At 40.0% G+C, this 57,671-nt stretch carries 47 protein-coding genes and 2 tRNA genes (1 of these 49 running past the window's edge); 24 read left to right on the forward strand and 25 right to left on the reverse strand.

Features of this window, described 5'->3' with window-relative positions; genetic code table 11:
* The first annotated feature begins 100 nt into the window (after positions 1-100).
* From M2R48_RS19425 to hisIE, 7 genes are all read left to right on the forward strand, one after another.
* A complete protein-coding gene (locus M2R48_RS19425; RefSeq protein WP_262087186.1) occupies positions 101-808 on the forward strand; it encodes an FFLEELY motif protein in 708 nt (235 codons plus the stop codon).
* A 152-nt stretch (positions 809-960) separates the two neighbouring features.
* The gene (ubiE, locus tag M2R48_RS19430; protein ID WP_262087187.1) at positions 961-1,905 is read left to right on the forward strand and encodes a bifunctional demethylmenaquinone methyltransferase/2-methoxy-6-polyprenyl-1,4-benzoquinol methylase UbiE; all 945 of its coding nucleotides are present in this window, start codon (positions 961-963) and stop codon (positions 1,903-1,905) included.
* 32 nt (positions 1,906-1,937) lie between these two features.
* A complete protein-coding gene (locus M2R48_RS19435; RefSeq protein WP_262087189.1) occupies positions 1,938-2,609 on the forward strand; it encodes an SCP2 domain-containing protein in 672 nt (223 codons plus the stop codon).
* 3 nt (positions 2,610-2,612) lie between these two features.
* Entirely contained in the window at positions 2,613-4,232 is a 1,620-nt protein-coding gene (locus tag M2R48_RS19440; RefSeq protein ID WP_105713844.1) for an ABC1 kinase family protein, read from the forward strand.
* Positions 4,233-4,362: 130 nt separating this feature from the next.
* Positions 4,363-5,445, forward strand: a complete 1,083-nt coding sequence (locus M2R48_RS19445) for a patatin-like phospholipase family protein (protein WP_262087190.1) — start codon at positions 4,363-4,365, stop codon at positions 5,443-5,445.
* Between the two features lie 579 nt (positions 5,446-6,024).
* A complete protein-coding gene (locus M2R48_RS19450; protein ID WP_262087191.1) occupies positions 6,025-7,314 on the forward strand; it encodes an FAD-dependent oxidoreductase in 1,290 nt (429 codons plus the stop codon).
* Positions 7,315-7,480: 166 nt separating this feature from the next.
* Positions 7,481-8,266, forward strand: a complete 786-nt coding sequence (gene hisIE / locus M2R48_RS19455; protein ID WP_004816700.1) for a bifunctional phosphoribosyl-AMP cyclohydrolase/phosphoribosyl-ATP diphosphatase HisIE — start codon at positions 7,481-7,483, stop codon at positions 8,264-8,266.
* A gap of 59 nt (positions 8,267-8,325) precedes the next feature.
* On the opposite strand, the gene M2R48_RS19460 is transcribed toward hisIE, so the two are convergent.
* A complete protein-coding gene (locus M2R48_RS19460) occupies positions 8,326-10,323 on the reverse strand; it encodes a PhoX family protein (RefSeq protein WP_262087192.1) in 1,998 nt (665 codons plus the stop codon).
* Positions 10,324-10,584: 261 nt separating this feature from the next.
* On the opposite strand from M2R48_RS19460, the gene M2R48_RS19465 reads away from it, so the two are divergent.
* The 9 genes from M2R48_RS19465 (at position 10,585) to M2R48_RS19505 (ending at position 21,544) form a co-directional block, all read left to right on the forward strand.
* Positions 10,585-12,078 (forward strand): UvrD-helicase domain-containing protein, encoded by a 1,494-nt coding sequence (locus M2R48_RS19465; protein ID WP_004725463.1) that lies wholly within the window; start codon positions 10,585-10,587, stop codon positions 12,076-12,078.
* A 93-nt stretch (positions 12,079-12,171) separates the two neighbouring features.
* Positions 12,172-13,545, forward strand: coding sequence for an ATP-binding protein (locus tag M2R48_RS19470; RefSeq protein ID WP_262087193.1), 1,374 nt, complete (start codon positions 12,172-12,174; stop codon positions 13,543-13,545).
* A gap of 450 nt (positions 13,546-13,995) precedes the next feature.
* Entirely contained in the window at positions 13,996-16,833 is a 2,838-nt protein-coding gene (locus tag M2R48_RS19475) for a monovalent cation/H+ antiporter subunit A (protein ID WP_004816694.1), read from the forward strand.
* A 3-nt stretch (positions 16,834-16,836) separates the two neighbouring features.
* Positions 16,837-17,202, forward strand: coding sequence for a Na+/H+ antiporter subunit C (locus tag M2R48_RS19480; RefSeq protein WP_004725457.1), 366 nt, complete (start codon positions 16,837-16,839; stop codon positions 17,200-17,202).
* Complete coding sequence (locus tag M2R48_RS19485) at positions 17,202-19,004, forward strand: monovalent cation/H+ antiporter subunit D (protein ID WP_262087194.1); 1,803 nt, start codon at positions 17,202-17,204, stop codon at positions 19,002-19,004. Before M2R48_RS19480 ends, M2R48_RS19485 begins: the two co-directional genes overlap by 1 nt.
* Positions 19,005-19,526, forward strand: coding sequence for a Na+/H+ antiporter subunit E (locus M2R48_RS19490; protein ID WP_004816689.1), 522 nt, complete (start codon positions 19,005-19,007; stop codon positions 19,524-19,526).
* On the forward strand, positions 19,523-19,798 hold the full coding sequence (locus tag M2R48_RS19495) for a monovalent cation/H+ antiporter subunit F (protein WP_004816687.1): 276 nt from the start codon (positions 19,523-19,525) through the stop codon (positions 19,796-19,798). Before M2R48_RS19490 ends, M2R48_RS19495 begins: the two co-directional genes overlap by 4 nt.
* Positions 19,799-19,821: 23 nt before the next feature.
* Complete coding sequence (locus M2R48_RS19500) at positions 19,822-20,202, forward strand: Na+/H+ antiporter subunit G (protein ID WP_034615073.1); 381 nt, start codon at positions 19,822-19,824, stop codon at positions 20,200-20,202.
* Positions 20,203-20,917: 715 nt separating this feature from the next.
* Complete coding sequence (locus tag M2R48_RS19505; protein ID WP_262087197.1) at positions 20,918-21,544, forward strand: riboflavin synthase subunit alpha; 627 nt, start codon at positions 20,918-20,920, stop codon at positions 21,542-21,544.
* 44 nt (positions 21,545-21,588) lie between these two features.
* Here M2R48_RS19505 and M2R48_RS19510 read toward each other — a convergent pair whose 3' ends face one another.
* Entirely contained in the window at positions 21,589-22,479 is an 891-nt protein-coding gene (locus M2R48_RS19510; RefSeq protein ID WP_004725446.1) for a metal-dependent hydrolase, read from the reverse strand.
* 571 nt (positions 22,480-23,050) lie between these two features.
* Entirely contained in the window at positions 23,051-23,404 is a 354-nt protein-coding gene (locus M2R48_RS19515) for a winged helix-turn-helix transcriptional regulator (RefSeq protein WP_056517466.1), read from the reverse strand.
* Between the two features lie 91 nt (positions 23,405-23,495).
* On the opposite strand from M2R48_RS19515, the gene M2R48_RS19520 reads away from it, so the two are divergent.
* Positions 23,496-24,044, forward strand: coding sequence for an NAD(P)H-dependent oxidoreductase (locus tag M2R48_RS19520; protein ID WP_262087199.1), 549 nt, complete (start codon positions 23,496-23,498; stop codon positions 24,042-24,044).
* A 73-nt stretch (positions 24,045-24,117) separates the two neighbouring features.
* Here the strand turns inward: M2R48_RS19520 and M2R48_RS19525 are convergent, their stop codons facing one another.
* From M2R48_RS19525 to M2R48_RS19570, 10 genes are all read right to left on the reverse strand, one after another.
* Positions 24,118-25,539 (reverse strand): FAD-dependent oxidoreductase, encoded by a 1,422-nt coding sequence (locus tag M2R48_RS19525; protein ID WP_262087201.1) that lies wholly within the window; start codon positions 25,537-25,539, stop codon positions 24,118-24,120.
* A gap of 90 nt (positions 25,540-25,629) precedes the next feature.
* Positions 25,630-30,105 carry a glutamate synthase large subunit gene (gene gltB / locus M2R48_RS19530; protein ID WP_171527286.1) on the reverse strand — a complete coding sequence of 1,492 codons (4,476 nt, stop codon included), beginning with the start codon at positions 30,103-30,105 and terminating at the stop codon, positions 25,630-25,632.
* A gap of 425 nt (positions 30,106-30,530) precedes the next feature.
* Entirely contained in the window at positions 30,531-31,394 is an 864-nt protein-coding gene (locus tag M2R48_RS19535; protein ID WP_262087203.1) for a hypothetical protein, read from the reverse strand.
* A 16-nt stretch (positions 31,395-31,410) separates the two neighbouring features.
* On the reverse strand, positions 31,411-32,490 hold the full coding sequence (gene aroB, locus M2R48_RS19540) for a 3-dehydroquinate synthase (protein ID WP_262087204.1): 1,080 nt from the start codon (positions 32,488-32,490) through the stop codon (positions 31,411-31,413).
* Between the two features lie 36 nt (positions 32,491-32,526).
* Positions 32,527-33,069, reverse strand: a complete 543-nt coding sequence (gene aroK, locus M2R48_RS19545; protein WP_004725433.1) for a shikimate kinase AroK — start codon at positions 33,067-33,069, stop codon at positions 32,527-32,529.
* Positions 33,070-33,105: 36 nt separating this feature from the next.
* On the reverse strand, positions 33,106-35,283 hold the full coding sequence (pilQ, locus tag M2R48_RS19550; RefSeq protein WP_262087209.1) for a type IV pilus secretin PilQ family protein: 2,178 nt from the start codon (positions 35,281-35,283) through the stop codon (positions 33,106-33,108).
* A gap of 20 nt (positions 35,284-35,303) precedes the next feature.
* Positions 35,304-35,834, reverse strand: coding sequence for a pilus assembly protein PilP (locus M2R48_RS19555; RefSeq protein WP_262087210.1), 531 nt, complete (start codon positions 35,832-35,834; stop codon positions 35,304-35,306).
* Positions 35,831-36,577: a type 4a pilus biogenesis protein PilO gene (locus M2R48_RS19560; protein WP_151801310.1), complete on the reverse strand. Its 747-nt coding sequence runs from the start codon at positions 36,575-36,577 to the stop codon at positions 35,831-35,833. The genes M2R48_RS19555 and M2R48_RS19560 overlap by 4 nt, the downstream gene beginning before the upstream one ends.
* Positions 36,574-37,215 (reverse strand): PilN domain-containing protein, encoded by a 642-nt coding sequence (locus M2R48_RS19565; protein ID WP_262087211.1) that lies wholly within the window; start codon positions 37,213-37,215, stop codon positions 36,574-36,576. Before M2R48_RS19565 ends, M2R48_RS19560 begins: the two co-directional genes overlap by 4 nt.
* Entirely contained in the window at positions 37,215-38,273 is a 1,059-nt protein-coding gene (locus M2R48_RS19570) for a pilus assembly protein PilM (protein WP_262087212.1), read from the reverse strand. The genes M2R48_RS19565 and M2R48_RS19570 overlap by 1 nt, the downstream gene beginning before the upstream one ends.
* 163 nt (positions 38,274-38,436) lie before the next feature.
* Between M2R48_RS19570 and ponA the strand changes: the two genes are divergently transcribed.
* Positions 38,437-40,977, forward strand: coding sequence for a penicillin-binding protein PBP1a (gene ponA, locus M2R48_RS19575; protein WP_004816659.1), 2,541 nt, complete (start codon positions 38,437-38,439; stop codon positions 40,975-40,977).
* Positions 40,978-41,037: 60 nt separating this feature from the next.
* Here the strand turns inward: ponA and M2R48_RS19580 are convergent, their stop codons facing one another.
* From M2R48_RS19580 to M2R48_RS19625, 10 genes are all read right to left on the reverse strand, one after another.
* A complete protein-coding gene (locus M2R48_RS19580; protein ID WP_262087214.1) occupies positions 41,038-41,841 on the reverse strand; it encodes a putative RNA methyltransferase in 804 nt (267 codons plus the stop codon).
* Between the two features lie 72 nt (positions 41,842-41,913).
* A complete protein-coding gene (gene mraY / locus M2R48_RS19585; RefSeq protein WP_004725416.1) occupies positions 41,914-43,032 on the reverse strand; it encodes a phospho-N-acetylmuramoyl-pentapeptide-transferase in 1,119 nt (372 codons plus the stop codon).
* Positions 43,032-44,441, reverse strand: a complete 1,410-nt coding sequence (murF, locus tag M2R48_RS19590) for a UDP-N-acetylmuramoyl-tripeptide--D-alanyl-D-alanine ligase (RefSeq protein ID WP_262087215.1) — start codon at positions 44,439-44,441, stop codon at positions 43,032-43,034. The genes mraY and murF overlap by 1 nt, the downstream gene beginning before the upstream one ends.
* Positions 44,442-44,450: 9 nt before the next feature.
* Positions 44,451-45,947, reverse strand: coding sequence for a UDP-N-acetylmuramoyl-L-alanyl-D-glutamate--2,6-diaminopimelate ligase (locus M2R48_RS19595; RefSeq protein ID WP_262087546.1), 1,497 nt, complete (start codon positions 45,945-45,947; stop codon positions 44,451-44,453).
* 7 nt (positions 45,948-45,954) lie between these two features.
* On the reverse strand, positions 45,955-47,790 hold the full coding sequence (gene ftsI, locus M2R48_RS19600; RefSeq protein WP_004816649.1) for a penicillin-binding protein PBP3: 1,836 nt from the start codon (positions 47,788-47,790) through the stop codon (positions 45,955-45,957).
* Between the two features lie 9 nt (positions 47,791-47,799).
* A complete protein-coding gene (ftsL, locus tag M2R48_RS19605; RefSeq protein WP_004725407.1) occupies positions 47,800-48,132 on the reverse strand; it encodes a cell division protein FtsL in 333 nt (110 codons plus the stop codon).
* Positions 48,129-49,055: a 16S rRNA (cytosine(1402)-N(4))-methyltransferase RsmH gene (gene rsmH / locus M2R48_RS19610; RefSeq protein ID WP_262087216.1), complete on the reverse strand. Its 927-nt coding sequence runs from the start codon at positions 49,053-49,055 to the stop codon at positions 48,129-48,131. Before rsmH ends, ftsL begins: the two co-directional genes overlap by 4 nt.
* A 173-nt stretch (positions 49,056-49,228) precedes the next feature.
* On the reverse strand, positions 49,229-49,663 hold the full coding sequence (locus tag M2R48_RS19615; RefSeq protein WP_262087217.1) for a GNAT family N-acetyltransferase: 435 nt from the start codon (positions 49,661-49,663) through the stop codon (positions 49,229-49,231).
* 426 nt (positions 49,664-50,089) lie between these two features.
* Positions 50,090-51,106, reverse strand: coding sequence for a sulfate ABC transporter substrate-binding protein (locus tag M2R48_RS19620; RefSeq protein ID WP_004816643.1), 1,017 nt, complete (start codon positions 51,104-51,106; stop codon positions 50,090-50,092).
* Positions 51,107-51,351: 245 nt separating this feature from the next.
* Positions 51,352-52,344: a sulfate ABC transporter substrate-binding protein gene (locus M2R48_RS19625; protein ID WP_004725400.1), complete on the reverse strand. Its 993-nt coding sequence runs from the start codon at positions 52,342-52,344 to the stop codon at positions 51,352-51,354.
* A 363-nt stretch (positions 52,345-52,707) separates the two neighbouring features.
* Between M2R48_RS19625 and M2R48_RS19630 the strand changes: the two genes are divergently transcribed.
* The 5 genes from M2R48_RS19630 (at position 52,708) to M2R48_RS19650 (ending at position 55,396) form a co-directional block, all read left to right on the forward strand.
* Positions 52,708-53,019, forward strand: a complete 312-nt coding sequence (locus M2R48_RS19630) for a hypothetical protein (RefSeq protein WP_004725398.1) — start codon at positions 52,708-52,710, stop codon at positions 53,017-53,019.
* Positions 53,020-53,157: 138 nt separating this feature from the next.
* Positions 53,158-54,666 carry a glutamate--tRNA ligase gene (gene gltX / locus M2R48_RS19635; protein ID WP_262087219.1) on the forward strand — a complete coding sequence of 503 codons (1,509 nt, stop codon included), beginning with the start codon at positions 53,158-53,160 and terminating at the stop codon, positions 54,664-54,666.
* A 58-nt stretch (positions 54,667-54,724) separates the two neighbouring features.
* A tRNA-Ala gene (locus tag M2R48_RS19640) sits at positions 54,725-54,800 on the forward strand.
* Between the two features lie 26 nt (positions 54,801-54,826).
* Positions 54,827-54,902 (forward strand) — tRNA-Glu (locus M2R48_RS19645).
* A gap of 152 nt (positions 54,903-55,054) precedes the next feature.
* Positions 55,055-55,396 carry a hypothetical protein gene (locus M2R48_RS19650; RefSeq protein ID WP_004725393.1) on the forward strand — a complete coding sequence of 114 codons (342 nt, stop codon included), beginning with the start codon at positions 55,055-55,057 and terminating at the stop codon, positions 55,394-55,396.
* Between the two features lie 40 nt (positions 55,397-55,436).
* Here the strand turns inward: M2R48_RS19650 and M2R48_RS19655 are convergent, their stop codons facing one another.
* A complete protein-coding gene (locus M2R48_RS19655; protein ID WP_224964378.1) occupies positions 55,437-56,405 on the reverse strand; it encodes a cation diffusion facilitator family transporter in 969 nt (322 codons plus the stop codon).
* A gap of 152 nt (positions 56,406-56,557) precedes the next feature.
* Here M2R48_RS19655 and M2R48_RS19660 point away from each other — a divergent pair, with 152 nt between their 5' ends.
* Complete coding sequence (locus tag M2R48_RS19660) at positions 56,558-57,358, forward strand: DUF4198 domain-containing protein (RefSeq protein ID WP_262087221.1); 801 nt, start codon at positions 56,558-56,560, stop codon at positions 57,356-57,358.
* A 72-nt stretch (positions 57,359-57,430) separates the two neighbouring features.
* Here the strand turns inward: M2R48_RS19660 and M2R48_RS19665 are convergent, their stop codons facing one another.
* Positions 57,431-57,671 carry the final stretch of an efflux RND transporter permease subunit gene (locus M2R48_RS19665; protein ID WP_262087222.1) on the reverse strand. Its footprint extends 2,951 nt past the window's final position, so the window shows 241 of its 3,192 coding nt (coding positions 2,952-3,192); the start codon falls outside the window, past its right edge — the gene reads right to left on this strand; it ends in the stop codon at positions 57,431-57,433.

The following is a 57,671-nucleotide window of genomic DNA, read 5'->3' on the forward strand; positions in this document are numbered from 1 at the left end:
AATCCACTGACCATATTTCTCTATTGTTTTTTAACTTTTGTCATAGTGATACGTGGCAACTGCCTTTATGCTGTTGCTAAACGAAATCTAGAGTTTTTATATGTCAAAACTTGCTGCACTTGATCAGCTTTTAGAACAATATCAACAATTGAGTTATCACACTGACCCAATTCTAGAAAAACGCCTGCATGAAGCGCAGGACTGGTTAAAAATGCGTATTGAAAAGACTCATCATGCGCTGTTTAATCAAAAAGAAAATCAATTGATGGCAAAATATTTTATCAACCGCTTATATGGTGGGCCTGAATTTGATGATTTGGCAATACAGATTGAACGCTTACTAAAATATGCACATAAAGCAGAAAAAATTCTCCCTGAAAATGCCATTAAGACTGGTTTAAAATCCGTTGGTTTGGCGGTACTTGCCATGCAACTTGATGAGCAGGTCGCGGCACAATTACTTAAGGATTACCCTGTTGACCAAGTGATTGATGATGAAATGATGCGACTGACCTTGCTGAAACTAGATCAAGCAGAAGCCCGTCAACAACAGCTGGGTTTATTGGATGATTTGGGTGGTGCACTAGACAAATACATGCGTTCATTCATTATGCATACTGCATTTAAAATGTGTAAAGGCACTGCAATAAAATATAAATTTGAATTGATGTATGACTTTATTGGCGAAGGTTTTATTGCGATGAAACCGATGAAATCCGCAGCTGATTTTATCCATGCATTTACCCTAAAAGAACGTGATATTGTCGAAAAAGTGCATGCTGGAGATCTCAATCCATTTCAGGATTAATTTAATTTCTGGCTGTATCAAACCGATCTCTAAGATCGGTTTTTGTATATTATTCATAACAATTTCATGATGAGGACTGCAAAATTATGCAGAATCTGTCATTATGCAGAGCAATATAAAATTTCCCATTTTTGTGTTCAGGAGTGACTCAAATGTCGAATGAAAACCAAAAGCCTACAGCCCCAGCTGAAATGGTAACGAATACAGACAAAGTGAGTCCATTTCTAACAGAACCATTACCGCAAGGTACTCCACAAGGTCAACAACAGTCCTTGCAGCAACAACTGGTAGATACGCCAGTTTCTGGGACTGTGCCAAAATACAACCTTCCACGTGGTGCTAATACAGGTAATGTTGGCGCAACTACGCATTTCGGCTACAAAACTGTTAATAGTGAAGAAAAAGCGCAAAAAGTCGCTGAAGTCTTCCATTCTGTAGCAAGCAAATACGACATTATGAATGATTTAATGTCATTTGGTATTCATCGCCTCTGGAAACGTTTTGCGATCAATATGTCAGGTGTCCGTCGTGGTCAGCACGTGCTTGATATTGCAGGCGGTACAGGTGACTTAGCCAAAGTTTTCAGCCGTGAAGTTGGTCCAACAGGTCATGTGGTTTTATCCGATATTAACGAGTCCATGTTGAATGTTGGTCGTGATCGTTTGATTGATGCTGGCTGTACCAATGTTGATTTTGTATTGGCCAATGCTGAAACCTTAGAGCCATTTGCAGACAATAGTTTTGACTTGCTCACCATCAGCTTCGGTCTACGTAATGTGACTGATAAAGATGCTGCACTCCAAGCAATGTATCGTGTATTAAAGCCAGGTGGTCGTTTACTGATACTTGAGTTCTCAAAACCAGTATTTGAACCATTTTCAAAGCTATATGATTTCTATTCATTCACCGCTTTACCATTTATGGGTAAAGTTGTTGCCAATGATGCGGAAAGTTATAAGTATTTGGCTGAATCTATCCGTATGCATCCAGACCAACGCACCTTAAAAGGTATGATGGAAAATGCTGGTTTCCAAAACTGTGATTACCACAATTTAACCGGTGGTATTGTGGCGGTACACCGTGGCTTTAAACTGTAATTTCCCCAAGATATAACAAGCAAGGTTGAATTATGTGGTCAATTCTGGCACTCGGTGCAGTTGAACGATTAATCAATCAGTTTATTAATTTGGATGCAATTACCCGCATCCAATTTAATCAGTTACAAGGCAAACTGTTACGTGTCGTGATGGATACGCCTCAGCTTTCTGTCGATGTTTACTTTGATCAAAATAAAATCCGTCTTGAACCGACTGTGACTGGTAAAAGCGAAACACCTTCAATTTTTGAACAACGCCCTTTTGACAAAAATGTTGCGATTGCAGAAGCCACAGCAACATTACATGTAAAGAATGTTGTTGAATTGGCTAAATTATTTGTTGCGGATGATATTGGCAATATTCCTCTACAAGGTGATTATCACCTGTTACAGGATATTCAAAATATTGTCCAACAGCTTGAGCCTGATTTGGCAGCACAGCTTAGCCCGTGGATTGGTCCTGCACTCGCGCATGAAATTGGCAAAATACAACTGGCGCCAAAGCATCTCAAACGCTCACTGCAAAGTCATTTATTTTTTGTAGAAGACTTTTTAAAAGAAGATACGGGTGTATTGGCTCCACGTTGGCAAATGGATGATCTGCAACAAGATACCCGTCAACTGAACCAAAATATTGACCGACTTGAAGCAAAAATTCAGCAACTTCAATCTCACTTTACTCAAAATCAAGATCAGGTAATTTAATATATGATTCCGCATATTGCCCGTTTATTCGAACTTTGGCGCATCGCCGCGCACTATAGACTCGACACACTGGTCCCTGCGGAAGAATTACCTGAAAAAGCTCGGCATGCTTTAGCTTTAATTCGCTTACACCCTGCGGCATGGTCTAGTAAAGAACGTAAAAATCCGCTCAAGCTTAAAGAAGCATTAGAAGAAATGGGGCCTTTAGCAATTAAGTTGGGGCAATTACTTTCTACGCGTCGTGATTTAATTCCACCTGAAATTTTACAACAATTGGTTTTATTACAAGATCGGGTTAAACCCTTCGAGGTCAATATTGCAAAAGCGCGTATTGAGCAATCACTGAAAGCCAATATTTCTACAATTTTTGCCCGTTTTGATGAGCAACCTTTGGCTGCTGCATCTATTGCACAAGTCCATACTGCTGCGCTCCATGATGGTCGTGAAGTGGTGGTGAAAGTCACTCGTCCAGATATTCGCAGTCAGATTCTACAGGATTTTGAAATTCTGCAATGGCTTGGAGCAAGCTTAGAAAAACGGCTTGAAGCAGCTCGTGCAGTGCATTTGTCTGAAATCATCCAGAACTACCGTCAAGTGATTTTAAATGAGCTGGATCTTACGTTAGAAGCAGACAATACCCGTCGTATGCGTCATTACTTCACGGGTTCAAGCATGATGTATGTGCCTGAAGTCTACATGGACAGCAAGGATGTTATGGTTGCTGAGCGGATCACAGGCGTTCCCATTTCAGATATTGAAACCTTTGAAAAGCTTGGGATGGATCGTAAAGATCTTGCTGAAAAGGGTTTAACGATTTTCTTTACACAAGTATTTCGTGACAATTTCTTCCATGCCGATATGCATCCCGGCAACGTGTTTGTTGAAACCTTGAATCCAAGCCACCCTCGTTATATTGCCCTTGACTGTGCAATTATGGGTGAGCTATCTAAACAAGATCAAATGACCGTTGCACGTATGTTGCTTGCGGTCATGAACAGCGATTTCTTACAACTGATTCAAATTGTGCATCAGGCGGGCTGGATTCCACCGGGTACCGATCAAGATGCGCTATCCCGTGAAATGCGTCGCACTGTTGGACCAATGGTGTCCAAACCGATGCATGAATTGGACTTTGCGGGTATCTTGATTCAAGTCATGGACATTGCGCGTCGCTTCCATTTAGAAATTCCACCACAATTGATGTTATTACTCAAAACACTGGTACATGTGGAAGGTTTAGGTACCGATTTATATCCTGAACTCGACATTTGGAAGCTGGCAAAACCGATTCTCACCGAATGGGTAAAAGCACAAATGAATCCTCAGAAGAACTTAAAAGAGTTAGGACAGAAAATTCCTGACTTACTTTTAGGTGCACAGGATTTCCCAACCTTGATGGTTGACAGCTTAAATGGTTTAAAAAATCAATCTGCATGGCATGCCAAACAACTGCATGAGTTGCAAATGATGCGTTTAGAGGTGGAACAGCAACAAAAACGTAGCTGGATTTTCGGTAGCATCATGGCGATTTTGCTCTCTATTGCAATCATTGCACCGTGGTATATTTCAATTGTTTTGATTGTCTTGACCACTGTTTTAGCAGTTTGGCGGATTGCCAAATAACGCGATTCAGCCTATTCAATGAATAGGCTTTTTTGGCTATGACTGCTAAGTCACCGAGTGACAGCTCTCGCCATTGTTCAATCTATCACGCACTCTAAAATAAAAAATATTCGTTTGAGTGAGTGAAATCATGACCCAAATTCTACAAAAACGCCCTGCAGCAATCACCTTACGTGCAGGCTCACTCGCCAAACAACACATACAACAAGAAGGCTTATCTGCACATCAAGTCGATATGATTCCTGGCGCAGCTGGCGGCCCCAAAGGCATTGGTTTAATGGGATTGGATCAGGCGATTTTCGGTGATTTTCTACAACGTGCCAAACAACGACGTTTTTTAATTGGTTCATCCGTCGGTGCATGGCGCTTTGCTGGAATTTTAGCGCAAGGTGAACTACTTGGTCCTGAGCGTTTGGCGGAGTTATATATCAACTTGCCCTTTCATAAAAAGATGACCATTGCAGAGATTGAGAAAATATCTCGCGAGATGCTGTACAGCATTTTAGACCAACACAGCCAAAAATTGGTCGAACATCCCGAATATCACCTTACGATTATCGCAGCCAAAGCAGAACATTTATTTCAAAGTGATCAAAAGCTTGCACTGTATAGTTCCTTACTCGGTATTATCGGCAGTAATGCAATTTCAAGAAATCACCTGAATAAATTTATGCAACGGGTCATTTGTCAACCTGCTCAGTTCCCACAATTTAAAATTCAGGATGATGCTTTTAAAACCCATTATTTAAATTTTAATCAACACAATGTTGCGGATTGGCTGATGGCCTCAGGTTCGATTCCCGCAGTTACACCTGCGGTAAAAAATATTGCCGATGCGCCACAAGGCGCGTATCGAGATGGTGGTTTGATCGACTATCACATCGATTTGCCTTTTGAAAGTAAAGGGATTGTTTTATATCCACATTTTGCCGACAGTATCATCCCAGGCTGGTTTGACAAAATGTTTAAATCTCGCACAGCAAAACCTGCAAACCAAGCACGGACTTTACTGATCTCGCCTTCTCAAGACTATTTAAAATCTTTGCCTTTAGGACGTTTACCGGATCGTAAAGATTTTGTGATGAAAGGTCTGGATGATCAAAAGCGAAAACAATTATGGAAGCAGTCTGTAGCAGAAAGTCAGCGACTAGGTGATGAATTTTTAGAAATAGTGGAGAAACAAAATTTTGCTGAAGTGATGCTAGATTTATAATTATTACCCCCATTGATCACCTCATCCAGCGGTGAATAAATTTGATTTTCAACAGCTTAAATACATCACAACAGTATTCTCAATGACTTGAGATATCAGCCTGATACATGAGCCATGTCAGTCATGGCTCAAGCTTTAAATCATTTATTTTGCACTGAATTTAATCCGTATCTGGTCTCGCCTATAGGCGTTGATTTTTGGCTAAGATCCATTAGGGTCTGTTGACATTTCATAAATGGTTTGCGTTGTAGGTTAAAATTGAGCATGAGACGTATACGTCGTAAAGCAGGAAACGAAGAGAATAGCGGGACTATTTCCGAGTTTCATAACGTACTGAGATAATTTTAGCCACAACCCTTCGGGACTAGCGTGTTTTTTGCCACTACGTCGTTACGAACTACTTATTTAGAATGACTAAATTTCGTATTTCGCGCCTAGTATTGCCTAAAAAACACACGTCGTCGCAAACGTAGACGAATTGTCAACAGACCCTAGTAAAAAAGAGCTTGATTCAAATTACTGCTTGTTAATTCCCTGCTTTTTGTTAAATTTAAATCATTCAAAGCACTTACTCTAATAATGAATCAAACTAAAACGCCAAAATTTGCCATCGTCGGTGCAGGAACAGCAGGGCTTGCTGCAGCAATTTTACTCGCACAACAAAATATACAAGTTACTATTTTTGAGAAAGTATCTGAGCTTGAACCTGTCGGTGCAGGCTTATTGCTTCAACCGTCTGGACTTGCAGTTTTTGAGCACTTAGGTGTGCTTGATGATGCGGTTAAACTCGGTGCAATGGTCACAGGCTTAGAGGGACAACTCGCCAATGGCTTTAAACTGGTAGATAGTCATTATGCCCAAGCCCATCCCGATTTTTATGGTTTAGGCATTCATAGAGCAAGCTTATGTCATGTTTTGCAAAATAAATGCCATGAATTTCCTGAACTGATCACTTGGCACATGAATGCCGATATTGAAAAACTCAAAGAATCAGCAGATGAAATCCGAGTTTTAGGTCAGGTCAATGGTGAGTCTTTTGATGAAGTCTTTGATAGTGTTATTGTTTCCAATGGTGCGCGAAGCCAGTTAAGACCAATCGAATGGGTTAAAATCGATCAAGCCTACCCTTGGGGCGCGAAATGGACCATTGTGCCTGAATGTTTGCAACTTGATACTCAAATTTTGCACCAATTTTATGATCGCTCCAAGATCATGATGGGAATCTTACCTACAGGCGCAATTCCCTCTCAGCCCAAGCAACGACTTTCCAGTATCTTCTGGAGTCTTCCAACCGATCAGCTTGGAAATTTTTTACCTCATCAACAAGCCCGTGCTGAGTGGTTAAATGCGCTATCCAAACGCTGGAAGCCCGCAGCAGAATGGTTAGAACAAGTAATCGCCAATCCTGAAGAAAAGCAACAATGGCTTTCTGCCCATTATCGTGATGTAGTGCTGTCTAAATTTGGTCAAGGTCGCATCGGTATCATTGGAGACGCTGCACATGCAATGAGCCCACAGCTTGGACAAGGTGCAAATATGGCGCTTTTAGATGCATGGGCTTTGGGACAAGCAGTCCAAGTTGCCCGAAACAATCAAACGATCGATTATGCAAAGCTATGGCAGTGCTATCACCAACATCGCAAAAGCTCATCTGCATTCTATCAATTTTTAAGCCGCTTACTGACGCCCCTATACCAATCTGATCTTTGGTGGGCAGGCGGTTTACGAGATCTAAGCTTCTCATGGATGTACCGTATCCCTTATTTTCGTAAAGAAATGGCAATCACAGTGTCGGGATTAAAATCGGGTATATTTACCCAAATGAAGTATGAGGATATTGCTCGATCATCCTTGGCAAGGGAAAAATGATGTGCACTCAAGTTGCTAATTCTGTAATTTAAAAGTGTGAACAAGCGTTTTAATCTCGACTCAATCCATAATCAATATTTTCCTAAAATGCTGGAAATAACGTACACTATACAACCGCTACCATGTCAACGTAGCGCTCTTTCTTTTTATAACTTGGTGAAATCCTATGAACAATCTGCAATGGCTCGATGAAGTAAAATTTAACGAACAAGGACTTATTCCTGCTATTGCACAGCATCATCAAACTGGACGTATTTTGATGGTGGCATGGATGAACCGTGAAGCATTACAACTGACTGCTGAAAAAATGCAGGGTGTTTATTTTTCTCGTTCACGAAATAAATTATGGTTTAAAGGCGAAGAGTCTGGCCATTTTCAAACCGTTTACGAAATCCGTTTAGACTGTGATGCAGATGTTATCGTCTTACAAATTGAACAGCATGGCGGAATCGCCTGCCATACAGGTCGAGAGTCTTGCTTCTATCGCAAGCTCACAGCAACGGGTTGGGAAATTGTCGATGCACAATTAAAAGATCCAAATGCAATATACGGTGAAAAACCTTCATCGAATCCACATACTATTGCCATGAATAGCTCTAATGCGCAGGCTGAACAAGTCGAAGTCTTGGGTTATTTAGGCAAAATGATGGCTGAACGGAAAGCAGCTGATCCAGATTCCTCTTATGTGGCAAAGCTTTACCATAAAGGTTTAAATAAAATCTTAGAGAAAATTGGTGAAGAAAGTATTGAAACCATCATTGCTGCAAAAGATTTTAAATCTGAAGCGTGTGAAGATCATAAAAATGATCTGATTTATGAAGTTGCAGATCTATGGTTCCATACCATTGTGATGCTTGGTTATTTTGAGTTGGATGTGCAATTGGTACTCAACGAACTTGCACGTCGTCAAGGGCTTTCTGGCCTAGTTGAAAAAGCCAATCGAGATCATTAATTTGGGATTTATAAAAAAGGCAGCGAAATTTCGCTGCCTTTTTTTATTCAAAATTGAAATTAAGAAGATTTTTTCTCAACCGAAGGTGCAATTGGGTCTGCTGTTAAATAGCCCACTGCAGCTGCAAAACGATCTTTATAATTTGCGCGAATCAAAGGATCCAAAGTTGCTTGAACCTTACTATGTAAAGAACCCCAATCCCCAGCATGCTGGAAGTTACTCATAATATAAGTCCAACCATTGATTGAATCGACTGCATGTAAACCTGTAGATTCAGCACCTGCTGGGCAAGAAAGAATACGATCTAATTTCTTGGTGTCTACGTTATACGCCCATAAGTAGTTATTCACATGGTTACCGCTATCTTCACCAATGAATAAGGTACGGAATGTTTCAGAGAACTTTAAGTTATCTGCACTTGCAATCGTGTTTGGATCAGAAGTGTTACCAATACCTAGTGGATCAGCAGCCGCATCAATATCCTTACCGATTAACAGCATATGCGATTGATAAGGCACCCACTCACTGACGATTGGACTACCTGATTTATCACTCTTAGAACCTGCTAGATCATGTGCAACAATTCCACCTGCTGAAATTTTCTTAGCGAATGACACGTTATGCGTATCGACCCAAGCCGCATTGCCTTTGATCATTGAATCTTGAATATTGGCTAAAGCAGAATAAGCAACTTTGTCTTTGGCATTGACTGTTGTGCCTTCCATTTTTGTAAATGCCATACTACCGCCCATCAAAGCAGCGTAACGATGGGTTTCTAAGAATGCTGCTGCTTTTTCCATTCCAGGTTTAACTTTCACCCAAATGGTTTTCTTTTGCAGAATAATTTTAGTATAGCTTACATCTTGTGGATCTTTGTCCAAGCTTTCCATGATTTGACTTGGTTGAATATTTTGAACATTCACCAAATCTTCAATTTCTTGGCTAGTTGCATGACCCAGCTTAATCCATTGAATTTGTGCCGTTGAGGTTTCATTTAACTCATTCAAATACTTCGCCACATACAATGTTCCCGCAGATAAGTCTTTTTCTTTATCTGCAACAAACATAAACAAGCCACCATTGGTATAGTCATCACCCATTAACGCAGTACGATTATCTGGCATAACTTGGATTAGTTCATGTGAGATACGACCTAAACAATAATGTTTTTTTGCAGTACCTGTACCATCTTTGTTCACTGTAATTTCAGGCAAATGTCCATAGTTATACGGTTTTGCAGAGGTTTCATCACCATAGACGTTTTTACTATAGGCTTTCATTGTTGCCATATCAGTGCCTAAGCCCTGACCAAATGCATCTGGCTCGTATTCTTCACTTGAAAGGTGTGTTCCCCAAGGTGATAAACTCGCACCACACGTAATCCATAAACCATGTGCTTTAGACATATCGACATTATGATATTTAACTAAAGTTAAATGACCTGTTTTTGGGTCTTGATCCAGTGAAATTACCCCAATTGGTGATGGCAATTTACCATACATATCATTGCCAGCTAAATCACGAGTGGTATATTCAAATTGCACCACCGCAAATACTGGGTTGCCTTTTACACCATCAACCTTGGCATCTTTCACTGTCAATAATGAAGTACCATCTGGGCAGTCTGAAAAGAATTGACGTTCTTTGCCTGCCACAGATTTATCGATAATTGGTTGGTTTTTAATATCATAATAACCACCAGCCAAGATCTTTCCACCTTTTCCATCATTGACCATATCGCCTGTTTGGAAGAAGGTTTTATAGGCAAGTTTGTAATCAGTCTTGCTATTGTCATCCCAAGTTACAGCTAAACCAGAAGCAACTGTTGTTGTTGCCATTGCTGCTGCATTTGCCAATGTTGGTGCATCCATTGGTGTAAATGTTGCAGATTTTAATTTAGCTGGATTGATCGGTGGTTTAACTGCAGTATTTTTATCATCATCGTTACAACCTGCTAGTGTGGCTGAAGTTGCCATTGCCCCAAGTGGAAGAAATGGAATGCTGGCTAACCAAGTAAGCACTTCACGGCGTGTATGTCGGCTGGCTGAATTTGTCATAACTTTATCCGAATATGTTTTAGAATTTTCCCGTGCTCAGTTTAGAAAGCAGTTATGACAATCTAGTTTCACTTTTAAGTCATTTTAAAGACAAAAGCCCCAATACCTCATATTATGATAAAAATGATCAGGATACGCTCCGCAGATTCTTAGCACAGTCGTTTAAATAACATCTTGTTAGATTTCACCCTAGTGCTGAGCAATTTTTGCTATACTCTGTCCCATATTGAATTTTCAAGCTAATAAGATTTTATAAATACTGTGCCTTATTCTTTTACACCCACATCTGAGCAAAGCTTTGCAATCGCAGAAGCGAAAAAAGGACAATCATTTAAAGTGATTGCCTATGCTGGCACAGGTAAAACCACGACTTTGCAGTTAATCAGTGATGCGATGACGGAGCGCCGTGGGATGTATTTGGCCTTTAATAAGGCAATTGCCACAGAAGCACAGAATAAATTTCATCAAAATGTAGATTGCCGCACCTTCCACTCTTTGGCGTTTCGTAGTGTGTCGCGTGGAGTCACCGATAAATTACGCCTGCCGCGTTTAAGTCCCAGTTTTATTGCCAAAGAATATCGTCTCGAACCCATCACGCTTAGACGTTTAATGGGCGGGCGTTATGAAAAATATGTGCTAATGCCCAGCCGTTTGGCGAGTTTAGTAGCCAATGCTGTAAGCTATTTCTGCTCGACCAGCTCACAATACCCAGCACCACGTCATATCCAAGCTCCAAGTTGGCTGCATGCAGATGATATCGAGTCTTTACAAAAACACCTTTACCCTGCTGTAGAAAGACGTTGGTTAGAGTCGATTGATACCAATCATCAAGCTGGTATAGGTCATGATATTTATTTAAAACTCTGGGCATTATCAGATCCATTTATTCCAGCAGATTATGTACTCTTTGATGAAGCACAAGATGCTGATCCATTAATGCTTGGTATTTTATTGCGTCAGCGTAATACCCAAGTGATTTATGTCGGTGATGCCCATCAACAAATTTACGCATGGCGTGGTGCGGTCAATGCCATGCAACAAATGCCACTCCCTGAATCTCGTTTAACCACTTCATTCCGTTTTGGCGATGCGATTGCAGATGTGGCCAATCATTTGCTCGGTGCATTGGATGAAACTGTGCCTTTATTGGGCAATCCTGAAATGAAATCGAGTGTGGTCAATAAACCACATACTAAAATGCGTGATGCGATTTTATGTCGCACCAATGCACGTGCAATGGAATTGCTTCTTTCTGGCCTCGTGCAAGGCGATAAAGTTGGACTACAAGCCGATCATGCAAAACTCAACCGTTTTGTTGATGCGGCAAGTTTGCTTAAACAAGGTAAACGTGTTGTTGATGTGCCTGAACTGGCTTGGTTTAACTCTTGGCATGATGTACATGAATACTGTGAAACCAATGACGGTAGTGATATCAAACCCTTAGTCAAATTGGTTGACGATCACGGTACGGAACCACTCAAAAAAGCACTTGCTAAAATAACCCCAATAGAGCAAGCTGATTATGTGATTTCAACTGCACATAAAGCCAAAGGGCTAGAATGGAATCGTGTACATATCGAAGATGATTACCAATTTAAAATAAACGGTTTAGAACATAAAATCAGCGATGAAGAATTAAGACTGTTATATGTTGCCTGTACACGGGCAAAGGTCAGCTTAAATATTCATCACATCTATGATCTCGTGCAACAATTGAAAGTAAAAGCGCCATTTAAAAATAAAGCAACAGCATAAGGGTTTTGAGCAGTTCATCTGTATCAGCGAAAAAAATCGCAAGGTGAAAATATCAACAGCTTTTTATGCTGTCCGTCAATTTTCAGGTATCCTATGAAACTAGCAGCAATTCATTTTCGCCATACATACCATTTTGCTGATTTAAAAATAGATTTTAATTATAAAAACAAACCAATCAGTTTAATTGTTGGCGAACAAGCCAGTGGAAAAACGGCAATTATTAAAAATATTTACCAAGCTTTGACTTGGTTTCCTGCACGTTTAAAAGATTTGCGCACACCTGGTGTGGTGATGCTCGACCAAGACATTATGTTAGATCGAGTGCAATCCAAAATAGATGTTAAAATCAAATTCCCAATAGAGTTTGGTCAACTCGCAGAAAGCACTGCAACAGCAGAACAAGATCCGCAAACTTGTCATTGGCAATTATATAAAACCTTAAATAGTTCTGGTGTTGGTCTGAGCAAAGTTGACTTAGTACAACTCGAACAATTGGTAGAACGTTATAATCTGGTGCTCAAAAAAGATCCTGTTCAAGGCTTACCTTTAATTGCCTACTACCCTGCTGAACGATTTGTAAATGAAGTGAATATTCTCAATAAAAATAATCCCATTATTTTACAAGCGCACAATGCCTATGAATTAGTACCGATTCCATATACCACCTTTGCACGATTTTTCGAATGGTTTCGCGAAATCAGTGATATTGAAAATGCACAAATCGCACAACTTTTTCAAAGTGTTTTAGCGCAAAAAGAATCTTCAAATCAAAGCGATGAGGATTTTCAAAGTATTTTATTTCAAGCCCGTGCTCAGTTACATGCACCCAGCTTAAAAGCCTTAAAGCAAAGCTTGAGTATTGTCCTTCCTGAAGTCACAGATCTCTATTTAGAGTATCAGCCCAAATTACAACTGATGGTCACTTATAAAAATCAAAGTTTGACTTACTCACAACTGTCGAATACGGTTAAAAATTGGCTGGCCTTAGTCGGTGATTTGGTCCGTCGTATGTGCATACTCAATCCTTTAAGTCTTTATCCTTGTGAAGAAGGTGAAGGCATCTTACTGATTGATCAAATTGATGTTGATTTAGACCAATTTGGCCTTCAGTTAATTCTCGATCGTTTAAATCAAGCCTTTCCTCGTTTACAGATCATTGCCACAGCCAGTCATGAAGAACTGCTTGAGCAAGCCGACGAATATCAATGTTTTAAACTGGATAATAAAAAGCTTTATGAAATCCAGAACAATAAAGTATGGCAAGAATACCAAGATATTTATGCAAACTTGCTCAAAGAAGTTCCCAAAAGCGCTGAACAGGATTTGCTTGAACCCGAACCCAATCTACCAGTAAATGTTCAACACCTTTTTGAGCAATTTAAACACCTGAGTGAAGAACAAAAGACCGAATTAAAACGTTTAATACAGTCTGGTGATGACCAAACGTCACATAAGTTCTTATTATAGAAATAACTCAGCCTATACCCATCAATAGCAGACAGTGAATGATCATCAATTGTGAAACACTGTCTTTTATACTCCATTATCAAATCATGAATATATTCACGTTCATATTCATTGTTCTATAAAATTCCAAACACACTAGATTGATTGTTACCGCACGCTTTTCAAGCAGCAAAAAGTCACATGAAGCGTATAATTACAAATGTTTGCGTAAAAAATGACAAAATAAATTGATGTTATTCTACTCATGTAATAAGATGAAAAAATCAATTTAAATTAGATTTTTCAATGCAAATTGATTTTCTAATCGCTTTCTCAAGTTGCGCAACACAACTCATTTTTTAATTATTAATTTAATTCGGCTTTCAAGATTTAAGTTATTGGATTGTTCCTTGCATTCCTCAAATCCTTGAAAGATAAGATTCACATAGGTTTCACGACCTATTCACGACAATGGATACGCGTGTGCTTCCGATTATTATTCTTTTACCATTAATACTTGGCACTATCGTTGTTCTGTGGCTGAAGCAATTCTCTCGCGGGGTAACAGCTTTAGGGGCAATCGGGGTCAGTTTAAGCAGTTTTATCCTGCTATTGACTCAAGCGAAAACAGTATTAAGTGGACAAGCCGTTTTAGAGCAGTGGCAATGGCTACCTCAAATTGGTATTGATTTTAGTTTCCGATTAGATGCTTTAAGTTTAATTTTTTCATTGCTGATCACGGGGATCGGTACACTGATTTATATCTATGCCTATTATTATCTAAACCCGAAAAATTCTCTGAGTAAGCTCTATGCATTGTTGATGCTGTTTATGGCCGCAATGTTGGGCATTTCTTTGTCGAATAATTTAATTATTTTATTGGTTTTTTGGGAATTGACCAGTATTTCATCGTTCTTGCTGGTGGGCTATTGGAGTAACTACGACGCTGCGCAACGTGGTGCACGGATGGCGCTTACCATCACTGGTATGGGTGGCTTAGCCATGCTGGGTGGCTTTATTCTGATTGGTCAAATCGCAGGAACCTATCAAATTGACCAACTCACCATGATGGCGAGTACAATTCAAAATAGTGGTTTATTTGTTCCCGCTTTATTGTTGATTTTATTGGGTGCGTTTACTAAAAGTGCGCAATTTCCCTTCCATTTCTGGCTCCCCAATGCCATGGCAGCACCAACCCCTGTATCCGCCTATCTGCATTCAGCAACTATGGTAAAAGCAGGGATTTTTCTGGTTGCACGCTTATTGCCAATCTTTGTTGGCTCGGCATTGTTCCATAATCTTGTCACCACAATTGGTCTGCTGACCTTATGTATGGCGGCATTTTTTGCCATCTTTAAAGAAGATTTAAAAGGCTTACTGGCTTATTCAACCATCAGTCATTTAGGCTTGATCATGTGCCTTTTGGGTATAGGCTCACCTTTAGCCGTGGCTGCTGCAGTTTTCCATATTATCAATCATGCAACCTTTAAAGCGGCATTATTTATGCTGGCTGGGATCATTGACCATGAATCTGGTACACGGGATTTAAGAAAGTTAAGTGGGCTTTGGCAACTTCTTCCATTTACAGCAACATTAACCATGATTACCGCTGCAAGTATGGCGGGTGTACCTTTGACCAATGGCTTTATCTCGAAAGAAATGTTCTTTACTGAGTTATTGGCAAACTTATCTGGTGGTTATGTTGTGTTGGCAGCGATTGTTGCGACATTGGCAGGTTTATTTGCGGTTGCTTACTCAGTTCGTCTGGTACACGGTGTATTTTTTGATGGTGATGTGGGGCGTGATGTTCCCAATAAAAATGCCCATGAGCCGCCAATCGGTATGCGAATTCCAGCAATCATATTGGCAACTTTATGTATTTTAGTGGGGATCATTCCGGCACTATTGGTTGAAAACATTGTCAATGCCGGAACACGCGCATCAACACAAATTGCCAGTTTTGAAGGGGTTCATTTAGCCATCTGGCATGGTTTTAATTTACCGTTACTGATGAGTGCAATTGCCTTAATTGGTGGTGTGATTTTCTATTTCGCCTTAGCCAAAGGCGGGCGAATTCGTGAAATTGATCTTGATCCACACTTAGGTCGTTTCCAAGGCAAATTATTATTTGAAGATTTTCTCAAAAATCTCCTGCTGATTTCACGCAAAATTAAGAAAAAAACTGAAACGGGCTCATTACAAAATTATTTATTGTGGATTTTGGCCTTAAGTATTGCCGTGGTTGCCACACCATTGATCAACCAAAATTTAACTACAGGAACACGTGAACTCACACATGCACCCTTTACTGCAATCGTGTTATGGCTGTTATTGTTCTCCGCCTGCTGGATGATGCTGTGGTTCCACCATGAACGTATCAAAGCGGTTCTAATTAGTGGTGCAATTGGTTTGGTCGTAACGATGATTTTCATCACACTCTCTGCGCCAGACTTAGCACTGACACAAATTACCGTGGATGTTGTCACAACAGTTCTGCTATTGATGAGTTTATCACTGCTTCCTCAATTAACCCCTTATGAGTCCAGCCAAACCCGTCGTTGGCGTGATGCAGTCATTGCAATTGGTGGCGGTATTGGTATTGGTTGGATTACTTGGTTAATCATGACACGTGATCATAATTCGATTTCATGGTTCTTTGTTCAGCAGTCAATTCCGTTAGGCGGTGGCTCAAATATCGTCAATGTCATTCTGGTTGATTTCCGTGGTTTCGATACCTTTGGTGAAATTGCAGTATTGGGCATTGCAGCCATTGGTGCGCTGTGCATGATGGATGGGATGCGTGCTCATGGCACCACGATCACTCAAGGCCTGAGCTATCGTTTCAATCCATCGCCGTTGATGTTCCGTATGACTGCTTCATGGGTACTGCCAATCGCACTTGTGGTAAGTCTGTATATTTTCCTACGAGGACATAATTATCCAGGTGGCGGCTTTATTGCAGGCTTAATTACCTCCATGGCATTGGTGATCCAATATATTGCGATTGGACAAGATCAGGCTGAAAAAATGCTGCGTGCTCAATCTGGTCGTTTATACGAAATCTGGATTGGTTTAGGGCTGATCATTGCTGGGCTTTCAGGTCTGGCTTCATGGTTCTGGGCACGTCCGTTTCTTACCAGTGCACATATTTATGTGGAATCAGGGCTGTTTGGCAAATTCCATCTGGCCTCTGCTGCCGGATTTGACCTTGGCGTATACGTCACGGTTGTTGGTGCAGCCATGTTACTCATTTCTGTTTTAGGCGACTCTAGACATTCAAGCATGTCTGGTCCAGTACCCAAGGAGTAATGCATGATCAGTTTAGAATTTTTAATTGCATCTGCGATTGGATTATTGGTTGCCTCAGGAATTTATCTGATTCTTCGTGCACGTACCTTTCCAGTCGTTCTTGGATTAGCCATGATTGGCTATGCAGTCAATATCTTCCTGTTTTCGATGGGAAGAATACAAATCAGTTCACCTGCGATTTTAACCCAAGCCAGCAAAGTCACTGACCCTTTGCCTCAAGCTTTAGTGCTAACCGCAATTGTCATTGGCTTTGCAACGACTGCTTTTATCGTTCAATTGGCATTACGCAGTCGTTATGAGTCTGGGACAGACCATGTAGACACCAAAGAGGAACCGAGTAATTTTGACCCACGTGAGGATGAGCCATAATGACCAGCTTTTTAGATTTTTGGTATGCTCATTCTCCAATCCTGAGTATTTTAATTCCTGCATTTACAGGCTTTATGCTGATTTTATTAGGCAATCCTGGTTCAGGCGCTTTAAAACATGATTGGCGACAACCTTGGCGCCGTGGTATTAGCTTAATCTCGGTTATGCTTGGACTCGCCACTGCGATTGCTTACCTGATTCAAGCCAATACCGGGAAAATCTTTGTTTATCAACTTGCTGAATGGTCTGCACCATTTGGGATTGTCTTGGTACTGGATCGCTTATCGGCGTTAATGCTGGTTCTCACCTACACACTTGCAGCGCCTGTATTGTGGTTTGCCAGCAAAGAATGGGATGAACGTGGGCGTTATTTTCATGCCATGTTCCATCTTCTTTTAATGGGTCTGACTGGTGCATTCTTAACAGGTGACTTATTTAACCTGTTTGTATTCTTTGAAATATTACTGATGGCATCTTATGTCTTGCTGTTACATGGTCAAGGCAAAGCCCGTTTCCAATTAGGTATTCACTACGTCACTATCAACTTACTGGCTTCTGCCCTATTCCTCATCGGTTTAGGTATGATTTATGGCAGTGTGGGCAGTTTGAATATGGCCGATGTCGGTCGTTTATTACCGACCTTGGAACATGATCAACATCGTCTTGCTATAGCAGGTGGTTTGCTTCTATTTGTTGTATTTGGCATCAAAGCAGCCATGTTACCTGTGGGTTTCTGGTTGCCAAAAACCTATGCTGTTGCGGCGACACCTGTTGCTGCTATTTTCACCATCATGACCAAAGTGGGTGTGTATGCAATTTTACGGGTCAATGGTACCGTCTTTAATGATCAGCTTGGTCAAACGATCTTTAGCAATTACTTATTGCCAATTGGTTTAATCACATCATTATATGGTGTGATCGGTGCACTCGCAGCTGAACGCTTACGCCGCTTCGTTGGCTTTATGGTGTTATCCTCAGTCGGAACGATTTTAGTTGCCATTGCCATGTTTAACACACCAGCATGGGCTGCTGGATTGTATTACCTTGTTCACAGTACCATCATTGCCGCTTCGTTCTATTTGCTCTGTGGTTGGATTACTTCACAACGTGGTGCAATGAAAGATCATCTCAAAGTCGCACCAAAGATGAAGCAAGACAAAGTCATTGCCATGACGTTCTTTCTTATCGCTTTGATGATGGCAGGTTTGCCACCATTTAGTGGTTTTTTAGGCAAAGTCTTAATCTTACAGGCAACTGCAAACTTGGCTGCACAAGGCTGGATTATTGCGATTATCTTGATTGTGAGTTTTTTAAGTATTCTGGCATTTACACGAGTCGGATTTATCCTGTTTTGGCGAGCGACGACACCTGAGGACAACCCGAAAGAAGAGGCTTATACAGCTTATCAGGACTTACCTGAGCAAGCTCCTGCACGCAATGACAAAAGCGTTTACCTGCTATTGGCAGGACTGATTGTCTATGTCGTTTGTGCTGCTCCAATTTTAAATTATGTTGAAAAAACTGCGCTGCAAGTTTCTGATGCATCACTTTATCAACAGCGTATTTTAAAATTGGATGGGCATGGTGAAACCATCAGTGTACAACCTTTCGATCCGCACTATGTACCTGAAACAAAATACAATGGTGAAATGGTTGATCCAAATGCACACTATATTCCCTATATTATTAGCCCAGAAACCCTAAAAGGTGAACATATCTCTGAATTTAAGCAACGCCAAATTCAGGGACAAGAACAGCAACAACATGTTGAAAATGCTCAACTCAAGCCTATGGAGCAATAAATGCAAAATAAATCATTATTCGCTCGTATTTTACCGCATCCTTTTGTGTCGGTGATTGTGGCAATGAGTTGGCTGATGTTGAACCATAGTGCTGAAAGCTTTGATTTTGTTGTGGCAATCAGTTTGGGATTAATCATTCCTAAACTGATTCAACCCTTTATCATTCATACGCCCAATATTCATTGGAAAAGCGCCATTCAATTATTTTTTGTGGTGCTATGGGACATCGTCATCAGTAATATCAAAGTTGCTAAACAAGTCTTAGGCCCAACCAAAAATCTCACCCCGAAATGGTTTCGAGTTCCTTTGGAAACCGACCATGAACATGTCAATACTTTATTGGCGATGATCATTACCACCACACCAGGTACAGTCAGTGCTGGGATTGATCAAGAACGTGGTGATATTTTGGTTCATGCACTAAGTTGTGATGATGTAGACGCAGAAATTCAAGCGATTAAAGCCCGCTATGAAGTTCCTTTAATCGAAATCTTTGACCTGCAACGAGGAGCACGTTCATGAGTATTTTACCTTATGCACTTGGTATTTGCCTGCTCGCAGTGACCATCTCCATGTTGTTATGTTTGGTCCGTTTGGTGATGGGCCCTTCTATCGTAGATCGATTACTGGCATTGGATACATTGTTTTTAAATGCAACCTGCTTAGTTGTCATTCTTGGCATTTATTGGGCAAGTACCTCAATGTTTGAAGGCGCATTATTGGTTGCAATGCTGGGCTTTGTTTCAACTGCTGCACTGGCTCGTTATTTTACAACGGGTCATGTGGTTGATTAAGGAGAAAGTACATGGAAAATAATATGCAAATTGTCATGGAAATCATCGTTTCATTCTTCTTGATTGTTGGTGCATTTTTTACTTTGGTGGGTGGCATAGGTATGGTCAAATTACCAGACTTATTTATGCGTCTACATGCACCGACAAAATCCAGCACCTTGGGTTTAGGCAGTTTTTTAATCGCGGGAATGATTTACGCAGCATTTAACAGTCGTTTAGGTTTTGCAGAGTTATTGATCACACTGCTTGCCTTTATTACAGCACCCGTATCGGCAAATTTGATTGCGCAGGCGGCAATTCATTTACGTCTACGTTCAACCTCTGGTGATGTACCTGAAGCGATTAATCGTCCTTTACCATGGCAACGTCAAAAAATCATAAAACAGTTTAAAGATAAGATTTAATTCATTTTCTGACTGATTGTTGATTGGTTGGTTGGCTAAATTAAATTGGACTGCGTCTAGGTACATACTGACTTAGTCCAATTTAAGCCACAATCAAGCTTAGATCGTCTGAAATACATTATCATCAAACTATATAAACTTTTCCCTATAAAATAAGCCTGTACAATCCTTACTGCTATATTCATTCTCTTTTAAAAAATCATCTATAGCCAAACCACCTAATTATTCATACAAGTGATTTTTATCAAGTCATTGATCATAAATAAAGCTTATGTTTTTGTATTAACTTTTAGAAACAGTTAGCTATCAATTCATTTTTTGTACTTTTGAATCATAGATAGTTATTCTACCGCGAGGCGACATGGATGTCGCCGTTGGGCGGGGGTATAGGATGTACCCCTCGCCTAACAAAAGATTTTTGTCACCTTTTCATCTCTGAAAAGTGAGGCATCGCCTACGCAAAGGTATTGAAACTTTGAATGTAAGGTGTGGCATTGCAAACTTTTTTATAATCAAACAATTTTATTTCCCCATGCAATTGATTTAATTAAAAATATTGATTAAGAGAAATTATATGATTGTGTCTGAGTTTTTTGACGGGTTAACTATAAGTATAACTCTAGACTCTTCTATACAACATAAATCTAAAATTCAACCCTAGTCCTCTTCAATGAAATCTGTACAATAAAAATCAGCTAAATAAAAGAGATCAGCGATGTATACAGGTATCGTTCAAGGCTTAGAAAAAGTTGTAAACATCCAACAAGGTGATAATTTTACAACCCTTTATATTTCCAATGAAAATGGCTTTTTAAATGATGTTTTTATTGGCGCCAGTGTTGCAATCGATGGTACATGCCTAACCGCAACAAGTTTTGATACTATTGCAAATATAGCCTCATTTGATGTTTCAGCATTGACCACTTCTCTCACCACATTACAATTTTTAAAAATTGGTGATGAAGTCAATATTGAAAGATCCATCAAAGCTGGCATGGAAAACGGTGGGCACAATATTTTTGGGCATATCGAGGGTATGGCAACCATTAAAGATGTGGTTCATACTGGTGAAACGCTACACATTGATATCGTTATTCCAGATGACAATATCAAATACTTCTTTAAAAAGGGCTTTATTGGACTGCAAGGTTGCAGCTTGACGGTCAATCGTGTGGATCGGAAAACTAATGAAATTTCGGTGGATTTAATCCCCGAAACCTTACGTTTGACGACATTTAAATATATCCAAATTGGTGGCAAACTCAATTATGAAATTGACCAAATGACCCGCACTATGGTCGATACTTTAGAAAGTATCCATCAACGTCAGCAAGAAAACTAAAAGAGCCAATCATATAAATTAGCCCTTTGATCTAAAGCATTGTCTTAACTATATAACGGCAGGTGCACTTCTTCTTGGAAACTTTCCATTCCATAATCATCTGCCAGCTTTTCTTTCCAGTACGCCACAATCTTCGAATAATCAATTTCATCCGGATGAAAGTCAGATTTGTAATAAGATAAATATTCAGGAATCAATGAAATCAACATTTTAGAAATCATATATACCCCAAAGATATTTTGCGGCACTTTAGGTAAACTTTTCCTCCAGTCTTGCATAAACAAACGGGTAGCCGAATAAAACGTTAAACTTGCAAAACCCGTAGTCACATTACGCATCACTGTACGACGAGTACGATCATCTTTATAAATCGCCTGATATACATCAAATGCCACTGCACGATGCTCAATTTCTTCGATTGCATGCCACACCCAAAGTTTCACCGCATCATCATCCAGAGTACTTAAAACTTCAGGATGACGAAGAATATAGCCACCCAATAAGGCAGTAAAATGCTCAAAAGCTGCGGTAACAGCCAGTTGTAATTTAGGATGTACACTTTTAATCAGTGCATCTCGACGCGCTAACCATGCTTGGAAACTGTCTAAGTTATAATCATCACGGCGCCATGCATCATTGAATTCTGTATGGGCTTTGGAGTGCATGGCTTCTTGACCAATAAATGCTGCAATTTGCGCTTGCAATTTTTCATCCGTGATTTTGTCACGTACATTACGCACACTATGTACAAAGAACTGCTCACCAATCGGAAATGTTGAAGAAAGCGCAGTCAATAAATGTGACATAACAGGAGAATTGGCAAAAAAATGTCTGCGAATTGCTTTTGGGTTAAAGCTTGGTTTACGGACTTTAATACCAATAGCTTTAGGACGATTTAAATATGATTTTTCTGCCGTCGCTTGAACTGTTGACATAAGGATAATCCTACATTTGTCTGAATTTAAGCTATATTGGCACAATCTCAATATTTGTATATTGCAGAATCATCCACACAGTTGACCTAAAATATCATTTTCAAGAAAACACATGGCTCAATTGAAAACTTAAAAAAATTAAAAATATAAATTATTGATATAATTAAACTTATTAAAAATAAATATATTTCTTATCTTCACAAAAAAGTGCTTTATCGTGTACACAAAGCCTAAAATCGAGATTTATAAGCATGCTTTTATTGACTTAAATGACATTTTTCAATCAGATTGAATTGTATTTTAATTTTTAAAACAATCACATAGGATCTATTCAAAATTAGAACTCAATTTATAAATATTTACGCTTGCAACGTCATATAAACATTCAACAAAAAAGCATGTGTTTTATAGAACCCAAACAAACATGATTCGTCTAGTAACTTTTTTGTATTAAAAAACAAACTGTTGCTTTAGTATGATTGGCAAATTTTATTGTTAAATTGCACTTTTCATCGCTTTCCATAGCCGATTTGAGCATTAAAACTGCTTCTTTCAACGCCTTCACTTTGAATCAGTTTTGCTCTGAAAAGCCATGTGCCCAAGCAGATAAAGCATCCAGTACAGGTATAAATGTTTGACCAAATGCAGTTAATTCATACACCACTTTGACTGGAGGCTTGTCACCAAATACGGTTCTGGAAATAAAACCATTCTTTTCCAATTGCTTAAGTTGCAAACTTAAGGTCATTTCTGTGATATCTGGCATATCACGCTTAAGTTGATTAAAGCGTTTTGACTCCTCCTTTAGATAATAAAGAATCACGGTTTTCCATTTCCCACCGATTAAATCCATCACCATACTAATCGGACAATGATAGGTCTTATCGTGAAAGGTCACTTCACAGGTGTTTTGCTCAGTATTCATTTTTTCTGCTAGCTATCAAAATGGATAGTTATTGTACATAAAAACTATAATATTTATATTCACTATAATTTTTATAGTTGGAAAAACCAAGATGGCATTACTGATTTTAGCGCATCCCAGTTTTACTGAATCTGTCGCAAATAAAACCATTGTCGATGAATTATCAAGAACTCAAACTGATTTAGAAATTCGCCATATCCATGATTTATATCCAGATTATCAAATCGATATTACTGCTGAACAAAGCGCGCTATTAAGACATGAGCTGATTATTTTACAATGTCCTATGTACTGGTTCAGTATACCTGCCATTTTAAAAATTTGGTTTGATCAGGTATTTACCTATCAATTTGCCTATGGTTCTAAAGGAGACAAGCTTAAACATAAAAAGCTTTTGCTGAGTATGACCATTGGTCAACCTGAGCAGAATTTTAGTACGGAACAACAGCATTCATTATTAGAGGACTTTTTATCTCCAATTCAAAAATCAGCACTTTATACCGGAATGGAATATTTAGAACCCGTGTTCTTATATGATATTTCAACTGTTTTAGGACATACGCATACTGAAATAAGAACTCGAGCAAAACAACATAGTTTAAAGTTAAATCATTATCTGCAAACGATTGACTCAGATTAATTTTTTGAGTTTGTTGCATTAAAAAGCCCGCATGACTGCGGGCTCTTAAATAGATGTTATTTAATGTCTAAAATTAAACATCAAGATAATCTAAAATTCCTTCAGCAGCTTCACGACCTTCCCAGATTGCAGTCACCACCAAATCAGAACCACGTACCATATCTCCGCCCGCAAAGATTTTTGGGTTAGAGGTTTGGAATTTGAATTGTTGTTTTTCAGCTGCAATGACTCGGCCAGAACCATCTAACCCAATATTTGCATCTGCAAACCATTCTGCTGGGCTAGTACGGAAACCAAAAGCCAGCAATACCGCATCTGCGGGTAAAACTTCTTCAGAGCCTGGAATCGGTTCAGGGCTACGACGACCACGGCTATCTGGGTCACCCAGCTGGGTAGTCACAACTTTTACACCCGTCACTTTACCGTTTTCACCGACGATTTCGATTGGCTGACGGTTGAACTGGAAGTCTACCCCTTCTTCACGCGCATTCTTCACTTCACGACGTGAACCTGGCATATTTTCTTCATCACGACGGTAAGCACAAGTTACTGACTCTGCACCCTGACGGATTGAAGTACGGTTACAGTCCATTGCAGTATCACCACCACCTAAAACGATGACTTTTTTGCCCTGAACACTAATGTATTCAGATGGATCTTTTTCCCAGCCTTGTGTACGATTAACATTTGCAATCAAGAAATCTAGTGCATCATAGACACCATCAAAATCTTCACCTGCAAAGCCACCTTTCATATAGGTATAGGTTCCCATACCCATAAATACAGCATCATAATCAGCAAGCAATTGATCGATAGTGATATCTGTACCAATTTCAGTATTTAAGCGGAATTCAACACCCATGCCTGTGAAAATTTCACGGCGGCGTTTCATTACATCTTTTTCCATTTTAAATTCTGGAATACCAAATGTAAGCAATCCACCAATTTCAGGACGCTTGTCAAATACAACAGGTTTTACTCCATTACGGACTAAAATATCTGCACAACCTAAGCCTGCTGGACCTGCACCAATAATGGCAACTTTTTTGTTGGTCCATTTTACCGATGACATATCTGGACGCCAGCCCAAAGCAAAGGCAGTATCGTTGATATATTTTTCGGCATTACCAATGGTCACAGCACCAAAACCATCATTCAGGGTACAAGCACCCTCACATAAACGGTCTTGCGGACATACCCGACCACATACTTCAGGCAAAGTGTTGGTTTGATGGCAAAGCTCAGCTGCTTGGAAAATACGTCCTTCTGCAATCAGTTTTAACCAGTTTGGAATATAGTTATGTACGGGACATTTCCATTCACAATACGGGTTACCACAGCCTAAACAACGGTGGGTCTGGTTTGCTGCAACTTCCGCTGTAAAAGGTTTATAAATTTCCACAAACTCTGCTTTGCGGACATTAATATCTTTTTTCTCTGGATCTTGGCGTGCTACATCCAGAAATTGAAAGTCATTATTCAGGCGTTCAGCCATGTCTCTCTCCGTGGGTGAGCGTGGATAACTTCATTCGCTTGTGTATATCTGCGAAGTTATCCACACCTACCTAAAATTTGAGTAGTGGAATTATTGTGGATCTGCTTGAGTTGTTTTCAAAAGCGTTTGTAAATTAGCCGCTTTTGGTTTCACCAGCCAGAATTTACGGCTATAGAAATCAAACTCGTTGCGAATCTTGTACGCCCAAGCACTACCTGTTTCAGCAATGTGTTCATCTAAGATACGAAGTAAGAATTCTTGATGTTCTTCCATCGCTTCTGTAGAAATACGGTTTAATTCAATTAATTCGTGGTTGTAGTAATCAACAAAGTCGTTATCTAAGTCAAGTACATAAGCAAAACCACCAGTCATACCTGCACCAAAGTTGTGTCCAACTTTACCCAGTACAGTCACGATACCGCCTGTCATATATTCACAGCAATGGTCGCCTGCACCTTCAATGACCGCAAACGCGCCAGAGTTACGTACAGCAAAACGCTCACCCGCTGTACCCGCAGCAAATAATTTACCGCCTGTCGCACCGTACAAACAGGTATTGCCGATAATTGCCGTTTCTTGAGTTTGGAATGGTGAACCTTTTGGTGGGAAGATCGATACTCGACCACCTGCCATACCTTTGCCCACATAGTCATTTGCATCACCTTCAAGGCTGATATGCAAACCACCCGCATTCCAAACACCCAATGACTGACCCGCAGTTCCTTTTAAATTCACTTTAACAGGATGTGCTTCCATACTGAGGTTGCCATAACGTTTGGCAATTTCACCTGAGAGACGCGCACCAATTGAACGGTCACAATTCCCCACAGTAAAATGGAACTCACCACCAGTACTTGCTTCAATCGCAGGTAGCATTTCTGCCACCATTTTCTCGGCAAGAATACCTTTATCAAATGGTTCATTGCCTTGTACTTGGCAATATTGCGCTTTGCCTTCCGCAGATGGGTGTGATTCTAACAATGCACTTAAATCTAAATGCGCATGTTTATCCGTTTCACCCGGCAACATCTCAAGTAGATCAGTACGACCGATCAAATCTTTCAATGATGCAACACCTAAAGCAGCCAACCATTCACGTGTTTCTTCCGCAATAAAGTGGAAGAAATTAATCAGCATTTCTGGCTCGCCAATATAATGCTCTTGACGTAAATGATCTTGCTGAGTTGCCACACCTGTTGCACAGTTATTTAAATGACAAATACGCAGATATTTACACCCAAGCGCGATCATTGGGGTAGAACCAAAACCAAAGCTCTCCGCACCTAAAATCGCGGCTTTAACCACATCTAGACCTGTTTTTAAGCCACCATCAGTTTGTACACGTACTTTACCACGCAGGTCATTGACACGAAGTGCTTGATGCGCTTCTGAAAGCCCCAATTCCCATGGCGAACCTGCATGATGAATAGAGGATAAAGGTGAAGCCGCTGTACCGCCGTCATATCCAGAAATGGTAATGAAATCTGCATAGGCTTTTGCAACACCTGCTGCAATTGTTCCAACCCCAGGCTCTGATACTAACTTCACAGACACCATGGCTTGTGGATTGACTTGTTTTAAGTCAAAGATTAGCTGTGATAAATCTTCAATAGAATAAATATCATGGTGTGGTGGTGGTGAAATCAAAGTCACTCCTGGAACCGAGTAACGTAAACGCGCAATTAAGCCATTCACTTTACCACCCGGTAACTGACCGCCTTCACCTGGTTTTGCACCTTGCGCTACTTTGATCTGTAACACTTCAGCAGATGTTAAATATGCAGGTGTTACACCAAAACGACCTGAAGCAATTTGCTTAATTTTAGAGTTACGGATGGTGCCATAACGTGCAGGATCTTCACCGCCCTCACCCGAGTTCGAACGACCACCAATCGTATTCATTGCGATCGCAATGGCTTCATGTGCCTCTGGTGACAATGCACCTAAAGACATGCCAGCGGAGTCAAAACGTGGCAGAATTTCTTCTACGGATTCAACTGCTTCTAATGGAATAGAATGATCAGTTTTGAGTTTTAATAAGTCACGAATTGTCGCAATTGGACGTGTGTTCACCAACTCAGCGTATTCTTTAAAGTCAGCATAATTCCCTGAACGTACAGATTTATGCAACGCATTGATCACATCTGGATTAAATGCGTGGTATTCCTTATCAAAGACAAACTTGAGCAAACCACCTTGTTCAATTGGCTTACGTGCTTTCCAAGCAATATCTGCTAGTTTTTTTAAGTCATTTTCAAGGTCAATGAATGTTGCACCTTTAATACGGCTTGGCACACCTGTAAAGCACTTACTAACAACTTCTTCAGATAAGCCGACTGCTTCAAATAACTGTCCACCACGATAAGATGCGACTGTTGAAATCCCCATTTTTGAGAGGACTTTGAGTAAACCTTTATCAATACCTTTGCGGAAATTCGCTTGTGCGTGAATTGGATCACCCAATAATTCACCTTTTGCAATCAAATCATTGATCACATCATAAGCCAAATAAGGGTAAATCGCAGTTGCACCAAAACCTAAGATCACGGCAAATTGATGCGCATCACGTGCAAGTGCAGTTTCAACAATGATGTTTGCATCGGTACGTAAACCAGCATTAATCAAGAAGTGATGAATTGCACCCGTCACCATTGCTGCATTTGCAGGTAAAAAGCCTTCACGGATTTTACGATCTGAAATGACCAATAAGGTTTTGCCATCACGAATCGCTTGTGCAGCTTCTTCACAAATACGTGAAATCGCAGCTTCAAGACCTTCAGCTACAGGATAATTCAAATCGATATCTGCAATTTCGTAACCTTTACGACCAAGGGTACGAATCTGATGCATTTTAGAATTTGAAAGGACTGGGCTCGATACAATTAAACGATCTGCATGCTCTGGACCTTGTTCAAATACATTTTGCTCACGACCAAAACAGGTTTCCAATGACATGACAATTGATTCACGTAATGGATCAATCGGTGGATTGGTCACTTGCGCAAATTGTTGACGGAAATAATCTGTCACATGACGTACTTGACGAGACAATACCGCCATTGGTGTATCATCACCCATTGAACCGACAGCTTCCTGTCCACTTTCAGCGATTGGACGAAGCAGTTGATCACGCTCTTCAAATGTCACCATAAACATTTTTTGAGCCGCTTTAAGGTCATCACCTTTTAGGCCTTGATCACACAAATATTCTTCAAGCTCTGGACTACCTTGCAAGCGAACTGAGTTTTCACGTAACCATTCACGGTAAGGACGCATTTTTTTCAGATGATTGCTCACATCTTTGGTATCGAGCAATTTTCCAGTCAAGGTATCAATCACTAGGATTTGACCAGGACCTACACGACCTTTAGAGATCACATCTTCAGGTTCATAACCCCAGACACCAATTTCTGATGCCAAAGTGATATAACCATTCTTAGTGATCACCCAACGTGCAGGACGCAAGCCATTACGGTCTAGCATACAAATCGCATGACGACCATCTTGGATCACTAGACCCGCAGGGCCATCCCAAGCTTCCATATGCTTAGAGTTGAATTCATAAAACGCGCGTAAATCCGCATCTAATGTTTCAACGTTTTGCCACGCTGGTGGAACAAGCATGCGTAATGCACGGAATAAATCCATCCCGCCACCCACAAGCAGCTCAAGCATATTGTCCATACTTGATGAGTCTGAGCCTGTACGGTTTACAATTGGACTCAGTTCAGTAATGCCTGGCAATAATGGATTTTCAAATTTTGGTGTACGTGCCACTGCCCAGTTACGGTTTGCAGTAATGGTGTTAATCTCACCATTATGTGCCAAATAACGGAACGGCTGTGCCAATGGCCAACGGGGTAAAGTATTAGTCGAGAAACGTTGATGGAACACAACAATGTGTGAGTCCAAACGTTCATCAGCAAGGTCTGTATAGAATTCTGCAATATATGCAGGCATCATTAAGCCTTTATAGGTGATCACTGTAGAACACAGTGTGGTCACATAAAAATAGGGATCAGCTGTTAATTGTTGTTCTGCACGACGACGTGCCATAAGTAACTTACGGTTAAATTCAACCTCAGTCACACCCATTGGGCAATTGACAAAAATTTGTTCAAATGCAGGTAAAGACTGCATTGCGATTGAACCCAAGGCATCATTATTGGTTGGAACGATACGCCAACCAATGACTCGGCAACCTTCTTCTTCAATTTCATGGGTTAGAATTTGCTTTGCATGAGCCGCAAGTGCTGGATCTAAATTTAAAAATATCGTCCCGACCGCAAAAATTTCACTCAGTGTAATGTCACTGATCTTTTTTGCTTCTTCACGGAAGAATGCTTTAGGCATAGCCAAGAGCAAGCCACAACCATCACCGGTCTTACCATCTGCGGCAATACCACCACGGTGCGTCATACAGCTTAGACTATGAATCGCGGTCTTGACTAAATCATGACTCGCATCACCCTGCATATGGGCAATCAAGCCGAAACCACAGTTATCTTTAAACTCATCCGGTTGGTATAAACCTTGAGCGGGAGCTACAGTGTTAGGCGATGGCATGTGCATAGCGTACCCTTCTTTCTACATAGGCCCATGAAAGGGCGAAAAACATTCGAACACTCAATTACGATTTTTAAGTATTTTCTTAGCTCAAGTAAACCACTGAGTCAGAATCGAATACCAGTCTGTTTTTACTTTAATTGCAAGATTGTTTTACAACTTCCGCACTGAAATAAAGCACTCAATCAGACTTAAATCGCACACCAACTGAATCATTTCGCTCCAAAACAGGGACAATCAACTCAATTAGCGCAACAATAAAGCAAAAAATATGCCAAATTTTATTTTTGTTCACCAAATCACTAAAAGATAGTGAAATAAAGATATTCTTTAAAATTCTAAGCGTCTTATAAAGGCATTTATAGCACCATTTTTGTGCAAATATAAAATTAAATAATTAATTCTGCTTCATTTTAGAGCTAATTTTAATTGAATGGATCACTGACTTCATGCTCAGCTGGCTTTTTATCAGCAGTAGCACCGGTTTCTTTATTGTTGCTTGAAGGCTGTGCACGAGATTGTGACTTTTGTACATCTACCACATTGCCAGATGCATCACGACGGGTAATTGTGGTTTTGGTGGTCTGATTTGCAGGAGCTGAACCTGTTAAAGAAGACAATGCTGATTTTGCTTGAGCCAATAGCGTTTCATCAACTACAGGTAAAGGTGCAGATTTTAATTTTACTTGATAGAGTTTATTTGCACTTGCCATTTCATCTGAGCCCAGATCATTGACTAAAGCACTATATTTTTCAAACTGGATCGCTTGAGGATGAATAGATGCAGGCAATTTTAAATTTAATTGTTGTAACTGGCTCTTGGCCTGATCATCACTTTTAAATAGACCATAGGCTAAAACATATTGCTCTGCTTGATCTTCACCGCTTAAACGGAAATAAATAAAATTTTTACGATCCGCTTGTTTCTGTAAAAAGCCCAAGATGACATCTTCATCTGAGGTCTTAAATAGCTCTATGGTCCAAGCTTTCTTATTTTCTTGAAAAAATTTTGTACCACGAAATTCTGCATCATGGCTACCCGCAGTCACAATACGTGTGGTCATTTCAAGTGGACGTACTTCATCCATCAAAGCGCCTAAATGCGATGTCGCAGCAACTTTTTCAGGTTGAATTTGAACTTGGGACTCTTCAATCGGATTGACCACAGTGACCAGATCTTTGGTGTCGGTCACTGCCCAAAAAATCAGTGCCACCAAAAGACAGATTAATCCACCAACCAACCAAATATATTGTCGAATATTTTGCCAATTTGTACGAATTGCTGCCATTTGGAACTAACCTTTTCTATAACTGATTCGCGAGAATCGCTTGCTTCATCAACTCAACATCAAAATCTTTAGTAATGATGGCTTGGCCGAGTTGTTTTATCAATATTAAACGAAGTTGACCATTTAATACTTTTTTATCATGTGACATATATGCCAAAAATTCATCGAGCGGAATTTTAGGACATGCTACAGGTAATTGGGCACGTTGTATGATTTTTTTTGTACGTTCCAGATCATCGGATGAAATCCATCCCATACGCTGAGACAAATCAGCAGCCATCACCATACCCGTTGCAATTGCTTCTCCATGCAACCACACCCCATAACCAAGATATGATTCAATGGCATGACCAAAAGTATGGCCTAAATTCAATAAAGCACGTTCACCTTGCTCTTTCTCATCATTGGCCACAATTCTTGCTTTATGCGCACAAGAACGATAAACCGCTTCAGCCAATAATTCTGGATTTTGGGCAATCAGCCCATCCATATGCTCTTCTAACCATGCTAAAAAGTCTAAATCACCCAGTAACGCATATTTAATCACCTCAGCCAAACCTGCTGAAAGCTCACGTTCAGGCAAGGTTTTGAGTTGTGCCATATCAGCCAAAACCACTTGAGGTTGCTGAAATGCACCAATCATATTTTTGCCTAAAGGGTGATTAATTCCGGTTTTTCCACCAACACTCGAATCTACTTGAGACAATAATGTGGTCGGAACTTGGATAAAATACACGCCTCGTTGGAAACAGGCTGAAGCAAAACCAGCCATATCACCAATCACTCCACCACCTAAAGCCAAAACCGTACAATCACGATTAAAACCAGCTTGAAGCAAAGCATCAAAAATCAAATTGAGGTGCTGGATATCTTTATATTTCTCACCATCAGGTAAAATACATGTTTTAACCTGCTTACCCAATTGTTGAATTGCATCAACATAGTGCGACAAATACAAAGGCTGAACTGTGGTATTTGTAACTATCATCACTTGATGTCCCTGAATATAAGGTTCAAGTAATGATTGAGGATTCAAATGACTACCAATAAAGATTGGATAACGACGTTCACCCAGTTCAACATGTAAAGTTTGCATGATTCTGCCAAATAACAATGAATGATAATTTACTGACTAAATAATTTCTTTTGAAACGATTAGTTGCAATATTCTCAGCGCTAAATCTCGCGCAGCACCCTGATTGGTTTCAATAATATAATGTGCAACATCTCTATAAAGTGGATCTCGTGCTTTAAGTAGATCCTTTAACTTTTGCTCAGGATTCTCGACTTGTAATAAAGGACGATTTTTATCTCGATGTGTACGTAATAATTGGATTTCTACAGGAGTATATAGATAAATCACAATACCTCTATGTTTGAGATATTCTCGATTCATGGCTTGAGTGACAGCACCACCGCCTGTTGCAACCACTAAATTTTTTTTTGATGTGAGTTCATCAATCACGATTGTTTCTCTTGTACGGAAACCTTGCTCGCCTTCTTTTTCAAAAATCCAAGGAATAGATGCCCCAGTTTTTCTTTCTATTTCATGATCGCTGTCTAAAAACTCACGACTTAACAGTTCCGCTAGATGCCGACCAACTGTTGTTTTTCCTGCTCCCATGGGCCCTACCAAATAAATATTTGGTAGGGTTTCCAACTCTTTGCTTGGCAAGGAGTCACCTATCGAATTGCTTTCATTGAAAGTATATTAATGATTTCTGGTACGACTGTCATTAACAATTCTTGGTGTCACAAAGATTAGTAACTCTCGTTTATTCTCTGTTTTGGCATCCTTACGGAACAATCGTCCTAAATACGGAATATCGCCTAAAAATGGAACTTTGACTTGGTTCGTGGTATTTTCTTGTTCAAAAATCCCCCCTAGTACCACAGTTTCACCATTATCAACCAACACATTGGTATTGATCTCATTTTTATTCAGAATGATTTCACCATTCGGTGCCACACCACCACGTGCATCGCTGGTAATATTTAACTGCATTTGTACTTTCCCTTCCGGGGTAATACTTGGTGTAACATCCAGACTGAGCAAAGCATCTTTAAATGCTGTCGTGGCTGTAGCAGTACCACCTGCTGTTGACGTGGTCTGGTAAGGAATTTGTTGACCCGAAGCAACTTTGGCTTTTTGTTTATCAGCAGTCATTACTTTTGGTGTTGAAATCACCTCACCATAGCCGTCAGATTGTAAAGCCGACAACTCTAGGTCCAACATAAAATCAGAAAGGCTAATTAAACCAAATGCAATTTTACTTGCACCCGCAGTCGTCACACCAAGATCGACGTTTAAATTATCTGGTCGAGTAATAGTATATTTGCCTTCATCATCTGGATCACGTAAATCCCATAAAGTCTTATCACTACCACCAACCAATAGATCATTATTTCGTGTAATTCCTTGAGATAAAATCCCCCACTTTACCCCCATTTCTTTGGTAAAATCTGTTGTTGCCCGCACAATACGTGCTTCAACCATGACTTGTTTTACCGAAATATCAAGTAAATCAATCATTTTTCGAACTTTATCGATATTATTAGCCGTATCGTTAATAATTAATGTATTTGTTCGTATATCTGCAACCGCACTTCCTCTTGAGCTGAGTAGGCTTTCTAAAGCTAAAGAATCTGTATTCGTAGTATTATTTGTCTGCGCACCTTTAGGATTTCTAGAGTCTTCGAGTAACTTTAGAACCTCGGCAACTTTTGCATAACTGAGTTGTATATATTCTGTTTGAATCGGTGCCAACTTAATACTTTGTGCAATTGCTTTGGCTTCATCTTCTTCAGCTTTAATCAACTCGGTGACAGGCGCAATCCAAATCACACTTCCATTACGGCGCTTATCTAAATTCTTGGTTTTTAAAATGATATCTAAGGCCTGATCCCAAGGTACATCTTTTAAACGTAAAGTGATATTACCTTGAACTGAATCTGCGGCCACCATATTAATACTGGTAAAATCAGCAAGTAGCTGTAGCACACGGCGTACTTCGATATCTTGAAAATCAAGTGAGATTTTCTTACCGGTATAAGACTGACTTGAACTTGGGCGATTTACCTTATTTTCTACAGGACGCTTTAAACTCACAGTTAATTTATTTTCCGCTTGGAAGGCCATATACTCATAGCTCCCCGCAGATTGAATGGTAATCACGCCATTTGAACCGTCATTATAAGCATCCACAGAAGAAACTGGGGTTGCAAAATCATTGACATTTAAACGACGAATTAAATGTGCTGGAATTTTATTTCCTAATGTTCGAATAACAACTTTACTGCCCTGTTGTTGTACATCTACAGGTGTATTTGCACCAGACAGATTTACAATAACCTGGCCCTCACCCGCATTGCCTCGCTGGAAACCGATATCTGCAATGCCTTGATTTTGCTTATTCTGTGTAGATGCAGATGCTGCATAAGTCGGTAAAGTTGCAGCTTGATTAGCATTATTAATCTTTAAAATAAAGGTATTCCCTTCAACACGTGTTGTAAAAGAACCACTATTTTTTAAATTTACTGTTAAGCGTGAACGTTGATCATCGGCCGCAATATCTACAGTCGACGCTTCTTCACTCGCCACAGCAATAGATGATTGATTGATCGTTTGCTTCGCCTGATCAAAATCCAAAATCAGTCGCGATGGATTATCCAATTGATAGGCTTGAGGCTGTGGCGGTAAGCCATTAAACATCACACGAATTTCTGTACCTTGCCCCGGTATTTTCATCGGTACAATATTGGTCATGGTTGTTTGCGCTGCTGCAACCTGCATAATCGCAATTGACACTGCCGCCATAGTAAATTGACGAAGTTGACTATTCATAAACTTACCATCCCCGTTAAAGATATTTTTCAAACTCTTTTTCATTTTTATTCCTTTATTCCGTTTTAATCTATTGGACCGATTAGAACTAGACTCCGTGGTCTTTCTATATAACCGTCTCGACCATCTGGAACGATTTCCAATAAATCAATACGGGTCGGCGTAATTTCAATAATTCGCCCCTGATTCATACCCATGTAATTGCCAAGTTGTACTCGCTCAATCTCACCGTCTGGTGTTTTGATCAAACCCACGGTCTGTCCAACAGCCCCTTTCATACTTCCTTTCAGTGTTAACGACTCTAAAGGATAGCTTTCAAGCGGCTGTGGTTGTCTTGAAAAATTCGGGTAGACGCGCTTGCCAGACATGATTTTCAATTCATTTGCCAATGAGTTTGGCAAAAATGGGCTGCGTAATTGTTGAGCTGAATAATTGAAACTTGGTACTGGATTAAATACTGGTGCAGGCTCAATCGGCATTGGTTGCTGATTTCGAATATTTGCCATCTCTTGATTAACAGCGTCAATACGAGAGTCACACCCCACCAACAATAGCGCAAACGAGATTCCACAAACTATTTTACTGAGCTGGTTCATTGTGGCGTCCCTCCTTGCTGAGGTGTCGTTGTTGTCTGCGCAGCATTCGCTGATTTATTTATTTTCTGCTCATCAGCTCCAATATAACGATAGGTTTTTGCTTTAATTGTATAGTCAATCACTGGCACATCAGATTTATTGTCTTGACTAGGTGTTCCTGTAATTGTGAAATCATGCAAAGTGACAATACGTGGTAAAGCAGCCAAACTACTTACAAAACTGCCAAATGAATGATAATCCCCTGTTGCATCAATCGAGATCGGCTGCTCAATAAAGAACTCCTGCTTCACTTCTGGTTCTAATTTGATATTTTTAAATTTCAAACCCGAACTTACCCCTGTCACATTAATATCTTCAACCAGACTCGGAATTTCAGTTTCTTTAGGAAGTTGTTCTAATTGCTGATTAAAATTTGCTTCCATTTGTTGCAGTTGTGCTTGATATTGCTGCAAGTTTCTTAATTTAGAGTCTTTTTCTTTAAACTCAGTTAATAAGTTTTGCTCAACTGTACGAGCTTGATCAATTGCATCTAGTTTAGGTTTAATTGCTAAAAAATAACCAATTGCACACACCACAAAAAACAAGAATACCCAACAGGTGACTTTAACGGATAAAGGCCAACTGCCATAATTATTCATATCCAAGGTATTGAACTGTTGAAAAAACTTCTCAACAGTCATCTTGTTCTTTTTTGGAGCATCATTTACAGATGATTCTAATTGCTCAAAATCTTCACGACTCATTTTGCACCCCCAGCAGCTGAAGCTTGTTCAGCTTTCGTCGCATCCCCATCTGCAGTAGATGCTATTTCACCTAAATCTACAGTCACCACAAAACTTCCATATGATTCTTCTACACGAGGAATCACTGAAGTCTGTCCTTTATTTTTATTTTCATCTGCAGCTAAGAATGAATTCATAAATGCATTTCGATACCATTCAGACGCCTCTAATCCACGTAACAATTCAGCAACTGTATTTGGACTTTCAGCTTTCCCCTCAATGGTAAATTTATCACCCACACGACTAAATTTTGTGATGTACATTTGTGCAGGGACAATTCGAACCAACTCATCAACGAGGCGAACAATCACAGGACGCTGACCTTGTAAGCCTTGGATCAGTTTCATACGTTCAATAATGGCATTACGACGTTCTTGTAAACCATCTAAAGTTTTTAATTGCGTATCTAAATTTTGATTGGTACTGGTCACCAATTGATTGGCTTGCTCCTGATCTTCTAACTTATGATCAAAATAGAACCACGCCAATAACACTGTCACCAAGCCAATCAGTGCAACCCCAACACATATCGCAACGAATTGCTTCTTCTTCTGTTCTCTTAGCTCATCACGCCAAGGGAGTAAGTTAATCTTTGCCATTAATCAAAACTCCTCAAAGCTAAACCACATGCAACCATTAATGAAGGTGCATCATTTTCTATTTTTTTTAAGTCAATTTGTGGCGAAAACCCCATCTGTAAAAAAGGATTTGCAATCGTGACGCGATAACCGAGTTTTTGTTGTAATAATTTTGCCAAACCAGGAATATTGGCATTACCACCCGCCAATAAAATATGGTCGATCTCGTTAAACTGAGAAGATGAAAAGAAGAACTGTAATGAACGAGCAGCTTGTTGTACAACTGCTTCTAAAAATGGCATTAAAACTTCTGTTTCAAAATCGTCAGGTAAAGTCCGATCTTTTTTGGCCCGACCAGCTTCATCATAAGACAAACCATAACGGTTCTGTACATCTTGAGTCAGCTGCTTGCCACCAAAAACTTGCTCTCGGGTATAAATGATCTTGCCATTTTGCATCACAGACAAAGTAGTCATGGTATGACCGATATCTAGGATACCCACAAGATTTACACCGATTGGCAAGGTATCGGAAAAGACCTCAAAAGCACGCTCAATTGCATAACTTTCTACATCTGCAATTTTAGGTGATAAGCCCGCGATTTCTAAAACTTCAACACGAGAATCGATATTCTCTGCACGTGTTGCAACAAGTAACACATTGACTCGATTTGGATTTGCCAGCTTATCTTTTAACACTTCAAAATCTAGACTGACTTCATCCAACGGGAAAGGGATATATTGTTCAGCATCCATTCGAATCTGAACTTCTCTTTCCTCATCCGACATATCTGCATCCATTTCGATGATTTTGTGAATCACCATAGATGTAGGTACAGCAACCGCAACATTTTGCGATTGAGGATTGCCAATATTGACTGCCCTTTCCAACGCATCAGCAACTGCTTCAGGATTAAGAATGTTTTTTTCAACAACACTCCCATCCAGCAGTGGACTTAATCCATAACTTTCAACCCAGTAACGACCGTTCTTAACAGAGAGCTCTAAAATCTTTACAGTAGTAGAACTAATATCTACTCCTATTAACCCCTTATTTGGCTTACGATATAGTCTAAGCACGATTGATTTCCTATTATTTTTTTATCCCCAATAAATAACACAAACCAACTGCATTTGGTCTTAATTTTTTACAGATACAATATCCCATCTAACAATCCATCACATGAGAAGCTATACTGAACGCAATTAGTTTGCCATTAGCTATTATTAAAACTTACTTGTTATGAAAAAGCTATCTTGTTCAGGTTATATTCATCCCTTTTTTTTGCTGATTATCATTATTTTAGTCGCAATTCCGATGGGCTTTTATGGAATGTATCTATATATTGCCCCATCACTACCAGAAATGAGCTCTTTAAAAAAGGCGCCATTGCTTAAACCTTTGCAAGTTTATTCAGCAGATAATCAGCTGATCGCTGAATATGGTGGCAAGCTTTCGGTGCCTGTTGAGTACAATCAGATCCCCCCACATTTCATTCATGCCTTCCTTGCTGCTGAAGATTCATCGTTCTTCGAACATAGCGGGATTAGCTTTAAAGGCTTAGGGCGTGCCGTGAGTGAAAGTGTCACTGGGTCAAATGTACAAACAGGTGGCTCAACAATAACCATGCAGGTGGCTAAAAATTATTATTTATCCCCTGAACGAACACTTAAGCGCAAACTTACTGAAGTTTTTTTGGCACGTAAAATAGAACAAAATCTATCGAAAGAAGAAATTTTATCTTTATATGTCAACAAGATCTTTTTGGGTAAAAATGCCTATGGTATTGCTGCTGCTGCAAAAATTTATTATGACAAAAGCTTAGATCAACTCAGTGTCGCACAAATGGCGATGATTGCAGGTTTACCTAAAGCACCGTCAAAATACAATCCTGTAGTGAATCCTGAACGCGCCTTAGAACGCCGCAACTGGATTCTAGGTCGTATGTTACAACTCGGCTATCTTAAACAAGCAGAATACGAAAAAGCTGTCGCTGAACCAATTAACCTAAGTATGCCTGATCGCGGCTTAAGTAATCGATTTCCCTATGTAGGCGAAATGGTTCGTTCAGAATTGGTTGAAAAGTTTGGTGAACAAGCAATTGATTCGGGTTATAAAGTTTATACAACCGTAAACAGCCAACGCCAACAATATGCAGAAGATGCAGTACAAAAAGGCTTGGAGGATTATGATCGTCGTCATGGATGGCGTGGTGCTGAAGCACATGATAAACCTTTAAAACAATTCATCCCTTATGCCAATACCTACCCTGCAGAAGTCATCAAAGTAGGCAGCAATAGTTTTGATGCCAAAATGCAAGATGGTTCGACAGTGACTGTGCCTTGGTCTGGTATGTCTTGGGCAAGAAAATATATTAATGCCAATGCAGTGGGTGGTGCACCAAGTCGAGCTTCGCAGATTGTAACTGTTAAAGATATTATTCGCTTACGTCCCAATGAAAATAAAACTGCGTGGTCATTGGTTCAAACCCCGAAAGCACAAGGTCAACTGATTGCAATCAACCCCAATGATGGTTCAATTGAAGCAGTGGTGGGTGGATACAACTTTTATCAATCTAAATTTAACCGCGCAATACAAGGCTGGCGTCAACCAGGTTCAACCATTAAGCCATTTATCTATGCGCTGGCGCTTGAACGCGGTATGACCCCTTACACCATGGTTAATGACAGTCCAATCACTATTGGTCGCTGGACACCTAAAAACTCTGATGGCCGTTATTTAGGCATGATTCCTTTGCGTCGTGCGTTGTACTTATCTCGTAATACCGTTTCTGTACGTTTATTACAAAGCGTAGGTGTAGAACGTGCACGCCAATTATTGATGGATTTTGGTCTGCAAGAAGATCAAATCCCGCGTAATTTCACGATTGCGCTGGGTACTCCACAAGTACTTCCTGTTCAAATGGCAACAGGCTATGCCGCAATTGCCAATGGTGGATATCGCATTCAACCGCATTTCATCAGCCGTATTGAAGATGCTTATGGCAAAACCATTTATGAAGCCGCGCCTGAATATGCGTGTATTCCATGTATCAATCAAAAAGAAACTGTGGCCAATACTGCAACCACCCCTGATGACGAGGCCATTGAAGGTACAAACATTACAGTGGATGAGGTTCAAACCCCTTTAAGCAAAGAAGAACAAAGTAAATATCGTCAAGCACAACGGATTTTAAAATCACAATCTGCTTTTGATATGGCAAATATTCTTCGTGATGTGATTGTGCATGGTACTGGTCGTGCAGCACTTAAAATTGGTCGCGATGACATTGGCGGTAAAACAGGAACAACCAATGATGCTAAAGATGCATGGTTTGCTGGCTTCAATGGCAAATTAGTTGCGATTGCTTGGGTCGGTTTTGATCAGCCTTCAACTCTCGGTCGTCGTGAATATGGTGGGATCGCAGCACTGCCAGTTTGGACTGGTTTTATGGGTAAAGCGTTAAAAGATACACCATCTGCTTGGGTACATTTTGACAAAAATGCCAAAGCACCAATTTCTCGTGAAGAACGTAATCAAACACAAGTTGAAGGTGCGACTCAAAACGAAGGCTATGGTTCATCACCACCTTTAGCACGTCCAATCTTTAAACCTGCGCCTGTTACACCATCACGTAATTCATCAAATGACTTTGAAGACTTGCCTGATGAAGGTACAGATCAACCGCTCAAACCGAACAAAGTAACACCGCCTGCAATGAATCAAGGCAGTGCGAAACGAGAAAGTGATTCTCTTGAGAATTTGATTAATGAAGTTCAATAATTAGTTTCTCAAATAAAAAATGCCATCGATTGATGGCATTTTTTATGGCTTAAATTTCTATTATTTTTTCTGAAAAATATAAATTTGAAAGGCTGCCTTTAACGTCGTTTTAACTTGTGCTTCCAAAACTAAACGCTTTTCAGGTTTTGCTTTATAAGCATAAGGGGTCATCGCAATCAGATTTTTGAGTTGTGCTTGATCCAACTCAAACGTTGTTTCGATAATCGGCTGCTCTATTAACTCAAAAGATGCTTGTAATTGTTCAACAAACTTTTGCGGCTCATGGGCTTTAACTTCATCAAACAAACCCTCACGCATGGCATATAAATGCTCTGGTGCAGGTGTTACCACCATCAAATAAGCCTTTGGCTTAAGTACTCGGAGTATTTCTTCTTCTGGGATCGGGCTAAATAAGCTAGTACACAAATCAATCGAATGATCCAAAACAGGTAGCGTCGCTCCTGTCCCCACAATCCATGTCACATCTTTATTGAGTTTTGCAGCAACCTGAACTGCATTTTTTGCAATATCAACCCCAATACATTGCATCACTTGATGTTGCATTGCATCAGTATAGTAGCCTTCACCACAGCCGATATCCAGCAAGTTTTCAACCCTTAACTCACGAATTTTCTCAACCACGGCTTGCTGTAAAGGTGCATAAAATCCACCACTTAAAAATCCACGGCGTGCTTGTACAGATTCAGGGGTATCCCCTGGATTTTTACTATGCTTATGTTGTACTACATGTAAATTTACATAGCCTTGTTTTGCCACATCATAACTATGATTATTTACACAGCGCCAAGTCCGATCCGATAGGCTCAATGCCTCACGACATACAGGGCACATCAACAAATTCATTGTATTCTCCAAAAGATATTTTTAGGCCATAAAAAAAAGCCGGCAAATGCCGACTTTTAAATTCACTTTGGCTTAACGTAATTTTAATGTCATTAGACCTAAAACTACCAGCATAATTGTGATAATCCAAAAACGGATCACCACTTGAGTCTCACGCCAGCCTTTTTTCTCATAATGATGATGCAACGGCGCCATAAGAAATACACGTTTATTGCGCATACGTAATGATCCGATTTGCAAGAATACCGAGATTGCTTCTACCACAAAGACCCCGCCCATAATTGCAAAGACGATCTCTTGACGAACCATTACCGCGATAGTGCCCAGCATTGCACCTAATGATAATGCACCAACATCTCCCATAAAGACTTGGGCAGGATGCGCGTTATACCAAAGAAATGCTAAGCCTGCTCCAATCATTGCAGCACAAATAATCACCAGCTCAGAGGTATATTTTACATAGGGAATATGTAAATAATTGGCAAAGCGTATATCACCTGCCAAATAAGCAAAAACACCTAAACCTGCGGCAACCAAAACAATCGGCATGATCGCCAGACCATCTAAACCATCGGTCAAATTCACTGCATTTGACCCACCATTGATTACCAGATAGGTAAAAATAATGAAGCCAATACCCAATGGAATTGAAGACAATGGAATACTCAGATTTTTAAAAAATGGTATCAATAAATCCAGCATATTCGCTGTATGTACAGGGCTGTCTTGCTGAGTTGCAATGATATACAACGCAATACCCGCCCCCAAAGAGCCAACCGAAGTCCAAAAGAATTTCTTCTTGGCAGGTAAACCCGCATTGTCTTTATAACGGACTTTAATCCAATCATCCGCCCAACCTACAGCACCAAAGATCACCATAACAGCCAAGACGATCCATACATAAGGATTGGATAAATCTGCCCAAAGCAAGGTACTGATCCCGATTGAAAGCAGAATTAAAATCCCGCCCATTGTTGGCGTACCCATTTTTTTGGCATGATTTTCAGGTGCATATGAACTGACAGCCTGACCATATTTAAGCGCTTGTAATTTACGGATCATGACTGGTCCCAAGGCCCAACCAATCGCAAGTGCAGTCAGTACACTGAGCAATGCTCGTAACGATAAGTATCGAACAACTTGGAACGCGTTCTCATAACCCGCCAAGTGTTGAAATAACCAATACAGCATTAAACTTTCTCCATCAAATCAGCCATCAACGTTTCCATATGGGTATAGCGAGAACCTTTAAACAGGAAACTCATGGACTGTGGTTGATGTGTTGCAATTAAACTTAACAATAAAGGTAAAGCTTGTTCTTGGCTAAGAAAAGCTTGTAATTTTTTACCATATTGAGTGCTTCGCGCACCTTCTTGTGTAGCAGGAGCAAACTCCCCTACCGCGACAACAAATTGGATCCCATCCACTGAAACTAGATCACGACCCAACATATAGTGTTGCTGCGCAGCAGTATCGCCCAGTTCGCCAATATCGCCAATCACCATCACTTTGATGCCTTGCTGTTGCGCAAGTACTTCTGCTGCTGCACGCATTGAAGTCGGATTGGCATTATAGGTATCATCAATAAATAAATGCTTGTGCTTATGAATAAAATTCAAACGCCCTTTTGCACCTTGTGCCGACTCCAAGCCGATTACAATATCGTCTAAATCAACGCCAATCGCCAAGGCAAATGCAGTCGCTGCTTCTGCATTATGGACATTATGTTCGCCTGCAAAAGGAAGATTGATTGTTCTTGCACCTTGAGGTGTATTAAGGGTAAAGATTGCAGACTGTGCGTGTAACTGAACATCTGTCGCAAAGACCTCGCCACCCTGACCAAAACTTAACACTTGCTCCGTGTCTACCACTTGACGAATCGTATCGGTAAAATCATCCTGAGCAGGAACAATTGCTGTTCCAGCTTGATCAATATGACGGTAAATTTCAGATTTGGCACGGCAAATTCCATCACGTCCACCAAATTCGCCTAAATGTGCAGTTCCAATATTTAAAATACCGGCAACATGTGGCTGCACAAGATTTGAGGTGTAATCAATTTCACCTTGATGGCTTGCACCAAGTTCCATCACCGCATATTGATGCTCTGAACGCAGCTCCAATAACATCATTGGCACACCAAGATCATTATTTAAATTGCCACGTGTAATCAAGGTCGGGGCTAAACGTGAAAGAATACTCCCCAACATTTCTTTGGTGGTGGTCTTGCCACTACTGCCTGTAAGTGCAATCACTTTTAATTGTGGATGTTGAGCACGACGATACGCGCCTAAATGCCCCAATGCCAAACGTGTATCTGCCACGACAAGTTGACAGATATTTACATCAACAGGATGGCTCACGATGGCAATTTGGCAGCCATTCACAGCCACTTGAACAACAAAATCATGTGCATCAAAACGCTCACCTTTGAGCGCCAAAAAAGCATCACCTAATTCAGCATGACGTGAATCAGTCAAAATACGTTTAATTTCACCTTGTGGTGCTTGATCTAAATACCAATAACCTTGAGTTGCTTCAGCAAGTTGTGCTGCTGACCATGGCTCCAAAGGCACAGTACTGGTGGTAGAGGTGTGCATCTCTTATTCCTAATGAGCTGGATAAGCTGAATTGGGTTTATGGTGTTGTGCATCTATTGCCGATTGCACTTCAACGACATCATCAAACCAATGACGAACACCATCAATTTCTTGATAATTTTCATGCCCTTTTCCGGCAATCACAACAATATCGCCTGATTGGGCATGCTTTACTGCATATTTAATTGCTTCACGGCGATCACGAATTTCGTGAACCTCATGCTGGCTAAAATCAATTTCATGCTTCATATCGGCAAAAATTTGCTCAGGATTTTCGGTACGCGGATTATCTGATGTGATCATCACGGGATTGGCTTGTTCCAAAGCTGCTTTGGTCATCAATGGGCGTTTACCGCGATCTCGATCACCACCACAACCAAAGACAGCCCAAAGCTGATTTTCAACATGGCGTTTCAAGGTTTTTAAAACCTGAGTTAAAGCGTCTGGTGTATGTGCATAATCCACCACAAACAGACGATCCTGATCACGAATCACCTGCATACGTCCAGGTGCACCTTTTAAGTTGGGTACAGTTGCGATAAGTTGTTTTAAATCAAAACCTGCTTGTTCAACAACAATTAAACTGGCCACCAAATTTTCAATATTAAAATGCCCAAGCAATGGGCTATTCACGGTAAATTCAGCTTTGGCTGTTTTGAGATGGAATGTTGCCCCATCTAGGCTATATTTAATCCCAAATACTTGGTAATCAGCCGCTTTAGAGGTTGAATAAGTTAATACTTTCGGATGTGACAGATTACTGCTTGCCGCATTCATCATTAGATCTGCATGCGCATCATCTATGTTAATTACTGCAACTTTTAACGCAGCAAATTTAAACAGCAATGCTTTCGCTTCAGCATAGGCTTCAAGCGTCCCGTGATAATCCAAATGATCTCGACTTAGATTACTATATGCAGCAATCTCAATATCACAACCATTTAAACGACCTTGTTCCAAACCATGCGAGCTTGCCTCAATTGAAGCGAATTCAGCACCTTGCATAGCAAAATCATGCAGAAGATTTTGTAAATGCAACGCATCTAAAGTGGTATGCGAAGACGCTTCTAGGTTTGGCAAAATCCCGTTCCCCGTAGTTCCCATTACTGCACATTTTTTATTTTGTAATGCCAGTAATTCAGCAACGAGGCGTGAAATCGTGGTTTTACCATTGGTTCCAGTGACTGCAAGAATTCGCGCAGCTTTTACTGGGGATGTCGCTTGTAAATATTGTTTTTGCCATTGTCCCATCAAGTGACGCACATCTGGGCAGATCAATGCAGATTCAAAACCTAAATCTGTTTCACTAATAATGCCCAATGCGCCTTTGTCTAAAGCGATTTGAGCAAATTGTGCGGTTTTTTCTGGTTGCGAATAACTGGTCAAAGCAATAAAAATTTGCCCTTGTTGTACATAACGACTATCTAGAGAAAAGCCATTAAATGACTCAGACATCCAAGCCTTTGTATTATCAACTTTATAAATATCTTGAAAATTAATCATTATGGTTTACCTATGGCTTGGCCTTAGCCGTTTCAAGAGGTTTATCTAGAGGCACATTCATTAAACGTAAAGATTCTTGCATAATTCGAGCAAACACTGGAGCTGCAACCAAACCACCATAGTATTGTCCACGCGGATTTTCGACTACAACAATAACGGCCAAACGAGGATCACTAATCGGTGCCACACCGGCAAATAAAGCACGGTATTCAGTATTCGAATAACCTCTATGGTCAGGGCGCAACTTGTGTGCTGTACCTGTTTTACCACCCACGCGATAACCGGGAATATTGGCTTGTTTTGCAGTACCACCAGGCATCGTAACTTGCTCTAACATCAACAAAACTTCATCAGCAATTTTAGGCGCTAAAACCTGTTTGCCTTTGGGCTGATCATTTAATTTATAGAGACTTAAAGGATATTCCACACCATGATTGGCCAACATTGCATAGCCTTGCGCCAATTGTAAAATCGTAGCATTTAAACCATAGCCATAAGCCATTGTACCAATTTGCGAAGAATTTAACTTTTCAGGTGGAAGCACTAAACCTCCACTCTCACCTGGGAATTTAACCGCCGAACGCTGACCAAATCCGACCTTTCTAAAGAAGCTTGGTAAGGTTTCTTTTGGTAAAGACAAGGCAATTTTTGCCGAACCGACGTTCGATGATTTAATAATCACACCAGTAACGGTCAACGAACCATAGTTATGCGTATCACGAATGGTATGGGAACCTAAACGCATCGAACCTGGGCTGGTACTAATCACCGAGTTTGGGGTATATTTGCCACTTTCCAAACCCGCTGCAATGGTAAAAGGTTTCATGGTTGAACCAGGTTCAAACATGTCAATTGCACCACGGTTACGCATGGCATCTTTATTACTTAAGCCATTTTTATCGTTAGGATTATAAGAAGGCCAACTCGCCATAGCCAGAATTTCGCCCGTTTTTACATCCACAGCAATTGCGGAAGCAGAACGTGCATTATTGGCAACACCCACCGCAGTCAACTCACGATACATAATATATTGCAAACGTGAGTCGATACTTAAGGTGATGTTCTCCCCTGCTTTCACTTCTTTCACGACTTCAGGGGTGGTAATACGGTTACCATGTTTATCTCGAGAAATCTTTTGTTCACCATCTTCACCAGCCAGACGGGAGTTTAACTGCATCTCTAAACCTTCAATCCCCGTCCCTTCACTATTGGTGAGACCAATAATTTGCGCATTGGGCTGCGGCTGAGGATAATAACGTTTATAGGTTTTCTCGGCATAAACGCCAGCAAATTTATGTTGGGTAATAAAATCTGCTTGTGGTGGCGGAACTTCTTTTTTAAGTACCAAATAACGAGAACGTGGACGTTCATTTAAACGTTTTTTTAAGTCTGCACGATCAAGACCGACCGCATCTGCCAATTCATCTAAATTTAAATTTTCATCAGGCAATTGGCGTTTGAGTTTACGACTGTTGGGTGTCTTCTGTAATTCAGCCGTGATGGTATCAAACTGTTTTTTAGTCTCAAAATATTCACGTGGATCAATCACCACTTTCATGATTGGAGAACTGATTGCCAAAGGCACGCCATGACGATCACTAATCACACCACGCATGGCTTTTAATGTTTCAGAACGTAGAATGTTGGCATTGGCTTTATTTTGTAAAAAGTCTTTATTAATCACTTGCACATAAAATGCACGTCCGACCAAGCCGACAAAACATAAAAGCACCACGCCCCACATTAAATAGAAACGCCACATATCTATCGATACAGTACTTTTCTGGGTAATGGATGGCTGCTTTTTACGTGGCTGCCGAGTCGGTTTAGTTTGCTTATCTGCCATACAGATGCCTTACTTCTTCTGCTCTGATTCAGTTGGTAATGAAATGACAACTGTTTGCGCAGCTGGCGGTGAATACATTCTCAATTGTGTTACTGCGCGTGTTCCTATTTGCGCAGTTGCACCAAATGTTTGTTGTTCAATGAGCAAACGTCCCCATTCCGCATTGATATCTTCACGTTCACGCATATAACTATTTAAATCACGAAAATCATGACGATAAGCAAAGACTTGCAACACCACCATAAAGGCACTGATCAACACTGCAACAACCAATACGCCATAAACAATCGCTTTTTTTATTGCCAGCTTATGACTTGATTCTTCTATAATTTCTTGTTTCATTCTGCGCCTTTTTGTTCTAAGCGTTCTGCAACTCGAAGCCAAGCACTACGTGAGCGAGGATTGGCTTTGACTTCTTCCTCACTGGCACGAATTCTGTCTACTTTTTTCAGTCGACGAGTATCTTGTACTTTTTGAGGCAATCCCCAACCATTATCTTCTGGCAACGTTGATTCTTTTTGAATAAATTGTTTAATAATCCGGTCTTCAAGTGAATGGAAACTAATGACGGCTAAACGTGCATTTGATTTTAACAAATCTACGGCTTGAGGTAAAAAGGTATGTACGTCATCGAGTTCTTTATTAATTTCAATACGAATAGCTTGGAATGTCCGTGTCGCAGCATGTTTATTCTTTTCCCACTTTGGATGCGCAAGTTTCACAATTTCCGCTAATTTTCCAGTCGTTTCAATATAACCTGCTTGCTTAATCGCACGTGCAATACGACGACTATAACGTTCCTCACCATATTGAAAAATCACATTGGCCAAATGTTCTTCGTCTACATCCACTAGCCAATCTGCGGCTGTTTGTCCTTGAGAATTATCCATACGCATATCAAGTGGTCCATCTTTCATAAAACTAAAACCACGGTCTGCTTGATCTAGCTGTGGTGATGACACCCCTAAATCTGCCATAATCCCATCAACTTGATAAATATCTAATTGATTTAATTCTTGTTGTAAATCTGCAAAACTGGCATGAATAATTTTAAAACGAGGATCTTCTTTTTCTAACTGATATGCCACTTCTAACGCTTGTGGGTCTTTATCAAAAGCATAAACTTTTGAATGCTCATCTAATTTAGACAACAATAAACGGGTGTGTCCACCACGTCCAAATGTCCCATCCACGTAAATTCCTGTATTGCGATCTGCAAGTAAAGCATCGACAGTTTCATGTAGTAATACAGAAATATGAGACATAATTATGATTTCAGTTTAAGCAAAAAAAGTAACTGCACATTATTACCTTGTTTTGCCAAAGCTCCAAACGACTTTTTGTAGGGAAATATTACTTTTTATAGAGAAAACCGTTTTAAAGTGCTTTTTATAAAAGTTCAGTACAAAAAATAGCGCATCCATCCTGCGATAAAGCGCTATCGTGTCTTGAGCATTTTTACATCACCATTGTCAAAATACGCTGAAACACGCCAACCTTGTCGGAGATAAAATTCAAAAGCACGACTTTTTTGATCGGTTTCCAAGCAAATTTCTTGAAAATATTCAAATAATAAATCTTCTGCTTTTTTCAAAAGCGCAGTTCCGACACCTTTGGCTTCAAAATCAGGGTGGACAAACATGGCAAATACGCTGCCGTCAGTTAAATCTGCGATCGAAAAACCACACACTTGATGCTGCAGCTCTGCAAGCCAGACAGTCGAAGTATTTTGAATTAAATCCAATATGACCAACTCAGTGATACCCAGTTCAGTCAGTTGTTGTTTTGACAAATGGTTTTCTTTGACTGACGTTCGTATATCAAAAATAACCTCAATATCATCTTCAGTCGCGAGTCTTAGCGTAATATCCATAGTTTAAATTGATTACTCACTTTGATATTAGGGTCTGCTGACATTTCATAAATGGCTTGCGTTGTAGGCTAAAATTGAGCAGGCAAGGCAGGAAACGAAGAGAATAGCGAGACGTATTTTCGAGTTTCATAACGCAGACTGAGATAATTTTAGCCACAACCCTGAGCAAGAACAAAGCACTGCTTTGTTTGCAGCGCAAGGCGCAGCAGGGGACTAGAGTGTTTTTTGCTGCTACATGTTACCTTGCGAAACGATGTTTCTCATTATTTAGAATGACTAAATTTCATATTTCATGCCTTGTATCATCTAAAAAACACTCTTAGTCGCAAACAGAGACGAATTGTCAACAGACCTAGTCTAACTGATTCATAACAGAATGAAAAAACCTCCTAAAAGGGAGGTTGATTCAATCAAAATAGTGGATGTTTAGCGTTTGCTATTATAAATCTGATCAAAAACACCGCCATTGGCAAAGTGAGTTTGCTGTGCTTTTGCCCAACCACCAAAGACTTCATCGATGGTAAATGTTTTCAGTTCAGGGAATTGGTTGGAATATTTAGCTAAGATTTTTGCATTGCGCGGACGATAGAAATGACGTGCTGCCATATCTTGACCTATTGGAGAATACAAATAGTTAATATAACCCGTTGCTAACCATTTATTGCCATTCTTCTCTACTGTTTTATCAACAATTGCCACTGACGGTTCAGTCAAAATTGACATCGATGGATAGACAATATCAAATTTATTGCCAGATGCTTTCTTACTCACCATGGCTTCATTTTCCCACGTCAGTAAAACATCACCAATCCCACGTTCAGCAAATGTGGTCATCGATGCACGTGCAGCTGGATCCATAACTTTTACGTTATGGTACATCTTAGAAACAAACTCACGTGCTTTAGCATCATTACCACCTGGTTGTTTAAGTGCATAGCCCCAAGCTGAAAGATAGATCCAGCGCGGTAAACCGCCTGTTTTAGGGTTAGGGGTAATGATTTGTACACCAGGTTTGGTCAAATCTGTCCAATCCTTGATGCCTTTGGGATTACCTTTACGTACTAAAAACACAACGGTAGACGTATACGGTGCTGAGTTATTTGGAAATTCTTTTTCCCAACCTGGATTAATTTGACCTGATTTCACAATTTCATTGATATCATTGGCCAAAGCCAAGGTCACTACATCACCTTTTAAGCCATCAACCACAGCACGCGCTTGTTTTCCTGAACCACCATGTGATTGTTTAAAATCAACAGTCTTACCTGTACGAGATTTCCAGTAAGCACCAAATGATTTATTAAACTCATCATAAAACTCACGTGTTGCATCATAAGACACATTTAAAAATTCACGGTCAGCAGCATAGCTTGCTGTCGTTGCAACAGTTAATCCCGTCGCAATAACCACAGCACTCATCAGTGCTTTAAAATTAGTTTTCATATTATGAGTGCTAACATCGCTAAAATTATTCTAAATATATGAAATAAGCGAATAAACTTCAATCAAAAAGCGAAATACCAGCAAACTCAGCACAGATTAAAAATCAATCTATTGTTTTAATTGATGAAAGCGCTCAACATCGCTGTGGTTTATATTTTGTCTGTTTTATTTATTTTCATCACAAAAGTATAAGGCTAAAAAAAGCCCCCTTTGATCAAAGAGGACTTGTTTGTATTTGATTCAAATTACTTTTCAGCGGTAAATTGATCGTAAATTCCCCCATTGGCAAAATGGGTTTTTTGCGCTTTTGCCCAGCCGCCAAAAACTTGATCTATGGTAAAGAGTTTAATTTTTGGAAATTTTGCCGCATATTTACCCGCAGCTTTGGCGTTACGCGGACGGAAATTATATTTTGCTGCCAAGTCCTGCCCTACTGGTGAATAAAGATAATTTAAATAGCCTTTTGCTAAATTACGATTACCATCTTTATCAACCACTTTATCGACGATTGCGACTGAAGGCTCAGCTAGGATTGAAATGGATGGATAAATAATTTGATATTTATCTTTATCTGGACCAGACGTCGCCAAAATTGCTTCATTTTCCCAAGACAACAAAACATCGCCAATACCACGATCCGCAAATGTTGTGAGCGAGCCACGTGCGCCTGAATCTAACACTTTGACATTTTTATATATTTGTTTGACCAATTCACGCGCTTTTGCATCATTGCCACCCGGTTGTTTTAATGCATAACCCCACGCTGATAAATAAATCCAGCGCGGCGCACCACCTGTTTTAGGGTTTGGTGTAATAATTTCAACCCCAGGTTTTACCAGATCATTCCAATCTTTAATTGCTTTGGGATTGCCCTTACGCACTAAAAAAACAACGGTAGATGTGTAGGGTGCAGAATTATTTGGAAATTCTTTTTGCCAACCTTTTTCAATCAGACCCGCATTGACAATTTCATCAATATCATTGGCCAAAGCCAGTGTGACCACATCTGCTTGCAAACCATCTACCACTGAACGTGCTTGCTTACCAGAACCGCCATGGGACTGCTTAAATTCAATATCTTGGCCTGTTTTTGATTTCCAAAATTGACCAAAACTCTTGTTATATTCTTGATAAAATTCACGGGTAGGATCGTAAGATACATTTAAAAATTCTTTCGCTGCATAAGCATTCCCCGTGACGATTAAACTGATCGCACTTAAAAGCAGTAGTTTTTTCATTTCTTTCTCGGTTTTTAATGATTTAGAAGCACTATATTTTTATTATTTTAATTTAACAATCAATTACTTATAAATCTTTAAACTATCTTATTCATAATTTAAGATATCTAAAAATGTGTATTACTCATGTAAATTATTTGGTATATTTTTTACACAATTTAACCTAAACTCGAATTCTTCACGATTCATCCACATTTATATGTTATCAATTAAAATATTACATTTCGTTTCAATGATTGTTTTTTAAACATTTTTTGTGTAGTATTATTAAAAAATGTGACGTAGTTATGCTTTTTGTAAGTTGTTTTGCTACAATAACCATGTTCAAGAACAAAAATTTGACCATCAAGGGGAGCCGATGGAATGAATGATTCTTATTTAAAGATCTTGGGCTTAAGTCTAGGACTCGCAGTGATGGCACAGACAGGCCATACTGCTGCAATTAAAGATACGACCAAACCAATACAATCGTTAATTGTTGTGGTAGACAAACAATCACCGATTGAAAAAGCGCTCAATCAACAAAAGCGTGGCGAGAATAAACTGATCTCAGATAAAGATCAGCTTAAAGTTTTAACGTCGATTAAAACCACAGCCTCACAAAACTTTTTAGCTGAACAACATCAGAAATTTTCTTGTTTTGTACAAGCTTTATTCCAACCACATACTTTGTAAAAATTTGATTTATAAAAATAAATTCTACGCTCCTCAAAAGAATTTAGAAGCCCAATCGTTTATTGGTGAATTAACCCTTAAGCAGTTGGGCTTTTTCGTTATAATAGTTTCAATTTACATTCTGAATAATATTTAGTTATGAAAGTCCGTACTCGTATTGCACCCTCTCCAACTGGTTTTCCGCATGTAGGCACTGCCTATATCGCCTTGTTTAATTTATGCTTTGCACAACAACATGGTGGCGAATTTATTCTTCGTATTGAAGATACCGACCAACTCCGTTCAACCCCTGAATCTGAAAAAATGATTTTAGATTCGCTGCGTTGGTTAGGTTTAAATTGGTCAGAAGGGCCTGATATCGGCGGACCTCATGCTCCTTATCGCCAATCTGAGCGAATGGGAATCTATAAACAATATGCTCTAGAACTTGTTGAAAAAGGTCATGCCTTTTACTGTTTCGCAACAGCGGAAGAGCTTGATCAAATGCGTGCTGAACAACAAGCCCGTGGTGAAACCCCTGGTTATGACGGTCGTGGCTTAAAGCTTTCCCCAGAAGAGGTACAACAGCGTTTGGCTGCGGGTGAAGCTCATGTGATCCGTATGAAAGTCCCTGAAGAAGGTGTTTGCCAATTCAATGACTTACTTCGTGGTGAAGTGGAGATCCCTTGGGCGCAAGTCGACATGCAAATCCTACTCAAAACAGATGGTTTGCCAACTTATCATTTAGCCAATGTGGTCGATGACCATTTAATGGAAATCACCCATGTGATTCGTGGTGAAGAGTGGATTCCATCTGCACCAAAACACCAGTTGCTCTACCAATATTTTGGTTGGGACATGCCAACATTGTGCCATATGCCATTGTTGCGTAACCCAGACAAGTCAAAATTGTCTAAACGTAAAAACCCAACCTCAATCAACTACTACAAAGACATCGGTGTGCTGCCTGAAGCCTTACTGAACTATTTAGGCCGTATGGGTTGGTCAATGCCAGATGAAAGAGAAAAATTCTCTTTGGCTGAAATGATTGAACACTTTGATATCCAGCGTGTGTCTTTGGGTGGTCCAATTTTTGATGTTGAAAAACTAAACTGGCTCAATGGACAATGGATTAAAGCACTCAGCCCTGCTGAACTGTTAACTACACTTTTGGCTTGGAAATCTGATCGCCAAACCCTAGAGGATATTGCTGCGGCCATTCAACCACGTATTAACTTACTGTCTGAAGCGGTAAATTGGGCTGGTTTTTACTTCAACCAATTCCCAACATTGACCAAAGAGCAATTTGACAGCAAAAAGTTGACTGAAGAGCAAGTTCGTCAAAGCTTGCAATTTGCAATTTGGCGTTTAGAAAGCTTGTTTACTTGGAACAACGATACTGTAAGCCAAACCTTGATGGATTTGGCGAATCAAATGGAAATCAAACTCCGTGATTTCATGCCAGCATTCTTTATTGCAATTGCTGGTTCAACATCATCGACCCCTGTGATGCAATCGATGGTCACCATTGGCCCTGATTTAACCTTTGCCCGTTTACGTCATGCACTTGAAATTGTGGGTGACCCGAGCAAAAAAGAAGCAAAAGTTTGGGAAAAACTGAACGAAAGCATCAAATTGCCGAAAAATGATGCAGTTGATGAAGCTTAATTAAATTTTCTGTTGACGTGTGAGTGCAATATCCCTAATATTGCGCTCACACAGACTGGGGGTTATAGCTCAGTTGGTAGAGCGCTACAATGGCATTGTAGAGGTCAGGAGTTCGATCCTCCTTGACTCCACCAAAAGTTTTACCTGTGTTGCCTCACTTGTCCCTATCGTCTAGAGGCCTAGGACATCGCCCTTTCACGGCGGTAACCGGGGTTCGAATCCCCGTAGGGACGCCATATTCAAGATGGCGACATCTTTGTAAAAAACCCAAGCATAATGACTTGGGTTTTTTATTGCCTAAATTTTGCTTTTAAGCTGCTATTCAGTCTTTTTTGCATTCTAAAATAGAACGATTAGAATATGCTTAGATTATAAATGTGGAGCCACCATGCAATACCAATGTCCAAAGTGCCAAAGTCGAAAAATCTTGCCTGTTACCCATGGGAATACGCCTGCTGTACGTCCTGTTGTTCCAAAAAGCTTGGTATTTTTGATTCCGTTACTGTTTATTTTGTTGTTACTGGTCGTCATTAGTATTGTGATGTGGATTTTCAGCAACGGTGCAGGTCAAACATTGCAAATTGCAACAGTCGTGGTCTTCATTGCAGCTGTGATTGCAGGGGTAATGTTTTGGCGTGATCTGCCTGATTTTAAAATCTCAATGCAATCATTTATGCAAGCCAATAAAAGCTGGAAGTGCCGTGACTGCAATCATGAGTGGCAAATCTAATCCTTCAGCTTTGCCTCATGTTCAAATCAAACCATTCACCTTAATGTGAATGGTTTTTTGCTTCATCTGTATGTGTGTCATCATCAGCATTACTGTGATCATGCCCATCTGATTCATGCGAATGCACCATACACTCATTGTCTTCAATTTGTAGCGTCATCTCAGTAATCCCATGTTGATGGCTGAGCATTTCCATAACCTGTTGATACAGTTGATTCCGATCCGCTTCTGGTGCAAATAAATGTACTGTCAGATGCACATTTTTAGATGTAATGGCCCAAACCTTAAGTTGATGAATACTTTCTACACCTTTAACCGATAAAAGATCATTACGTAATTTTTCAATATCAATTTCCTCAGGCACACCTTCCAGTAAGATATTGATACTTTGTTTTAGCAGAACCCATGTTCTTGGTAAGACCCAAAAGCCGATGAGTACAGCAATAATCGTATCCACCCACATCCAGCCGGTGAAATAAATAATTGCACCCCCGATGATCACCCCCACAGAACCCAGTGCATCACTTAACACTTCCAGATAAGCACCTTTTATATTGAGGCTTTCCTTTGAACTGGAGAATAAAATCTTCATTGAAATAAGGTTAATCACCAACCCAATAACTGCCACAATCATCATACCGACACTCTGAATTTCAGGGGGTTGGCTAAAGCGCTGATACGCCTCATAGAGAATATAAATTGCAACCACAAACAGCATCATGGCATTAAATAGCGCTGCTAAAATTTCAAAACGCTGATAGCCAAAGGTCCGTTTATCATCTGCGGGTAATTTACCAATTTTGATAGCAATCAATGCAATTGCTAATGCTGCTGCATCAGTAAACATATGTGCGGCATCGGACAATAAGGCCAAGCTTTGCGTCATGAAACCCGCAATCACTTCAACAATTAGAAAGGTACTGGTTAATGCCAATGCAAAGGTTAGTTTTTTTACATTTCCTTCTGTGACGACAGCATGACTATGATCATGCCCTTGTTGCTCACTCATGTTCATACCTCTGATTTTGTTTTATCAAAATAATGAATATTTTTTCTATTTATTATTGATAATAATTATTATTATCAATAATAAGGTTTCTTCTATATAATGGCGACTATATTTTCCACAGTTCAAATACCCCTGTTAATGGAATATCGACAATGAAAAAATACCTCTACCTTTCTGTACTTCTTTGCTCTTATAGTTATGCACATGAACCCTATGTTGCACCTCTGGGCTATAACACCACAAATACACGAATCCCAGTGATTGCATCCTATGCTGAAGAAGCACTGAATGCAGAACATGCCATGAAACAAACCGCGCTCAACGTGATTCAACCAGATCAGAGCAAGTTACAAGTTGAAGCTGCAAGCACTTTAAAATCGGCTACAGTGTTTGACTTAGCCTTACCACAAGCAGGCACCTATCACCTGTTCAGTAAAGCATCTTTCCCACTCAAATATGTCCAACATAATAAAGAATGGAAAATGCTTTTTGATGTTCCTGCTGAAAAAGCAGGTAAGATCGCTGAACGTGAATATGTGATTCCAGCTGACTTTAAGAAACCGCCTGTACCGATCACCATTAACCGAGAATGGTCAATCCAAAGCTACATTTCTAAAGAAAAAACGTCACCTATTCAAAACAACACTGATGCTGTAATACAAGTCGAATTTAAAACGCATCCCAACAGCATTACTGCGCAGCAACCTATACAAATCTTGATTAAAAAATCAGGACAAGCACTCAAAAACGCTGAACTGCTCATCCGTGCTCAAGGGCAAACAGATAAACAAGCACAAAAAGTTTCGGTTGCTCAAGATGGTTCAGCGACAGTCACTTTTCCTTATTCAGGGCAATATTTGCTTGAAGTCAGTGAAGCATTTAACAAAACCACTCAACCTGTAAATCAAAATTACACCATCATTAGTTTAGGTGTATTGCCTGTTAGCCAATAATAAACTGTCTATACAGTTTCAATGCCTCACCCTTCTTGGCTAAGAACGGTGAGGTTATTTTTAAATTAACGATCAACCATCCGTTTGTGCTTTAACTTTACGTTCATTCATCCAGCGATAAATCACCGGTAAAATCACCAAAGTCAGTAAGGTGGATGACATGATGCCGCCAATCACCACGGTTGCCAGTGGACGCTGAACTTCCGCACCTGTCCCTGTAGCCAACGCCATCGGCACAAAACCTAACGATGCCACACAAGCCGTCATCAATACGGGCCTTAAACGTAAAATTGCACCTTGCCATGTGGCCTGA

The organism is Acinetobacter sp. I-MWF (genome assembly GCF_025433935.1).
Taxonomy (GTDB): Bacteria; Pseudomonadota; Gammaproteobacteria; order Pseudomonadales; family Moraxellaceae; genus Acinetobacter; species Acinetobacter guillouiae.

Excerpts from the sequence above, each read along its gene's own strand:
- M2R48_RS19650 (WP_004725393.1), top strand. The coding sequence starts at position 55,055 with ATGCAATACCAATGTCCAAAGTGCCAAAGTCGAAAAATCTTGCCTGTT.
- M2R48_RS19660 (WP_262087221.1), top strand. The coding sequence starts at position 56,558 with ATGAAAAAATACCTCTACCTTTCTGTACTTCTTTGCTCTTATAGTTAT.
- mraY (WP_004725416.1), bottom strand. The coding sequence starts at position 43,032 with ATGCTGTATTGGTTATTTCAACACTTGGCGGGTTATGAGAACGCGTTC.
- M2R48_RS19580 (WP_262087214.1), bottom strand. The coding sequence starts at position 41,841 with ATGAATTTGTTGATGTGCCCTGTATGTCGTGAGGCATTGAGCCTATCG.
- pilQ (WP_262087209.1), bottom strand. The coding sequence starts at position 35,283 with ATGAAAAAGAGTTTGAAAAATATCTTTAACGGGGATGGTAAGTTTATG.
- M2R48_RS19460 (WP_262087192.1), bottom strand. The coding sequence starts at position 10,323 with ATGACAAATTCAGCCAGCCGACATACACGCCGTGAAGTGCTTACTTGG.
- M2R48_RS19450 (WP_262087191.1), top strand. The coding sequence starts at position 6,025 with ATGAATCAAACTAAAACGCCAAAATTTGCCATCGTCGGTGCAGGAACA.
- M2R48_RS19620 (WP_004816643.1), bottom strand. The coding sequence starts at position 51,106 with ATGAAAACTAATTTTAAAGCACTGATGAGTGCTGTGGTTATTGCGACG.
- gltB (WP_171527286.1), bottom strand. The coding sequence starts at position 30,105 with ATGCCATCGCCTAACACTGTAGCTCCCGCTCAAGGTTTATACCAACCG.
- M2R48_RS19615 (WP_262087217.1), bottom strand. The coding sequence starts at position 49,663 with ATGGATATTACGCTAAGACTCGCGACTGAAGATGATATTGAGGTTATT.
- M2R48_RS19500 (WP_034615073.1), top strand. The coding sequence starts at position 19,822 with ATGCAAATTGTCATGGAAATCATCGTTTCATTCTTCTTGATTGTTGGT.
- M2R48_RS19475 (WP_004816694.1), top strand. The coding sequence starts at position 13,996 with ATGGATACGCGTGTGCTTCCGATTATTATTCTTTTACCATTAATACTT.
- M2R48_RS19505 (WP_262087197.1), top strand. The coding sequence starts at position 20,918 with ATGTATACAGGTATCGTTCAAGGCTTAGAAAAAGTTGTAAACATCCAA.
- murF (WP_262087215.1), bottom strand. The coding sequence starts at position 44,441 with ATGCACACCTCTACCACCAGTACTGTGCCTTTGGAGCCATGGTCAGCA.
- hisIE (WP_004816700.1), top strand. The coding sequence starts at position 7,481 with ATGAACAATCTGCAATGGCTCGATGAAGTAAAATTTAACGAACAAGGA.
- M2R48_RS19655 (WP_224964378.1), bottom strand. The coding sequence starts at position 56,405 with ATGAGTGAGCAACAAGGGCATGATCATAGTCATGCTGTCGTCACAGAA.
- gltX (WP_262087219.1), top strand. The coding sequence starts at position 53,158 with ATGAAAGTCCGTACTCGTATTGCACCCTCTCCAACTGGTTTTCCGCAT.
- M2R48_RS19480 (WP_004725457.1), top strand. The coding sequence starts at position 16,837 with ATGATCAGTTTAGAATTTTTAATTGCATCTGCGATTGGATTATTGGTT.
- ponA (WP_004816659.1), top strand. The coding sequence starts at position 38,437 with ATGAAAAAGCTATCTTGTTCAGGTTATATTCATCCCTTTTTTTTGCTG.
- M2R48_RS19485 (WP_262087194.1), top strand. The coding sequence starts at position 17,202 with ATGACCAGCTTTTTAGATTTTTGGTATGCTCATTCTCCAATCCTGAGT.
- M2R48_RS19440 (WP_105713844.1), top strand. The coding sequence starts at position 2,613 with ATGATTCCGCATATTGCCCGTTTATTCGAACTTTGGCGCATCGCCGCG.
- M2R48_RS19535 (WP_262087203.1), bottom strand. The coding sequence starts at position 31,394 with ATGGCAGCAATTCGTACAAATTGGCAAAATATTCGACAATATATTTGG.
- ftsL (WP_004725407.1), bottom strand. The coding sequence starts at position 48,132 with ATGAAACAAGAAATTATAGAAGAATCAAGTCATAAGCTGGCAATAAAA.
- M2R48_RS19560 (WP_151801310.1), bottom strand. The coding sequence starts at position 36,577 with ATGAGTCGTGAAGATTTTGAGCAATTAGAATCATCTGTAAATGATGCT.
- M2R48_RS19565 (WP_262087211.1), bottom strand. The coding sequence starts at position 37,215 with ATGGCAAAGATTAACTTACTCCCTTGGCGTGATGAGCTAAGAGAACAG.
- M2R48_RS19555 (WP_262087210.1), bottom strand. The coding sequence starts at position 35,834 with ATGAACCAGCTCAGTAAAATAGTTTGTGGAATCTCGTTTGCGCTATTG.
- M2R48_RS19525 (WP_262087201.1), bottom strand. The coding sequence starts at position 25,539 with ATGGCTGAACGCCTGAATAATGACTTTCAATTTCTGGATGTAGCACGC.
- M2R48_RS19470 (WP_262087193.1), top strand. The coding sequence starts at position 12,172 with ATGAAACTAGCAGCAATTCATTTTCGCCATACATACCATTTTGCTGAT.
- M2R48_RS19510 (WP_004725446.1), bottom strand. The coding sequence starts at position 22,479 with ATGTCAACAGTTCAAGCGACGGCAGAAAAATCATATTTAAATCGTCCT.
- rsmH (WP_262087216.1), bottom strand. The coding sequence starts at position 49,055 with ATGTCTCATATTTCTGTATTACTACATGAAACTGTCGATGCTTTACTT.
- M2R48_RS19435 (WP_262087189.1), top strand. The coding sequence starts at position 1,938 with ATGTGGTCAATTCTGGCACTCGGTGCAGTTGAACGATTAATCAATCAG.
- ftsI (WP_004816649.1), bottom strand. The coding sequence starts at position 47,790 with ATGGCAGATAAGCAAACTAAACCGACTCGGCAGCCACGTAAAAAGCAG.
- M2R48_RS19495 (WP_004816687.1), top strand. The coding sequence starts at position 19,523 with ATGAGTATTTTACCTTATGCACTTGGTATTTGCCTGCTCGCAGTGACC.
- M2R48_RS19425 (WP_262087186.1), top strand. The coding sequence starts at position 101 with ATGTCAAAACTTGCTGCACTTGATCAGCTTTTAGAACAATATCAACAA.
- M2R48_RS19520 (WP_262087199.1), top strand. The coding sequence starts at position 23,496 with ATGGCATTACTGATTTTAGCGCATCCCAGTTTTACTGAATCTGTCGCA.
- M2R48_RS19630 (WP_004725398.1), top strand. The coding sequence starts at position 52,708 with ATGAATGATTCTTATTTAAAGATCTTGGGCTTAAGTCTAGGACTCGCA.
- M2R48_RS19625 (WP_004725400.1), bottom strand. The coding sequence starts at position 52,344 with ATGAAAAAACTACTGCTTTTAAGTGCGATCAGTTTAATCGTCACGGGG.
- M2R48_RS19490 (WP_004816689.1), top strand. The coding sequence starts at position 19,005 with ATGCAAAATAAATCATTATTCGCTCGTATTTTACCGCATCCTTTTGTG.
- aroB (WP_262087204.1), bottom strand. The coding sequence starts at position 32,490 with ATGCAAACTTTACATGTTGAACTGGGTGAACGTCGTTATCCAATCTTT.
- ubiE (WP_262087187.1), top strand. The coding sequence starts at position 961 with ATGTCGAATGAAAACCAAAAGCCTACAGCCCCAGCTGAAATGGTAACG.
- M2R48_RS19445 (WP_262087190.1), top strand. The coding sequence starts at position 4,363 with ATGACCCAAATTCTACAAAAACGCCCTGCAGCAATCACCTTACGTGCA.
- M2R48_RS19515 (WP_056517466.1), bottom strand. The coding sequence starts at position 23,404 with ATGAATACTGAGCAAAACACCTGTGAAGTGACCTTTCACGATAAGACC.